This is a genomic window from Lachnospiraceae bacterium, from assembly GCA_025758065.1.
Classification (GTDB): Bacteria; Bacillota; Clostridia; order Lachnospirales; family Lachnospiraceae; genus Enterocloster.
This window is the reverse complement of the sequence record CP107199.1, coordinates 519,045-576,715: the sequence shown is the minus strand read 5'-3', so window position 1 is coordinate 576,715 and position 57,671 is coordinate 519,045. Positions and strand designations below refer to the sequence as shown.

The following is a 57,671-nucleotide window of genomic DNA, read 5'->3' as shown; positions in this document are numbered from 1 at the left end:
TATCCTGCCGTTCAGCGATCACGTTCAGAGGAACATAGCCGTCTCCCTGATGCTGGGCCAGTTCTACCATGACCCGCAGTGCGTAACGGCCTTTTGTAGAAACGATCATTATCCAATTCTCCTTTTCACAGATTATCATATAACAGGATTGCGGGAGTGCAAAGCACGCAGCAATCCTGTATCAGAAGGATCTAAATACCTTTTGACTTCAACATCATAGTATACACCAGAAAACATATATTCCGCAAGGCAATATGAAAAACAATGTCTATTGACAAAGTATGTTTATAAACATGTCCCCTCAATTCAGAGAGGACATTAAACTGAAAAAGGAAGCAGGATCCTCTTATTTTGTAATTGGCAGTCTCTCTGCAATCAGCTCAGCAAAAAACTCAGCGCCAGTTACCAGTATATTGTCATTGTAGTCATACTGGGAGTTGTGGCACATGATGTTGTCAGAGGCTTTTTGGCATTTTCCGCTTCCAAGGAATAAGAAGCAGCCTGGGATCCTGGTTAAGAATGTGCCGAAGTCTTCGGAAGCCATCCACGGAACGCAGTTTGCATTTACCTTGTCAGCACCTACCACAGCAGTAGCTGCTTTCACTGCAGTCTGGACGCACTGATCCCAGTTGACAGTTGGGGCAAATTCATGGGTGTAAGTAAATTCGCATTCTGCACCATTCATACGGCAGATATTTTCACAGATGGCACGCATCCGGTCTTCGATCAGCCTTTGTATTTGTGGAGTACAGCTTCTGGTATCGCCTAAGATCTCTACGTTAGATGGAACTGCATTGTGTGCGCCGTCTGTGAAAAGTTCAGTACAGGAGATAACAGCAGCATCTAAAGGGGAAGCATTTCTGGAAACAACAGTCTGCAATGCCAGGATGATCTGGGAAGCAGTTACCAGTGGGTCGATGCCCATATGGGGGCTGGAAGCGTGGAAGCCTTTTCCTTTGATCTTAATGCGGAAGTTGTCTTCACTTGCCATAATGCCGCCGGTTTTAGTATGCAGTTCTCCTTCTGGAAGAAATGGTGCGTTATGGATGCCATAAATCTCATCCATTGGGTATTTCTCCAAAAGTCCGTCATCGATCATAGCCCTGGAGCCTTTTCCTGGTTCTTCTGCAGTCTGGAAGATACAGCGTACAGTTCCATTGAAATTGCGGCGTTCTGAAAGTAAGAGCATGGCACCAAGTAAGGCAGTGATATGGCCATCATGGCCGCATCCATGCATTTTCCCGGGATTTAGGGACTGATAAGGAAGTCCGGTGGTCTCCTTCAGATTAATAGCGTCCATATCAGCACGAAGTCCGATCACCTGTGGGCCATCACCAACCTTTAGGTCAGCTACAACGCCGGTACCGCCAATATGCTCATGAACAGTAAGCCCCATTTCTCTCAGCTTTTCTGCTACGAAAGCAGCGGTATTTGTCTCTTCAAATGCAGTTTCCGGATGTGCATGGAGATAATGTCTCCATTCAGTTAATTTCACTTTTAATTCTTCCTGCGTCATGTGATAAATCCTCCTCAGAAATGTATGTTCTCTCGGAATCTTCTTATTTTTTAAGTTTACTTTTTCCTGCCATATTTTTCAAGCAAAGGGGAAGAATGTGATATTAAAAGGTAAGAATACGACATAAATTGTCAACAATCTACAATTAACTATTTACAATCAGCAAAATTACAGGTAGACTATATTGGTTCCAAAAAATGAAAAAAAGGAGAAGAGGTATGTCTGACAAAAACAAGATCTCATGGAACGCCCTGGCGTTAATGGCGTTCTCAACTGTATGGAGCTTCGGCAACATTTTAAATGGCTTCGTTTACTTTAACGGTGTTCAGGTTATTTTCAGCTGGTTACTGATGTTTGTCCTGTATTTTATTCCATATGCATTGATGGTAGGTGAGCTGGGCTCTGCTTTTAAGGCAACCGGCGGAGGTGTCAGCGGCTGGCTGTATGAAACTACAGGACCAAAATTAGCTTATTATGCAGGCTGGACCTACTGGGCATGTCACATCACTTATATTGCCAGCAAATCCAGCGGTGGTTTAAAGGCTTTAAGCTGGGCCATCTTCCGCAATGCGGAAACTTATGATACTCTGCCAACCCATATGATCCAGGTGGCAACACTGATCGTGTTCCTTATTGGATGTTATGTAGCCAGCAGAGGTTTAACTCCATTAAAGAAAATGCTGACTGTTGCAGGAACCACAACTTTCGTTATGTCCCTGTTATACATTGTCATGATGTTTGCTGCACCTGCCATTAATCCGGCAGCTGAGTATACACATGCAGACTTTTCATTAAAAAACATGATCCCGCAGTTTAATCTGGGATATGTTACCTCCATTTCAATCCTGGTATTTGCTGTAGGCGGATGTGAAAAGATATCACCTTATGTAAACAAGGTAGAAAATCCAAGTAAGGGCTTCCCAAAGGGAATGATCGCACTTGCTGGAATGGTGGTTATATGTGCCATACTTGGTACACTGGCTATGAGCCGTATGTTTGACCCGGCAGTGATCAACAGCAGTGAAGACACTTTCAATGCCTACGTGGCAAATGGTTCTTACTGGGCATTCCAGAAGCTGGGACAGTATTATCATGTTGGTGATACTTTCCTGATCATCTATGCTTTATGTAATGTGATCAGCCAGTTTTCAGTTCTGGTATTAAGCATCGACGCACCGCTTCGTATGCTTTTAGACAATGAAAATACCCAGCAGTTTATCCCATCTGCATTAAGAAAGAAAAACAAATGCGGCGTATACAGCAATGGTATCAAAATGGTAGTTGTGCTTTCCGGTGCTATTATCCTGGTACAGTCTTTTGTACCTGGTGCAGCAGCAGTTCTCCGCCAGCTGACAAAGTTAAATTCTGTATGTATGCCAATGCGTTACTTATGGGTATTTGTAGCCTATGTTGCATTAAGAGGTGCTATTGACCGTATTCCAGCAGAATATCGTTTTGTAAAGAACCAGGCAGTAGCAAAGTTCTTCGGGATCTGGTGCTTTTTAGTAACAGCAGCCAGCTGTCTTCTTGGAATGTATGACAAAAATCCATTTACCTTTGCATTAAATGTTATTACTCCGGTTGTACTGACTGCTTTAGGACTGATCCTTCCTGAGATCGCAAAGAGGGAGCAGAAAAATTAGTTTACTTGTTTAACGCGTTATGGTAAAATAACCAACAACAGATGTTGGTATTAATGTTTATGACAGTGATTAGTACATTTATTTACGAAACAATGTACTAGTATAATCCACGATAATTACCGATCCATTACACGCAGGATAAATTTTCATGTGCAAGGAAGCTGAATGAGGCGATGCCGGTAGCATCGTCGATTGAAGCTGACGCGGCAGATGGAAATTTAGACAAGTGAAAGGGGCGGATAATTATTGTGGATTATACTAGGAATTTTTTAGGGACTTACAGAGTATTATGGGAAAGCTTGATTATCGGACTTTAAGGGAAAATGTAGCAGACGAGATAAGGATGAAGATCTTAAACGGTGACATGAAACCGGGAGATAAGATCATAGAGCAGGAACTGGCATCGGAATTTGGAATCAGCCGTGGCCCGGTGCGGGAAGCACTGCGTCAGCTGGAGCAGGAAGGTATGGTGGAATATTCCAGAAATGTGGGCTGCTCAGTAAAGCATATAGGCATGGATGATGTTTATGAGATATACTACATGCGTGCTAACTATGAAATGATGGCAGTAAGACTGTATAATGCTCCTTTTCCCCGGGAAACCATTGAGAAAATGGAACAGGTTTTAGAGCAGATGAAGCAGCTTCATAAAGAAGAATACCGAAAGGTATTTGAACTGGATAATGAGTTCCATGAAGCGATCCTGGATCTTGTAAGCTTTATGCGCCTTAAAAAAGCCTGGGAAGACTTAAACTACGGAAATATTGTAATGGGATATAATATGGCAGTGGACAGTGATCAGGTTATCAAAAGGCAGTATCTCATCCACGAAAAACTGTTAAGTGCCTGTAGAACAGGTACTCCCGCCCAGGTGGAACAGGCTATTGCAGATCATTATCTTGGGAGCGTGGAGAAGCTGATACAGAAAGTGGAAAAAAAGCACGAAAAGTAAATAAAGACATATAACGCATTAAAAAAGCAGTGAAACCGGAAAGAACAATATGGTTTTACTGCTTTTTACGTTGATAGAAAAATGAAATCCAGCACTGCAAATGGGGACAATTAATATAGATTCTGTTATAATTTTTTAAGTAGGGGGGATGAATTGTCTGTTTGGGCGAGGAAAATAGTGATCATGAAAAAAGCAATGTATGGAAAAAAACAGAATGGGCCGGTTTGATCTGTATATTTTTTATCCTGATGGTTTTGATACATATGTTATGGAATTCAGGGGCAGATGGAGAAATGGCAGATATCCGTTCTGTCAGCAGTGGTTGGTATCAGATAGTAGATGAAAAAGAAGAGGCCCTTGATCTTCCTGCCATGGTTAAGGCAGATCAGGATGGAAAGATCATGCTTTATAATAATACACTGACTCCGGAAGATAAAAATAAGGTCCTGTCAATAAACGGTCTTCAGGATCAGCCGGAAGTGTGGATGGGAAAACAGTGTCTGTTCTGGTATGAAGAAAACGATTTTTTAAAGAATGACCAGATGAAGGGAAAAATGTGGGCAGATGTGTGGCTGGCAGAAGATACAGGAAAAGAGCCGGTCTGCCTTGTTTATGAAAGCAATAACAGAGCCTCCCTTTATATACAGGCACCTGTTTTAGGAAGCTGTCCGGCAGTTTCACAAAAGCATTTCCAGGAATCTGTATTTTCATTTCTCATGATCCTTGGAATGTGGGGAACGGGAATTGTTTCTACTATTGTTTTCTGGTATATGAAAGCCCATCATATTGTTGAAAAGCGTTTTCTGGATGCATCATTGTTTATGTTCATCTGTGGTTTGTGGTGTTACCTGGACTCAGGTTTTTATCAGATGTACGGAGAGCATGGCGCTGTTGGGATGGTTCTTTCTTTTTATGCATTTATTCTTATGTCAGTTCCAATGCTCTGGTTTGTGCAGAATACAATAAGTGAGAAAGTACGGTAGGTCCCGCAGGTATGGATCTTCCTTCTTAATGGAAATGCCATTTTACAGGGAATACTCAATATCCTGTTTCATATCCCATTTGTGTATATGCTGTTTTTAACACACATTATGCTGTTTTCCGGGGTTATATCCATGATCTGTCTTCTGTGGAAAGAATACAAAAGAAATGAAGCGGAAGAAATTCTGGTTTGTCTGCTGGCATTTGCCACATTGGGAGTCAGCGGTATGACAGCCCTTATTTTGTACTGGGTATATTCGATCTACTGGTATGATATGGTCTTTCAGGCAGGAATCTTTTTGTATACATCAATCCTGTTCTGGCATTTGCTGCAAAAAACATCCAGGGACAGTCAGTTCAGGATGGAGCAGCTGGTTTATGAAAAAATGTCAATGGAAGACAGAATGACTGGATTAAAAAACAGGAACGCATTTGAAAAATACATAAAGGAGATCCAGGAAGGAAAGATCCGGCTTGAGAATGCATTGTTTTTATTTATCGAGATAACAGGACTGAAACAGATCAACGATGTCTACGGAATGAAAACAGGAGATGAATCAGTGATCCAGACAGCCCGGTGTATCCAAAAGGCAGCAGATAGTGACCAGAGGCATAAGATAGAAAGTTTCCGCAATGGTGGTACGGAGTTTGCAGTGATCGTAATGGACCTCCAGATACAGCCGCAGGAGCTGGAATGCCTCCTTGAAAATGAAGTTAAAAAGGAAACGGAAAACAGGTATTATATTTCTTTACAATTCGGATATGGTTATCTGAAAAATGAGGATGGGACACGAAATACAGTAAGTGACTGGAAACGTCAGGCAGATCACATGCTGCAAAAAACGAAGGGGGCTATTTATGATGATGTATAATGCAGATTTTCTGATCGCAGCAGTGGTCATATTGCTGTTGGTTTTGAGAAATTTCCTGGATCAGAAAAGGGCAGAGGATTTAAATAGCAGGGTATTTCTTTTCTTTGTAGTTATTGGGATCCTGGATGTGATCGCTGAATTAGTAAGCAATTATTATATAACTTCAGGAGATGGGGATTTTGGCCTGGCGGCAGTGGTGACTACAACTATTTTTTATCTGTTTCAGGCATTGCTTCCATATGCGCTTCTTTGTTATATTATGACATTGCACGATAATAAGCTTATTTCGGTGAAAAAGATGCTGTTGGCGGGTCTTGCAACTATTTTACTGGCCAGTATTGTGCTTACCAATCCCTTTACTGAAAAACTGTTTTATTTTGATGTATCAGCCGGATATGTGGAAGGACCATGGTATAGACTGATGTATTACAGCGCCCTTTTCCATCTGGCAGTGATTTTGATCCTTGTTACCTCATGGAGAAAAGAATTTGGCCCTCAGAAAATAAAGGTGATCCTGGTTATCCTGATCCTGTGCGGATGCGGGGGAGTGATCCAGCTTTTGCATTACTCTCTGCTGATGACAGGTTTTGGCATGAGTCTTGGAATACTGGCTCTGTTTCTTACTATCAATAATCCAAATGCGAACCGGGACAGCCTTACAGGAGTATATAATCACCTTTACCTTACCAGAAGGAGCGATGAACTGATCGCAGCAGGAAAATCCTTCCATATCATCACAATATACCTTTACCAGCTAAAGCATATCAATAAAGTTGCCAGAGTTGAAGGCGGTGATCATATTCTGCAGCTTGCAGCAAAAAACTGGAAGAACTGTGTGGAAGCCGGGTTTTCCGTATTACGGGAAAACGTTTTTTAGTTCTGACTATGTCATTGCAGGAGTGTGAGTATTATATTACCCAGATAAAGAAGAGGTTTGAAACAGATATGCAGTTGGATGCAGACAGCAGTAAACCTGCAACGCCTGTGATCCTCAGTGGGATCGTCCATGGGCAAAAGCTTGGAACCAGCGGGCTGATGCTGGAATATGAAGAGTATCTGGAATCATTATCTTTGCAAAATGGCATGATAGAGGTGATACAGGATGATCAGCAGACCATGGATGGCTTTTTATATAATAAAAAAGTAGAGCAGTATCTGCACACGGCTATTGCCCAGGATCTTTTTGAAGTATATTATCAGCCGGTTTATTCTACAGAGAAAAATGATTTTGTTACACTGGAAGCATTAAGCCGTCTGCATCATCCGGAGTTAGGCTGGATCGCACCGGATGTCTTTATACAGATTGCAGAAAAAATCATATGATCGAACAGATCACAGATCTGCAATTTAAACGCGTCTGCATGTTTATAAATGAACACCGGGATCTGATGAAGAAGCTCTTTAATATAAAAGTAAATTTGTCTTCCCTGGATCTGATGCGCAGTGACTGCAGCAGCCATTTTATCCGTATGATGGATGATATGGATATCCACCATGACTGGATACAGTTTGAGATCACAGAAACGGTTGCTACAGAATACAACGCAGGATTAGGAATGGTAATAGATGGGTTTATGGCTGTCGGGGTCAGACTGTGTCTGGACGATTTTGGTTCTGGATATGCAAACCTGAATACAGTCATGAGACTGCCATTTTCTGCCATCAAGATAGACAGAACCCTTCTTTTTGATATATGTAATGATAAAAAACGTGCCATGTTTTATCAGAGTATTGTTGAAACCTTCCACCGGATGGGTTACAGCATAGTTTCAGAAGGAGTAGAGACAGAAGAGGAAATGAGTCTGTTAAGCAGCTGAGGTGTAGATATGATCCAGGGATATTATTTTTCCAGACCACTTCCAGTGGATGAGCTGCTTAAACTGCTGAACATGTGATGTTTTTCCTTTTCCGCATACATACGCTGGTCTGCAAGGATACGGATCTCATTAGCAGTAGATGCATCATTGGGATAGGCGGCATATCCGCAGCTGGAACCAATATACAGAGTTTTTCCGTCAATATCAAAAGGAGCGCAGAGCTGGTTTTGTATCTGTTCCTTGATCCTGCAGCAGAGACTTTCATCAAATTCAGTACACACTACCAGGCTGAATTCATCACCGCCGATGCGGAAGGCATAGTCATTGCTGCGGATACAGGACTGAAGCCGGTTGGCAGCTTCTTTTAAAAGCTTATCTCCCATGTCATGACCATAGGTGTCATTAACAGATTTAAAATGGTCCAGATCCAGATAGAAAAGTATGAAAGGGAGCTTTTGAAGTTCCTTTTTATGCAGTATGGAGTTAAAATAGCGCTCATTATATAAACCAGTAAGGCCGTCGGTGTTGGCAAGGTTTTCTAACTCATGCTTCTGACCGATATCCTGGGCGATAAGCATAACTTTTTCCAGTTCATGTTCAGAATCCCATTCAACAGGGACAACATGCATGACCAGGTATGTATCAATGGAACGGTTGTAGTATTCAATTTTAAAGATATCATCCTCTTTTTTCAGTACACAGCGCAGATAATCTGGTGTAAGGAGATGGTTCATCTTTTTATTTTCTGTATCAGTCATCACCAGATACTGACGGGAAATATTTTTAACCAGATCATCATAGTATCCGGTTTCTGGATATATGGGATGCTTCAGCAGGTTTTCATGATATTCATAGCGGTTGTTTTTTAAATCTCCTACAGCAAAGCGGTCAACAATCCTTCCAAGTCCTGAAAACATCTGTTCCGTAAGCTCTTTGCGCTTTAGCAGGATCATTTGCTCATGTTCTTTCATGCGCAGCCTGGAATCCATCAGGACAAAAACAGTACCTATAAGAAGCAGGGCGATACATCCGTTCAGAATCAGGATCAGGACAATGGTAATGAACTGCATACGGCGCATACTGGCATCCACAACATCATTATGGATAATGCCCACTATGGTCCAGTCATTGATCCCGGTGGGCTCGTATACCAGATAATAAGTTTTTTTGTTATAACGGCACTGGAGACTTCCGGTAGAAACATTCTTAATATTCTTTTTCAGGTCAGTTATTTCAGTTTCTGTCATATCCGTATAGTTATTTAAAAAATCAAAGAGATTAGATATGTGCTGGAGAAATTCTGTTTTGGGTTCAAGGGAAAGGAGGACGTTGCCATCAGATGTAAGGATGTAGCAGTCACTTTGTCCCTGATAAATATTACCTGCGATCAGCTTTTCCACCACATCATTATTATAGCTGACAGCAAGTCCGGAATAGGTTATGCCATTTATGGTATATGGAACCTCCATGGGAAGTGCAAATACGATCCGGCGGTTGGAATCACTTGCAATATAGCTGGAAATAACAGGCTGTCCGGTTGCATACATATCCAGAAAGATCCCCTGTATATTTGGGGCATTTCCGTCCCGTCCTGCAGCAGTTATAAAATCACAGTTCTCATTAAACATATAAAAATCCTGATATTGCCAGGCATCCTTGCGTCTGGTAAATTCATACCAGAGAGTTTTCATATTTTCGGTATCATCCAGGTATTGTAAATTATTGCTCCAGTCAGAAAGTGCATTCCAGTTGTACTGGACAAACATAGTAAAGGTTTTGTCTACCTGCTCATAAGTAGACAGCAGGTGACGGGAATTTTCTTCATAAATACTTTTTTGGACAAAATTGTTGTAAACAATGCTCACGAAAAGAAAAAGGGATGCCAAAACAGCTCCGGCCAGTATAAACAGTTTGGGTGTTTTATTCATAAATATGGGAACCTCCTTCCGTGTTGGTGCTTTTCTTGTTGGTTTTCAGGTTTCCTACTCATGTTTTTGGCGGGTCTCAAGTTCAAAATTCCTCCTGCAAGCATGCTTGCATCAGATTTATAACCTTTTGCCTTTGGTATCATAAGTATATCATATTCTGGTGTTTTTTTCGATTGTGAAAAGAAGAGTGACAGTGGTTTTATGCAGAAAAAAACAGAGCTGCTTTTATACAGCTCTGCTAAAGATTGCTTTTTTACTTTGCTTTGGCAATCGCCTGTTCCATTTCAGAAGCAGAGATAACGCCAATGGTCTTATTGGCAACCACGCCTCTTCTGAAATAGAGAAGAGTTGGTACGCTCATTACCTTAAAACGGGTTGCAAGATCCATGTCTTCGTCAATGTCGACTTTATAGAAATGAACTTCCGGGTGGAGTTCTGCCATTTTTTCTACAGTTGGAGACAGCATTTTACAGGGACCGCACCATGTAGCGAAGAAATCCACTACTACCAGATCATCACCAGCGTTTACTGCCTGGTCAAATGTTTCAGATGTTAAATGTGTAAGTGTCATATAAAAAACCTCCTTGTATCTGATTTTGATCATTTAATTTTATAGCACTTATATCATACCACAAAATGAGGGAAAATTATGTAATAAAATTCTCAATTAAATATTAAATATGTTACCTATAACCTGCAGCACCACTTCCGCCACTCCCGACAAAAGCATTACATGGATGGGATTCATTTTAAAGCGGGCCAATAGGATCAGGGAGCCGGTAAAAATGCCTACGGCTCGAATGCTGATATTTGGTAAAAGTTGACTTGCGGTCAGGGAGGCAATTGATTCTCCCCAGAAAGCATTGACCAGGATGCTTGCACCGGCAGCTGCGATCATGGCGATAACTGCTGGACGCAGGGATTTAAGGACGCCCTGGAGCAGGCTTAAATTCCGGTATTTCAGATAGATCTTTGCCAGTAAGGTAACTAAAATGCAGGATGGCAGAACACAGCCGGCAGTAGCCGCCAAAGCCCCCGGCATTCCGGCAATACGGGTGCCTACGAAGGTAGCGGAATTGATGGCAATAGGTCCCGGTGTCATCTGGGAAATGGTGATCAGGTCCGTAAATTCTGACTGGGAAAGCCATGGATGGAGTTGGACCACCTGGTTTTGTATCAGAGGCATGGCAGCATAGCCGCCTCCGAAGCTGAAGGCACCGATTTGAAGAAAACTGAGAAAAAGCTGTAAATAGATCATAAGGTGCCTCCTTTCTGTGCATTATCCTGGGAAGTATTACGGTCGTTTTTTTTGGCCTTTTTCTCCCGGTACAGTGTCAGGACGACACCCAGGGCAATACAGATCAGGATCAGTACAATGGCACTGACTTTATAAAAGTAATTGGCAATAAAAGCTGCGGCCATAATAAAAATAGACAGGTATTGCTTTTCTTTTACAATACCGGATGCCATGCTAAAGCTGACTTCCATAATAACTGCCCCTACACCTGACTGCATGCCATTTAACATCCACCCAACGATCAGGTTGGAACGGAATGCCGCATAACAGAATGAGATAGCAGAAAGAATGACAAAAGGTGGTATTACCGTAGCAATCACAGAGCATAAAACACCGGTCAGGCCAGCCAGTTTATAGCCAACAACAATGGCACCGTTTACGGCGATTGCTCCGGGACAGGACTGGGCGATAGCCACCAGATCCAGCATCTCTTCTTCATCGATCCAGTGATACTGGTCCACAAATTTTGTTTTCATTAAAGTAACGATCACGTATCCGCCGCCAAAGGTAAAGGCACTGAGATACAATGTTGAGAGAAAGAGCTTTTTAAGAATCTGGCCCTTACTGGCTCCTTTTATATTTAATTCCATGGTTTCCTCCAGAAAGATAAGATGTTCTCTCGGAATCTTTTTGTGCCTGATTTTGTGCGAAGATTTTTTGTCAGTTGTGCCCAAATTTCATCAGCGTACGCGGTGCGTACGGTGATGAAATTCGGGTGCGACTGGCGGAAAATCGGCCACAAAGGCAGGTGCAGGAAAGCCTCCGAGAGGACATTAAGTTCTTTTTTACTATAAGCCATGAAAATGAAGATGTAAATGTAAAAATTAACGGGAGATTGGTAATATGATTGAAAAAAGCAGATACTTTCATATCTGTGTCAAGAAAGAACCGTAAAAAAATCTTGACAGCTTGTTAAGACTATGTTAATTTAAAAAGTGTGACCACTCAATATATTGAGTTAAGCCCAGACGGACAGGCGGGTCAGAAGCCGAAAGTGGGAAACCACATTATTGATTGGGTTAAGAGCCCAAATTTTATAAGTCGATACGCAGTATGCGTAATTTTATCAGTGCAAAAAGGCACGTCACTTGTGAAACGGTCAATAAGAGCTTCTGGCAAAACAGAGCGGAGAACTGGGAAAGTAGGGTCACTTTTTTTCTGCCTGTTAAAAGGACAGAGACATTTAAAGACAAAACACATACAGCAGGTGATGGAATATGCCGTCACCTGTTTTTTTATGGATTCTTTTATGGATAAAAGGGACGGCGAGTATGAGGAGGCGGTAAAATGGACCTGGAAGCACAAAAGCGTGCGCCTATTTATGAGGCGTTAGAGCGTTTTAGAAAGAAAAGGGTAGTGCCCTTTGATGTACCGGGACACAAAAGAGGACGGGGAAACCCGGAGCTGGCAGCTCTTTTAGGGGAAAAATGTGTTGGATTAGATGTAAATTCCATGAAACCTTTGGATAACCTGTGCCATCCGGTATCTGTGATCCGGGAGGCAGAGGAACTGGCAGCAGAGGCCTTTGGTGCCAGTCATGCATTTCTTATGGTAGGAGGAACCACTTCAGCTGTTCAGGGGATGATCCTTTCAGTCTGTAAAGCAGGAGATAAGATCATTCTGCCAAGAAATGTACATAAAAGCGCCATCAATGCCCTGGTACTTTGCGGGGCAGTTCCGGTTTATGTAAATCCGGAAGTAAACGGAGATCTGGGGATCTCTCTTGGAATGGACATTCATAAGGTGGAAAAAGCGATTGAAGAAAATCCGGATGCTGTAGCAGTTCTGGTAAATAACCCCACCTATTACGGGATCTGCTCTGATCTGCGGGGCATCGTAAAGCTGGCCCATGAAAAAGGAATGAAGGTGCTGGCAGATGAAGCTCATGGAACTCATTTGTACTTTGGAAAAGGCCTTCCGGTAAATGCAATGGCAGCAGGTGCAGATATGGCAGCTGTTTCCATGCACAAATCCGGAGGAAGCCTGACACAAAGCTCCATGCTTCTGTTAAATAAGGGCATGAACCAGGATTATGTGCGTCAGATCATTAACCTGACGCAGACTACCAGTGCATCCTATCTTCTCCTCTCCAGTCTGGATATTTCCAGAAGGAACCTGGCACTGCGGGGGGATGAATCCTTTGGGAAAGTGATCCAGATGGCAGAATATGCCAGAAATGAGATCAATTCCATTGGCGGCTATTATGCATATGGAAAAGATCTGGTCAATGGTACCAGTGTCTATGATTTTGATGTGACCAAGCTTTCTGTGTATACACTGGGGATCGGACTGGCAGGTATCGAGGTTTATGATCTGTTAAGAGATGAATATGACATCCAGATTGAGTTTGGAGATATCTGCAACATTCTGGCGTATATTTCTATTGGGGACCGGATCCAGGATATTGAACGTTTAGTGGGAGCTTTGGCAGATATTGAACGGCTTTACCGGAAAGACAAGACCGGTATGCTTACAGGGGAATACATTTCACCGAAGGTAGAATGTTCACCACAGAAGGCGTTTTATGCGGAAAAGATATCTCTTCCCATTGCACAGGCAGCAGGAAAGATCAGCGGTGAATTTGTTATGTGTTATCCACCGGGTATCCCGATCCTGGCGCCAGGCGAGGTGATCACCCAGGAGATTGTGGAATACATTCTTTACGCAAAGGAAAAGGGATGTTCCATGCAGGGAACGGAAGATCCGAAGATCGAACGGCTGATGGTTTTAGTATAAATTGCCCCCGCTGTGGGAGAACATCAGGAGGAAGAAAATGGAACTTTGGTATTCGGAGTTTCATACGGAAAATGTAAAGCTTTCTGTCCGTGTGGACCGTCAGCTGTTTTCCGGTGAAAGTGAGTATCAGCGGATCGACGTATTTGAATCTGCTGAGTTTGGAAAATTTGTAGCTTTGGATGGAGAAATCGTATTTTCTGAAAAAGATGAATTTATCTATGATGAAATGGTGACACATGTGCCTATGGCTGTCCATCCTAACGTGAAAAATGTGCTGATCATTGGCGGCGGAGATGGCGGTGTGGCAAAAGAACTGATCCAGTATCCGGGAATTGAATCTATTGATGTAGTGGAAACCGATAAAATGTTTGTAGATGTGTGCAGGGAGATCTTCCCGGAGGTAGCCTGCGGATTAGACGAGGAACGGGTCCATGTATATTACGATGACGGACTGCGTTTTCTCCGGGGAAAGAAAAACTGCTATGACCTGATCATCAATGACTCTACAGATCCGTTTGGACATACAGAAGGTCTGTTTACCAAGGAGTTCTACGGCAGTTGCTATAATGCACTGCGGGAAGATGGGATCATGGTGTATCAGCATGGAAGTCCATTTTATGATGAAGATGAAGCTGCCTGCCGCAGCATGCACAGAAAGGTATATCGTTCCTTTCCTGTAAGCCGCGTATATCAGGCCCATATTCCTACCTGTCCGTCAGGCTACTGGCTGTTTGGCTTTGCCTCAAAGAAGTATCATCCTTTAAATGATCTTCAGGCGGAAAAATGGAACGGGCTTCATATACCAACATGGTACTATACAACAAATCTCCATGCAGGCGCGTTTATGCTGCCAAAATATGTGGAGGACCTGTTAGAAGAGGAGGAAAATAACAAATGAGTAGATTAATGGTAATTGGATGTGGGGGCGTAGCTTCCGTAGCAGTACATAAGTGTTGCCAGAACAGTGGTGTATTTACAGAACTTATGATCGCAAGCCGCACAAAATCAAAATGTGATGCTTTAAAAGCACAGTTAGAAGGAAAAACAGATACAGTGATCACAACTGCCCAGGTGGATGCAGATAAGGTAGAAGAACTTGAGGCACTGATCCGTTCCTATAAGCCGGATGCAGTATTAAACGTAGCACTTCCTTATCAGGATCTTACTATTATGGAAGCATGTCTTCGTACAGGTGTGGATTACATTGATACAGCTAATTATGAGGCTGAAAATACAGATGATCCACAGTGGAGAGCTATTTATGAAAAGCGCTGCAAGGAAAAAGGCTTTACTGCATACTTTGATTATTCCTGGCAGTGGGATCTGAATGAACGTTTTAAAGAGGCTGGTCTTACCGCTCTTTTAGGAAGCGGATTTGATCCGGGTGTTACCAGCGTATTTTCTGCTTATGCTTTAAAACATTATTTTGATGAGATTCATACCATTGACATTTTAGACTGCAACGGCGGAGATCATGGATATCCATTTGCGACTAACTTTAATCCTGAGATCAATTTACGTGAAGTATCTGCAAACGGCTCTTATTGGGAGAATGGCCATTGGGTAGAAACAGAGCCAATGGAGATCAAGAGAGAGTATGACTTCCCTGAAGTAGGAAAGAAGGATATGTATCTTCTTCATCACGAAGAGATCGAGTCTCTTGCAAAAAATATCCCTGGTGTAAAGCGGATCCGTTTCTTTATGACCTTTGGACAGGGCTACTTAACCCATATGAAATGTCTGGAAAACGTAGGAATGCTTTCTACTTCTCCGATCCAGTTCCAGGGACAGGATATCGTACCGATCCAGTTTTTAAAGGCCCTTCTGCCTGATCCGGCTTCCTTAGGTCCAAGAACTGTAGGAAAGACCAATATCGGCTGTATTTTTACCGGTGTGAAAGACGGAAAAGAAAAGACCATTTACATTTATAATGTATGTGATCACCAGGAATGCTACAAAGAAGTTGGTTCCCAGGCAATCTCCTATACTACCGGTGTCCCGGCTATGATCGGTGCTATGATGGTAGTTACTGGTGCATGGAAGAAGGACGGCGTATTTAATGTAGAGGAATTTGATCCGGATCCATTTATGGATGCATTAAATAAGTGGGGACTTCCATGGCAGGTATGCGAAGATCCTCAGATCGTAGAATAGGGAGAACAAAAAATGAGAATGGATCAGCTTCCCACTCCCTGTTATGTGATCGATGAGAAGAAACTGAAAGAAAATTTACAGATTTTAAAAGAAATCCGGGAAGAAGCCGGCTGCAAGATTCTTCTTGCCCAGAAAGCTTTTTCATGTTTTTATGAATATCCTCTGATCGGCCGGTATCTGGACGGCACGACAGCCAGTGGTCTGTATGAGGCAAGACTTGGAAAAGAAGAAATGGGAAAGGAAAACCATGTTTTTGCCCCGGCTTACAAGGATGCGGATATAAAAGAGCTGGGAGAGATATGCGACCATATTATCTTTAATTCCTTTGCCCAGCTTCGCCGTCATAAAGACGTTGTTTCAGGGAAAAGCCTGGGACTGCGTATTAATCCGGAATGCTCCACTCAGGGGGATCATGCAATTTATGACCCCTGTGCTCCCGGTTCCCGTCTGGGAGTTACAAAAGAGGTGTTTGTACGGGAAATAGAGGCAGAACCAGAGCTTTTTGATGCTCTGGATGGTCTCCATTTCCATACTCTCTGCGAGCAGAACGCAGATGATCTGGCTAAAACCCTGGAAGCAGTGGAAGAAAACTTTGGCCCATGGCTTTCTAAGATAAAATGGCTGAATATGGGTGGTGGTCATCATATTACAAGAGATGACTATGACAGAAAACTGCTTATAAAATGCATCAAACATATAAGAGACACTTATGGAGTGGAGGTATATATGGAGCCGGGAGAAGCCATTGCATTAAATGCCGGTTATCTGGTGACAGAGGTAATGGATATTGTGGAAAACGGGCTGTCTGTGCTGATCTTAGATGCCTCTGCTGCCTGTCATATGCCGGATGTGCTGGAAATGCCATACCGGCCGCCATTAAAGGATAGTGGAAATGCGGGGGAAAAAGCATTTACCTACCGTCTTTCCTCCTGCACTTGTCTGGCGGGAGATGTGATCGGGGATTATTCCTTTGATAAACAGATCCATGTGGGAGATAAGCTGTATTTTCAGGATATGGCCATTTATTCCATGGTGAAAAATAATACTTTTAATGGGATCCCGCTTCCGGGGATCGCTGTAATGAAAGAAGACGGAGACTGTGAACTTATCCGTACTTTTGGATATGGAGATTTTAAGGGGAGACTGGCATAATGGTGATGGTGGAAAAGACAGATATGACCGCTGAAATGGATCAAGCAGATAAAACAGTTCAGGTAGAAAGACTAAAAACACTGCCGGCAGCAGATGGATTTCACATGCCGGGAGAGTTTGAACCACACAAAGGAACCATTATAATCTGGCCGGAACGTCCCGGCTCCTGGGCCTATGGGGCAAAGGATGCCAGAAAAGCCTTTGCAAAAATCGCAGAGGCTATAGCAGAAGGAGAAGAGGTTTACATGTTAGCAGGACCTTCTTCCTTGGAGTCTGCAAAGGCAGCTTTTTCCGGAAAGTCAGAAAAGATCCATATTTTGCCTATAGAAACGGACGATGCCTGGGCAAGGGATGTAGGACCTACCTTTGTTAAAAATGCCAGAAAGGAAGTTCGTGGCATAAACTGGCGTTTTAATGCCTGGGGTGGAGAAGTGGATGGCCTTTATGCAAGCTGGGAAAAGGACGATGCTGCAGCAGAGGCAATCTGCGATGCCCTTGATTATCCGGTGTATGATGTCGGTGATTTTGTGCTGGAAGGCGGTTCCATCCACAGTGACGGGGAAGGAACTTTATTAGTAACAGAGGCATGCCTCCTAAGTCCCGGAAGAAACCCCCATCTTACAAAAGAAGAGATTGAAAAGAAGCTTTGTGAATATCTGGGAGCAGAAAAGGTCATCTGGCTGAAAAATGGCATATGGCAGGATGAGACTAATGAACACATAGATAATGTGTGCGCCTTTGTAAAGCCGGGAGAAGTTGTTTTAGCCTGGACAGATGAGAAAGAGGATCCCCAGTATGCTCTTTCTATAGAAGATTACCAGATTCTGGAAAATGAAACAGATGCAAAGGGCAGAAAGTTTATGATACATAAGCTGCCAATTCCTGAGAAGCCGGTATGTATCCAGGAACAAGACTTAAAAGGGCTTATGTTTGAGCCGGGAGAAGATACCAGAGAAGCAGGAGAACGGCTGGCAGCCAGCTATGTAAATTTCTATATTGCAAATGAAGCAGTTCTGGTTCCACAGTTTCAGGATAAACATGATAAGCTGGCCTGTGATATTTTAGGAAAGCTGTTCCCTGAGCGCAGGATCTGCCCTATTGACGCCCGGGCGATCATTATAGGGGGCGGAAATATCCACTGCATTACACAGCAGATACCTTCTGGCATTGGGAAATAAGGTGTGACAGCCCGCGGTAACAGAAAAAATTGTCAACTGATGTAAAAATGGTGAGAATCTTTTGAATGTTGGAAAAACAACGGATCAAACATAAACAGGAATGTCAGATCGAAGGAAAGAAGGAGAAACAGCAAGTGAGAAACGTAAGATGTGCCGCAGTTCAGATGTGCTGCAGCAGAAATGTAGCAGAAAACATAGAAAAAGCAGAGGTTCTGGTACGTCAGGCAGCAGCAGAAGGAGCGCAGGTGATCCTTCTTCCGGAGCTGTTTGAACGCCAGTATTTCTGCCAGGAGCGCAGATATGATTACTATCAGTTTGCCACGCCGGTGATGGAAAATCCGGCAGTGCGCTATTTCCAGAGAGTTTGCGCCAGCCTGCAGGTAGTGATCCCAATCAGTTTTTATGAAAGAGATGTAAACCGGCTGTTTAATTCCGTTGCCATGATCGATGCAGACGGTTCCATTCTGGGAGTTTACCGGAAAACCCATATCCCAGATGATCATTTTTATCAGGAAAAATTTTATTTTACACCGGGAGATACTGGTTTTAAGGTATTTGATACAGCTTACGGAAAAGTGGGTGTTGGCATCTGTTGGGACCAGTGGTTTCCGGAGACTGCCAGAGCTATGGCAGTGGAAGGCGCAGAAATCCTTCTGTATCCAACGGCCATTGGCAGTGAACCCATCCTTTCTACAGACAGTATGCCTCACTGGAGAAGATGTATGCAGGGACATAGCGCCTCTAATCTGGTGCCTGTAATTGCAGCGAACCGGGTAGGCGAGGAACGGGTAGAGCCATGTGCAGAAAATGCAGGACAGAGTTCTTCCCTGGTATTCTACGGATCATCTTTTATCACAGACGGCTGTGGCGAGGTACAGGTATCCATGGGAAGACAGGAAGAAGGTTTTATCGCAGCTACCTTTGACCTGGACCAGCTGATGGAAGACCGCCTTTCCTGGGGACTTTTCCGGGACAGACGGCCTGAAATGTATGGGAAACTGATGTAAACATAGAAATGGAAGATGTTGGGGTCAAAAGGTATTTTTCTTCAAAAAATGGCTTCTTACTCATGTTTTTGGCGGGTCCCAGGGTCACAAATCCTCTGCAAGCAAGCTTGCACCAGATGCTTCTAAATTTACCCGCTTTAAACAGGATTTCTTATCGGACTTACAATCTATGTTCGACCATCTTGTAAATCTGACCGAACCGATATGCCAAAAACGGAATCCTGATCTTGCTGGCATGACTATCTTTGATACCTCCGGTATTGAAACATGGGTTACGGAAAATAATCCTAAGTATGCAAATCGTATTATTAAACAGTTGAAGGTTTTTAAGAAATCCCATAACCGGTATGACTGATACTGATATGTGACAGAAACAGAGGTCGAGCAATCGGCCTCTTTATTTTACCTGAAAACCCGAAAATATTAACCTGTGAAATCGACTTTCGATAAATATGTCGAAAGAATATTGAGAATAATACAAAAAAATAGTATAATGGTTCTACAAATATATCGAAAGGAGTGTACTTTATGCCTACAATAACATCAGTATCGGATTTAAGAAATTATGGAAATGTTCTTGAAAAAGTTCGTATCGGCTCTCCGGTTTACTTGACAAGAAATGGCCGCGGCGCTTATAGCATACGTGACATAAAGGACGAAGAAAACTTTCAGAAAGCAGAAGCAATGATACAACTGATGTGTGAACTGAATGCAGGACTTCGCTCCGCAGAAGACGAAGATTGGGTTTCGGAGGAAGAATTAAAAAGTCATTTCATTAACAAAAGAAACGAGGACTGACCATGTATCTGTTAAGATATACGCCACAGGCTATGCGGGATATGGATTCTGTATGGGATGAGGTATATCAGGCTTCAAAAAGTTACGATATAGCGGATAAATATATAAAAGATTTTATAGACACGATTACCAAAAAAAAGCAAATTCCGACATCGGGTATACCACTCCGATATAAAGGCTTATTTACGGGATTTTATTTTATAGTTTTAAAAAAGTACATGGCATTTTATAGAATAAAAGATGATTATATCGAAGTGATCAGAATTATTTACGAGAAAAGGGATTATATGCAAACATTGTTTGGGGATAATTCGGCTGACCGCAATTAATGGCTAAAAAAGCAATTACGACGAAAGGAGCAGCAGAGATGAAAGAAATGAATATCCCTGTTGGAGTTTCAGACTTTGAAGAAATTCGTAAAAACGGGTATTACTACATCGATAAATCGGGGCTGATCAGAGAGCTGCTCAACAGGAGAGGCACGGAAGTAACGTGGATTACCCGTCCTCGGCGCTTTGGAAAGACGTTGGGCATGAGTATGCTGGAAAGCTTCTTCGATATCCGAAAGGACAGCAGAGCGTTATTTGAAGGGTTAGAGATTTCGGAAAACCGGGCACTGTGCGATGCGTGGATGAACCAGTATCCGACGGTTTTTGTTTCGTTTCGACAGGTAGATGGCCTTAACTTCGCCGGAGCATACGATATGCTTACATGGGTTATCTCAGAACTATATAAAGAGCATCGCTATCTGCTGGACAGCGACAGAATCGGCACCAGTGATAAGGAGATCGCGAAACAGCTGGAATGGGGACAGGCTTCCATGAAGGACATGAAAGGAAGCTTGATGTTGCTTACCAGGATGATGCAGCAGCATTATGAAAAGCCTGTCATTCTTCTTATAGATGAGTACGATGTCCCTGTCGCGAAAGCGAACAACAACGGTTACTATAATGAAATGCTTGATGTTATGAAGGGATTGATGCAGGCCCTGAAAGACAATCCGGCACTTCGTTTTGCTGTCGTGACAGGCTGTCTGAAGATTGCAAAAGAGAGCATCTTTACGGGAACCAATAATTTTGTATCGGATACGATCACAAATTCTCGTCTCAACGAGTATTTCGGCTTCGTACAGAGCGAGGTTGATGAGCTGCTGAAAGCTGCTGACATGACGGAACAGGCGGAGAACATGAAGAAATGGTACGATGGCTACCATTTCGGGGATTTCGATGTCTACTGTCCGTGGGATGTCATGAATTATATGCTGGAGCTTCAGCACAATCCGAAGGCGAAGCCGATGAGCTACTGGAAAAACACAAGTGACAATGCCATCATCCGTTCCTTTATCGATTATGCGGGCAGTACGATTACAAAGAAGCTTGAGACACTGATGGCGGGCGGCTGCATCGTCCAGCGTGTGGATGAAAACCTGACCTATGATTATCTCCATTCATCAGAAGATAACCTCTGGAGTACACTGTATCTGACGGGATACTTAACACGGGCGCGGGAAGAGGATTATAAGGGTGAAGTTCCAGACGGTATGGTAGCCCTCATGATTCCGAATGCAGAAATTAACGAGATTTTCGAAACAACGGTCATCAAATGGTTTGATGACAGCGCGAAGAAGTGGAATCGAAATGCGCTGTTTGATGCCGTCTGGCGTGGTGACAGTGAAGGCATAAGCAGGGAAATGAATGCCCTGCTCCGACGCACGATCAGCTACCATGACTATCGGGAGGACTTCTACCACGCTTTTCTCGCGGGCATTTTTACAGGCGCTGGATATATGGTGGACTCCAATAAGGAGCATGGAGAAGGGCGAAGCGATGTGGTCGTTTATGATCCCATCAATGCGCGCGTCGCGATCTTCGAAGCGAAGTACACGAAGACCCTGGGAAACCTGGAGAAGGACTGCGATACGGCTTTGCAGCAGATCGACAATCGGATGTATGCAAAGGAATATGAGGATGACTATGATCAGGTTCTCTGCTATGGGATTTCGTTTTTCAAGAAACGCTGCATGGTAAGGGAAAAATTAAAGTAGTTATCTGAAAAAATAAAGATGCCGATATAAAGATGTAGGTATGATAAAATGATGTGAGTGTCAAAAGTAAATTTTGTCACTCACTGATGTAACCGGATTGCTCCATTGCTATGCAATTCCCGCAATCCTCGAACATCATGGTATTATTAGTTATAGAAAAAATTCTGTGTACACATAAACATGAGAAGGAGAATTCAAAAACATGATCCGTTTACACAATGATTACAACCGTGGTGCATGTAAAAAGATATTAGAGAAACTGGCACAGATCAATGGGGAAAGTTATGATGGATATGGGGAAGATACATGGTGTGAAAAGGCGACAGAGCTGATCCGGGAAAAGTGTAAGGCACCGGAAGCTGCTATCCACTTTTTGCCGGGAGCTACACAGGCTAACTTCATTGTCCATGCGGCAGCTTTAAGCCCTATCCAGAGCGTGATCTGTCCGGACAGTGGCCATGTATATGCCCATGAAGCAGGTTCTATTGAAAATACCGGACACAAGCTGGTGCCTCTTCCCTCAACAGACGGAAAGATCAGCGCAGAGCAGATCCGGGAGGTGGCAGCTTCTTATTACAATAGCGGTGAGCCAAACTATATCTGCGAGCCGAAGATGGTGTATATTTCATTTCCTACAGAATGGGGAACCATTTATTCAGAACAGGAATTAAGAGAGATCCGCAAAGTATGTGATGAGTATGGAATGTACCTGTTTGCAGACGGGGCCAGACTGGGATACGGTCTTGGTTCTGTAAAAAATGATCTGACGCTGGAAAAACTGGCAGAACTGACGGATGTATTTTACATAGGCGGTACTAAGTGCGGCGCATTGTTTGGGGAAGCTCTTGTGATCACTAACAAGAAGCTGGCACGGAAATTCCGTACTTATATGAAGCAGAACGGAGCAGTTATGGCGAAAGGCTGGCTTCTTGGCATGCAGTTTTGCAGCCTGTTAGAGGATGGCACTTACGAAAAAATGACAGCCCAGGCAGATGCTTATGCCTTAGAGATCAAGGCTGCTTTTAAAGAAAAAGGAATCCGGGAATATGTGGAAAGCTATACAAACCAGCTGTTTGTAGTTCTTACAAAAGAACAGGCAGAGGTACTGGGAAAAGAGTACACCTTTGAATATCTGCAGGATCTGGCGGATGGAAGCATGGTAGTGCGTTTTTGTACCAGCTGGGCCACAACAGAAGCTGAAAAAGACCGACTGATCAGGGATATCAGGGCATTGTGATGTTTAAAACAGAAATATGAGCAATATTGAAGATGGGAATCCTGTAAACAGATGATTTTGCAGGATTCCTATTTTTTGAATAAAAACTTCCGTCGTTTCTCTCAAAACATAGTACTCAGTCATCAACCAGCATGGTGAACTCAAAGATATTTTCAATCTCTTTTTCAGTCAGGTACAGTGCGTCGAGATTGGTTAAACCGATCAGTTTTTTGATATTTTCATTAATTCTTTGGTTCTGGGAAATATTGATATAGGTCCCATCGCCTTTGTCAACAACCCTGAAGTCACGCATAAAATTTACAAGATCATAGGAATTGATTTCGTTTTTAAAACATTTGATCTCCAGGATCCTTAAAAGAAACAAACTAAGGTAGCAGATTAAAAAATGCCCATAGATTGTTTCTTTTTTTTGTACATAAACAGGCCGGGCGTCCAGATAAGATTTGGTGATACGGAAGGACTCTTCTATTTTCCAGAGGTTGTGGTATGTGTGATATACCTGCAGGGGGTTCATGTCCAATTCTGATGTCACCAGGAGATTATATCCTGCATATTTCAGATCTTCTTCAATCTTTGCCTGGTTGATTTCAATGACTGGCTTTCTGTTTTTTCTGTTTTTATCTGTATTTGTGATCTTTATATATTTGACAGAATCCCCCAGATCCTCCCGTGCCATTTTTTTGTAAGTGGTATAGTTGGTGGCTTTGTCCACCATTTTCATGATCTCGGCTTTCTGTTTCTGTGCAAGGGAAGGATTGTAGGAAACAATGCGTTTTTCTTTTACCTGAAAAGAGATCTCTTTTTCCTTACCAGTTTCAGGATCCGATTCCCTGAATTTATAAGAAAAAGTATCCACACAGGATTTTAAGCGAAATAGAAGCTTTCCGTCTTTATCCCGATAGTTCGTATAGACATTCGCATCATTTTCGAGAAGTAGCCACTGCTTTTCTTTTTCACTCAGTCCTTTTCCATGAATGGATTTTGAGAAAATATATCCGTCCGGAGCTTCCACAACAGCAGCATAAATGTTTCTGGCACAGTTTCAGCCTTTATCTGCGACCTGAACAGTTTTTCCGGCTACTTTATAACGTTCTTTCATTTCCTGTATGATCTTCCGGATATACGGTTTCTCTGACTCATTTCCTGGATACATCTGCATCGCAAGTGGAACCAGATCCGCATCCAGAAGCAGGGCCTGCCCGATGATCGGTCCATGCCTGTTTTCCTTGGAAGGTCCCTTTTGTTTATCTTCCTTTGGAAGGTCAATTTCAAAGTAATAGTTTGTGCAGTCAAAGAAAACACTGCTGAAGTTACGCTTGTAATGCTCTTCATAACAATGGTTGAACAGCTCGATATATTTTTTATAAGATTCTCCGATAAACGCACAGCCATCGTAAATCTGATCTTCAGAAATAGGAACACCATGATAAAGATATGGGAATACGGTAGATGCCGTTTTGGATTTTGAGCAAGGGTAAAGGATCCGTGCATAGATCAGTTGTGCGATCATGTCATAAAGGTCAAACTGGAATCTTTTTTGTGATGCAAGGATATCGATCGTTTCTCTTACATTCAGTTCCGAAAGAAGAGAGGAAGCAAGAAAGTATCCGATGTTTTTTTCAAGCTGGGCAGTGAATGCCCGGGGGCGTGTTTGATCAGCAACAGAGTCTGCGTGTTCTCTGTTCTTTTTCTCCACATATTTCTGGTAATAAGAAACCGGGTCTGGAATCTCATTGGAAATGAGATCGGAGACATATCCAAAGCTTTCGATATTTCTTGAACGAGGCTGCTTTTTTTCTTTGTCCCAGTAACTTTCATACATCTGCAGATAAGTTCCTTTTTTCTTTTTATCCTGTCGTAAATAGTATGCCATATGCCCCTCCTGGCAGAGTACTATGTAGTGCTATTATTATACAACATATCAAAAATTTTTTCAATAAAAAATGCCCTGTGAGGACATCAAATTTTCCAGCAAAATCAAGGCTTATTAGATATATGTGCGATTTGAGATGTAGGGAGGAATTTGAAAACGTCGGAACTTTCATAGTACTACGACGGAAAACGGGGATGACTATTTTTTGAATAAAAATGAGTGGATCATGAATGTTTTTAGAATTGCGGGAGTGTAAAGCATGTAACAATTTTTTAGAAATAGTATGAAACAGCGAGGTTTTATGCTATACTAAACCCTAAAGTGGAGAACTATGGTCATGCACACATGAACAGTACAAACTATGCGATAGAGATGGAGAAACATATGTCAATAAATGAACAGGGAAAGGAAAATGCCATCAGCGTTCAGGATGTAACAAAGGTCTACCGGCTGTATGATAAGCCTATTGACCGGCTGAAGGAATCTATGAGTATTTCCCATAAAAATTATCATCGTGATTTCTATGCCCTTAAGGGGCTGTCTTTCCAGGTAAAAAAGGGAGAGACTGTAGGTATTATCGGAACAAACGGCTCCGGCAAGTCAACTATTTTAAAGATCATTACCGGTGTGCTCACACCAACCTCCGGTGAGGTTAATGTAGACGGTAAGATCTCTGCCCTTCTGGAACTGGGAGCCGGTTTTAACATGGATTATACCGGAATTGAAAATGTATACATGAACGGAACCATGATGGGATATACGAAAAAAGAGATGGATGAAAAGCTGCAGGATATCCTGGATTTTGCAGAGATCGGTGATTTCGTATATCAGCCGGTAAAGACTTATTCCAGCGGTATGTTCGTGCGCCTGGCCTTTGCGTTGGCTATTAACGTAGATCCGGAGATCCTGATCGTAGATGAGGCGCTGTCTGTAGGTGATGTGTTCTTTCAGTCAAAATGTTACCGGAGAATGGAAGAAATCCGTAAAAAAGGAACTACCATCCTGATGGTTACCCATGATATGGGCAGTATCATCAAATATTGTGATAAAGTTGTGCTGCTGCACAAAGGCGAATTTATTGCAGAAGGCCCAGCTGGAAAAGTTGTAGATATGTACAAAAAGATACTGGCTGGAAAGCTGGAGGATCTGCGGGCAGAGCTGGCAGCGGAAAAAGCATCAGAAAATGGAGATGCAGTGGAACTTTTAAAGGAAAAAAGCAGCGCACAAACGGATACCGAAAAGAATGAAGGCACAGAAATGTCTGATTTTTCCGGCGGAATGAATTTATCCCATACCGGTCTTATGCGTGACCAGCTGGCCATCAACACCGACCGCACCGAATATGGGGACGGAAGAGCGGAGATCTACGATCTGGGGCTTTTAGATGCCAGGGGAAATGTAACTAATCTGCTGTTAAAGGGTGAAACATTTACTATAAAAGAGTGCATCCGTTTCCATGCGGATATCCAGACACCTATTTTTACTTATACGATCAAAGATAAAAAGGGAACAGAACTTACCGGAACAAACACTATGTTTGAAGGGGCGGATATCAAGCCGGTAAAAAATGGAGATGAATATACCGTAGAATTTACCCAGAAAATGAACCTTCAGGGCGGTGAGTATCTGTTAAGCATGAGCTGCACCGGCTTTGAGCAGGGGGAACATGTGGTATATCACAGGCTTTATGATGTAACCAATATTACCGTTATTTCCAATAAAAATACTGTTGGTGTTTACGATATGGAATCACAGGTAAAGGCGGAAAAGAGGAATGCAGATGAATGACATAAGTTATGAAATCCTTGACTTATTTAAGAAATATGGCGCAGATAAAGAGGGCATCTTAAAAATCCTGGAGGCAGACAGCCGCCCGGAAGTTCTGTATGCCCTTTCAGATATCCGGCGCAACCTTATGGACTGGATGGATTTTTCAGGACAGGAAAATGTACTGCAGTTAGGCTCTGACTATGGCGTGATCACCGGTTTACTTGCAGAGCGCTGTGACCATGTTGCAGTCGTAGATGAAAGAGATGAAAATCTGGTAGTAAACCAGAAAATGAATGATGCTTACACCAATGTTTCCTATATCAAAGCGGCTGATTTCCAGAAAATGGAAACAACTGAAAAAGAAGGAAAATACGATCTGGTGGTCTTACGGTCAGACCGTTCAGAGATGGATATTAAAACTATTTTCGCTCAGGCTGCTTCTTATCTTTCAGAAAAAGGCAGACTGATCTTTGCATGTGAAAATGCTCTTGGTTTAAGCTTTCTTTCCGGCGCTGTCCATGATGAGGATGAGACTGCGTTTACAAAGGGAGAACTGGAAGAAGCATTTAAAGAAGCAGGACTTTCAAGGGTGGAATTTTATTACCCCATGCCGGAATATAAGCGGGCGGCATCTGTCTATTCTGACAGGTATCTTCCGGGAAAGGGAGATATCCCCCATGTGACCGCTGTATACGACAGACAGCGCTGGGCCTGCATCCATGAAGATGAGATCTCAGATAAGCTGGTACAGGAAAAGGCCTTTGGCCTGTTTGCCAATGCATATCTGGCAGTGGCTTCTAAGGGAGCCGGTTCTTTCAAGGCAGTATTTGCAAAATACAACCGCACCAGAAAAGAAGATTTCCAGATACGCACTGCGATCCTGGAAGAAAATGGAAAAAGATATGTGGAAAAGACAGCCCTTACAGCAGCGGCAGAGGCTCATATCCGGTCTATGCGCGAAAAATATGAGAAATTGATCAGCGTAAATCCGGCAGTAAAGGTATTAGAGCCACATTATTCCAAAGATAACAAGGCAGTCCGCTTTGGCTTTTTAAAGGGAAAAACGCTGGCGGAGATCTTAGGGGAGCAGATCACAGGAAAAAAAGCCCCGGTAGAAGCCTTAAAAGCTGCTATGGACCGGGTATTTGGACAGGCAGTTCTGAAAAAAGAACCATTTACACCAACGGATCAGTTTAAAGAGGTATTTGGTGACAGTGAAGAGATCCTTTCCTTACAGGATACTTCCTATGAAGTGAGCAACATTGATGGTCTTTTTGAAAACCTGATGGAAACCCAGGATGGGCTTTATTGCCTGGACTATGAATGGGTATTTGAGTTCCCGATCCCGGCAGGTTTCATCCGCTACCGTAATCTGGTTTATTTCTATTATAAGTATGAAGGTCTGTTGGACTATGAAAATGCTGTTCAGTTTTTAAGTGAATTTGGAATGGATGAGAAGCTGGCAGAAATTTATGCTTCTATGGAAGTGGCATTCCAGACCTGGGTACACGGCGACGGAACTCAGGGATATATGGGCAATTATAAGCAGCGTCTGGTGACACTGGAAGAATTAAAGGCCCAGGAAAAGGAGCTGGCTCAGGCGAGAGAGCGGATCAACCAGCTTCAGGCAGAGGTAGAAGAGCGCAATATCCAGGTAAAGAAGGATCAGGAGATCCTGCGTCTTACCAATAACCATGTGACCAACCTGGAGGTAATGATCAAGGACCTGCGCCATGAGGTCAACGAACTGGGCAAGCTGGCTACTTATTTAAATGGTCATGAAGCACTTGTATTTAAAATGCGCCGGAAACTGGGACAGCAGGTAAACAAGGCATTTCCAAAAGGGACTAGGAAGCGTAAGATCTTAAATTATAGCTTTAATACTGTAAAGCATCCGGTCAAATACGGAAAAATGTATGCAACCAAAGAGGGGCGTAATCTCATTGAGGGTGATTTTAAGATCGGTGACGGTTATCTTACCGGCGGACATCTTTCCTTCCCACAGTATGAGAATCCGATGGTCTCCATTGTAATTCCATGCTATAACCAGATTCATTATACCTATGCATGCCTGCAGTCCATTCTGGAATTCACAAAAGATGTGACATATGAAGTTATTATTGCAGATGATGTTTCTACAGATGCTACCGCAGAGATCGGCCGTTTTGTGGATGGACTGGTGATCTGCCGTAACCAGACCAACCAGGGCTTCCTTCGCAACTGTAACCAGGCTGCAAAAGCTGCAAAAGGTAAGTATATCATGTTCTTAAACAATGATACCAAGGTAACAGAAGGCTGGCTGTCTTCTCTGGTAAATCTTATCGAATCTGATGATACCATTGGTATGGTCGGTTCCAAGCTGGTTTATCCGGATGGAAGATTGCAGGAAGCCGGAGGTATTATCTGGAGTGATGGTTCCGGCTGGAATTATGGCCGTCTGGATGATCCGGATAAGGCAGAATATAACTATGTAAAAGATGTAGACTATATTTCAGGTGCAGCTATTTTGCTGTCAGTAGATTTATGGAAGCAGATCGGCGGCTTTGATGAGCGTTTTGCCCCGGCTTACTGTGAAGACTCTGATCTGGCATTTGAGGTGAGAAAAGCAGGCTATAGGGTAGTTTATCAGCCTCTTTCCAAGGTGATCCATTTTGAGGGTGTTTCCAATGGTACAGATGTAAATGGTACCGGCTTAAAGCGCTATCAGGTGGAAAACAGCCAGAAATTAAAGGAAAAATGGGCAGATGAGTTTAAGAAACAGTGCGTCAATGATGGAAATCCAAACCCATTCCGTGCAAGAGAGCGCAGTCAGGGCAAGAAAGTCATTTTAGTAGTGGATCATTATGTTCCTACCTTTGACAAGGATGCTGGATCCAAGACAACGTATCAGTACCTGAAAATGTTCTTGAAGAAGGGCTATGTAGTCAAGTTCCTAGGTGATAACTTCCTTCATGAAGAACCATATTCTACTACTCTTGAGCAGATGGGGATTGAGATCCTTTATGGGGATCACTGGGCAACCGGTATCTGGGACTGGTTGAAATTGAATAAAGACGAGATTGACGTAGCTTACCTGAACCGGCCTCATATTGCTACAAAATACGTGGATTTTATCAAGGAAAATACCAATATCAAGGTGATCTACTATGGTCATGACCTGCATTTCTTACGTCTGGGCCGTGAATATGAGCTGACCGGGGATATTGATATTAAGAGAGAGGCAGATTACTGGAAAGCCATTGAACTTTCCATGATGCGCAAGGCGGCTATTTCCTATTATCCCTCTTATGTAGAGATCAATGCCATCCATGCCATTGACCGGTCGATCAATGCAAAGGCCATTACTGCCTATGTATACGATCACTTTCTGGGGGATATCCAGGAAGACTTTGCAAAGAGAGAAGGACTGCTGTTTGTGGGTGGTTTCGCCCATCCGCCAAATGCAGATGCTGTGCTCTGGTTTGCAAAGGAGATATTCCCCCATATCAGAGAACAGCTGCCGGATATTAAATTCTATGTAGTTGGTTCTAAGGTAACTGATGAGATCAAGGCTTTAGAGCAGCCTGGAAACGGTATTATCATCAAAGGTTTTGTCAGTGAAGAAGAGCTGGCAGGTCTGTACGCTTCCTGTAAGGTAGTGGTAGTTCCGCTGCGTTATGGAGCAGGTGTAAAGGGCAAAGTGGTAGAGGCGATCTACAACGGCGCACCGATCATTACCACCAGCACCGGTGCAGAAGGTATCCCACAGGTTGGGCAGGTACTTGAGGTGGAAGACGATCCAAAGGTATTTGCAGATAAGACTGTGGCTTTGTATCAGGATAATGACCGCTGCCGTCAGATGTGTGAAGAAACCCAGAGGTATATCAGGGAACACTTCAGCATGGATGGGGCATGGAAAGTAATAGAAAATGACTTTTCCCGATAGCAATGAGCAGTGCGAAAAAGGGAAACACAGAACAGGAGATTAAAATGCAGGCAATCTTACTAGCCGGCGGCTTGGGGACCAGGCTTCGCAGTGTTGTAAGCGACCGTCCAAAGCCAATGGCATTGATCGAGGATAAACCATTTATGGAATACGTGACCAGAGAGCTGGTGCGCAGTGACATTACAGAGATCATTTTCGCTGTAGGCTATAAAGGTTCCATGGTGGAAGAATATTTTAAAGATGGAAGTGGATTTGGCTTTCACGCTTCCTATGCCTATGAGGAAACTCTTTTAGGTACAGCAGGAGCTATTAAAAATGCAGGCAGATTCATTACAGAAGACCGTTTTTATGTGTTAAATGCAGATACCTTTTACCAGATCGACTATACCCGTCTGGCAAAGCAGCAGGATGAACAGGATCTGGATATGGCTCTGGTGCTGCGTCAGGTGCCAGACGTGTCGCGTTACGGTAAAGCCATTTTAGATGAAAACGGTATTCTTACCGGATTTAATGAAAAAACAGCAGATCCGGTGCCGGGAACCATTAACGGCGGTATTTATCTGATGAAAAAAAGCTTGTTAGATGAGATACCGGAAGGTAAGGTATCTCTTGAAAATGAGATGATCCCAAGGTGGCTTTCTGAGGGAAAGAAACTGGGCGGCTTTGTAAATGACGGCTATTTTATTGACATTGGCATTCCAGAAGCTTATTTCCAGTTCCAGGAAGATGTAAAAACAGGAGTGGTACATTAATCGTAAGTCCGAAAGGAGAAAAATATATGGTGATCAGAGGCAGAGCGCCCCTTCGCGTCAGCTTTGGCGGCGGCGGTACAGATGTAGCACCATTCTGTGAGCAGCAGGGCGGCGCTATTATCGGAAGTACCATTAATAAATATGCATATTGTTCTATTGTACCAAGAGAGGATGATCAGATCATTGTTCACTCACTGGATTTCGATATGACAGTAAAATACAACACAAGGGAAAACTACGTTTACGACGGACGTCTGGACCTGGTAACTGCTGCCTTAAAGGCAATGGATATCAAACAGGGCTGCGAAGTGTATTTACAGTGCGATGCACCTCCAGGCTCTGGTCTTGGAACATCCTCTACAGTCATGGTGGCAATGCTTACTGCTATGGCACGCTGGAAAGGCATTATGTTAGATGCATATGCAATGGCTGATCTGGCATATGAGGTAGAGAGGGAAGATTTAAAGATCGATGGCGGTTATCAGGATCAGTATGCAGCAACCTTTGGAGGTTTTAATTTCATTGAGTTCCATGGACGGAACAATGTAGTGGTAAATCCCTTGCGTATTAAAAAAGACATTATCCATGAGCTGCAGTATAACCTGTTGTTATGCTATACTGGAAAGATACATGTTTCTGCAAATATCATTAAAGACCAGGTGCAGAACTATGAAAAGAAAGATGCTTTTGAAGCTATGTGCGAGGTGAAAGCACTGGCTTATGCTATGAAGGATGAGCTGTTAAAAGGCAATCTTCACAGCTTTGGAAAGCTGTTGGACTACGGCTGGCAGAGCAAAAAACGTATGAGCAATAAGATTTCCAATCCACAGATCGATGAGCTGTATGCAGAGGCATTAAAGGCAGGTGCATTAGGTGGAAAGCTTTTAGGCGCAGGCGGCGGCGGATACCTGTTAATGTACTGCCCATACAATGTGCGTCATAAGGTGGCAGCCCGCATGGAGTCCATGGGCGGACAGCTGGCTGACTGGAATTTTGAACTGCGCGGTGCCCAGAGCTGGGTAGCAGACGAAGAACGTTGGCAGTATGATAAGGTAAAAGTGCAGATGCCAAACGGGGAATACTGTTTTGACCTGAAATAAAGGCAGGTCTGTAAAACAGAGAAGGTTTATATAAAAATCTGACAATCGCAGAAATGGAAAACAAGACTGTGGAACATACATTAAATAAAGTAGTATTTTTAGACCGGGATGGCACCTTAAACGAAGAAGTGAACTATCTTCATAAGACCGGAGATATGAAGCTTCTTCCCGGTGTGCCCCAGGCTTTGAAAAAGTTAAAAGACGCCGGTTATAAGCTGATCGTTGTAACCAATCAGGCGGGAGTGGCAAGAGGCTATTATACAGAAGAAGATGTAAAGATCCTTCACCAGTATATGAACCAGCTGTTAGAAAAAGACGGAGCCCAGATCGATGCTTTTTATTACTGCCCCCACCATCCGGTACATGGTATTGGTGCATATAAAAAAGTGTGCAATTGCCGCAAACCGGGAACAGGCATGTTTGAAATGGCAGAGAAAGACTTTCCGGTGGACAAGACTGCTTCCTATATGATCGGGGACAAGCTTCTTGATACAGAGGCTGGACATAGATTTGGCGTTACCTCTATTCTGGTAGGAACCGGATATGGGGCAGAGCTTCATAAAGAACAGCAGGAAAAAGGTGAAAAACCGTCCTATGATCATTATGCAGAGGATCTTGGCCAGGCAGCACAGTGGATACTGGAAAGAAAATAAAACAGGAGATCTGGGTATAACTGATAAAAAACTTCTTGCAAGATCAGGTACAAAAAGAGTTACAGTTCAGCCATTACATCTTCTTGTTTCCATATTCATGAAAACAAGAAGCATGGTGGGTCCACCATATGCTGATCTGGATGAAAAAGTGCTTATGCAAGCATGCTTGCAACACACTTTCTCATTCAAACCAGCGCATGGCTGAACTGTAACCCAAAAGATTCCGGGAGCACATAGTGGCCAAAAGGAGAAAATGTATATGAAAGAACTTAGATTTTTAGATGAATTAGTGCAGCGTTATCCGGTACTTGGACCGGTAAAAGGAGATATCCTTAAAGCCTATGAGATCATGAGGGAATGCTATGAAAATGGCGGGAAACTGATGATCGCAGGAAATGGCGGCAGTTGTTCCGACAGTGAACACATTGTAGGAGAGCTGATGAAAGGCTTTGTAAAACGCCGTCCTGTATCAGAAGAGCTGGCAAGGGCATTAAAGACAGCAGACCCGCAGATGGGAGAAATTCTGGCTGACAATCTTCAGGGAGGACTTGCGGCTATTGCACTGACCGGTCACTGTGCCCTGACAACTGCCTACTCCAATGATGTAAACGGAGACCTTACCTTTGCACAGCAGCTCTACGGCTATGCAAAAAAGGGCGATGTATTTCTGGGGATCACTACATCCGGAAATTCTAAAAATGTACTTTATGCAGCAGCTGCGGCCAAAGCATTAGGTGTGACTGTGATCGGACTGACTGGCCGTGACGGTGGAAGGATCAAAGACTTTTCCCATGTTTCCATCGTGGTTCCAGAGCAGGAGACCTTTAAGATCCAGGAGCTTCATCTTCCTGTATACCATGCACTGTGCCTGATGCTGGAGGATCATTTTTATGAGTCATAAGCATGTATATGCAATACCTGCCTATGGTGATTCACCTTATCTGGAAAGCTGTATTAAATCTCTGAAGGAACAGAAAGTGGTATCTCCTGTGATCCTGTGCACATCCACCCCAAGCCCGTTTTTAGCAGATATGGCAGAAAAATATGATCTGCCCTACTATATCCGGGAAGGAAAAAGCAATATACGGGATGACTGGAATTATGCATATTCCATGGCAGATGCAGAATTTGTCACCATAGCCCATCAGGACGATAGGTATTGCAGAAACTATGGGGAAGAACTGTTAAAGGCAGCAGCCAAATATCCGGATATGACTGTATTTACTTCTGATTATGCCATTTTGAAAAACAAAAAGGTGATCACCGGGGATAAGATGCTGTGGGTGAAGCGTTTTTTACGTATTCCCCTGCGTTTTCACAGGCTTTGCAGTTTAAAACCAGTAAAAATAATGCCTCTTGTATTTGGAAATCCCATCTGCTGCCCGGCAACTACTTACAGTAAAAAGCTGTTAGGAGAGCCATTTGTCCAGTCAGGGTATCAGTTTGCTTTAGACTGGGACCACATGGTACAGCTGGCAGGAGAAAAAGGACGGTTTATCTGTGTGGAGAAGCCTCTGATCTATTACCGGGTCCATGAGGGGGCGACTACAAATGCCTGCATCAAAGACAACCGCAGGGCAAAAGAAGAAACAGAAATGTTTAGCAGATTCTGGCCAGAACCGGTGGTCAGGCTGATCATGAAGGGATACTCTTCCGCTTATAAGGAGTACGAATAAAGAAATAAAGGAACAGGTAAAAATGGGGAGTGAAAAAAGGAAAGAAGGTCTTTTGCTGGCTGTATTCTGGCTGGCAGCAGTTATCCTTATAGGAACCGCTGCAAACAGACTGATACTTCATGGCCCTGTGGGGGAAACATTACAAAAGAGAGAAACAGGATGGATGCTTTTAGAACTGTCTGTCCTGTTTTTATGGAATTTATGGTGGCTGTGCCTGGCAGTAAAACACAGGGGAAAAAGAAAGATGGCAGCAGCGTGTCTGGTATCCGGGTGGCTGTTTTTCCTGTGGGGACACAGTATATTGCTGCCGCTCATTGGTGCCGGCATATGGATGGCAACGGTGATGGGATATGGTATCTGCATCAATAACTGTTTTTTAAGTGGTTCCGGTAAAAAGACCAGATACCTGCTTCCGGTCTGGGAAAAGATCACCTTAGGGCTGACCACCGGAAGCGCTGCCTGGATGGTCATGGTATGTGGGATTTCCCTTACAGGTCATGGAGGTATCGGACTTTGGCGAAAGATAGCAGTTGTGCTGTGTGTGGGGATAGCGGCAGTCTGGCTGTGGAAAAACAAAGAAATTTTCAGCAGGTCTGTGGATAACCACAGCAGTACAGAGAAAAAGGGGATGAAGAAACAGAATGCAGTAAGTGGATGCAGCAATATGCTTCATGCAATTATGCCGGAAGATGTGCTTCAGGCAGCCCTTCTTGCATTCATTCTTACCATGCTGTTCCTTCAGGCGGGCCGTTTAAACCATGAGCTGGATTATGATTCCCTTCATTATGGACTGCGTTCCCCGTATATACTGGATAATGGAGAAGGTATTTATGAGAATCTGGGACTGATCAATCTGGTGTATACCTACAGCAAAGGTGCAGAGGTGCTGGTGCTTCCATTATCAGGTACACCTACCTATGGTTTTTTGCTTTCATTCACTTTCTGGACCACAACAGTCAGTGTGATAACGGCTGTGGTGATCGGAACACGTTATGGTGGAAAAAAGGCCGGTTTCTGGACCGGGGCACTTTTTTGCGCAGTTCCCGGTATTATGAACATGGCAGTTTCTGCCAAAAGTGACAGCATAACTCTGATGTGCCAGCTTATTATTTACGATATGCTGTGTCTGGCAGTTACCAGAAAAGATGGAGAAAAAAATGTCTGCACAAATAGTTCACAGAAGATCAGGGAAAATCCTGTAACAGGAGTGACAGAAACAGAGCGGTCGTGTAATACAGCTCCATGGCTTATTTTCGCCGTATCTGTTTATATCCTTTCTCTTGTTTATAAACCAACAGCCCTTATATTTTCTACTGCCCTGGGCGGTGTGGGACTGGTGTGCCTGCTTATTTTCAAAAAAGCAGGAAAACAGGATAAAAGAGGATTTTTAACCTGGATCTTTCCTATACTGGCAACTGCAGGATTGTGGTATCGCACCTGGCTTCTTACAGGAGTTCCTGTTACCTCTGTATTTGCCAATTTCTTTGAAAAAATAGGTTTTAAAGTAAAATATCCCTACAACTTTTCACATGTTATCGGTGATCCGTCTATTCTTTCCACTGAGGAAAAAATAGAAAGGCTGCTGGGGCGTTTAAAGGGAATCCTTATTTCTCCGGTGGGAGAAGATATGGATCATGTAATCATTGCCTGGGGAAGTATTCTGGTAACGGCACTTTTGCTGTTTTGGATTTTTCAGGTAATAATAAGAGTTATAAAACGTCAGAAGATCTCACAGCTGGATTTTTTTGACGGTTTTCTCATGATCACGCTGTTAGCAGGTTCAGCAGCCAGCATTTATACACTTTCACAGGTAGATGGAAACTATTTTATGCTGGTGTATGCAGTTGTAGTTATCAGTACCATGCGGATCACAGGGGACTGGTTGAAGAAAGAAGAACCGGAAAACAATGGCACAGCAGCTGTAAGGGACAGTAAAGATCAGTGTACCATCCGCAAAACGGGGCTGTCAGGTAAGGATTCCCTGAGGATCGGCATCTGCCTGTTAGCAGTTCCATTCCTTCTCTTTAATACTCTGGTCACATCCTCTACCAGCTGGGCGGGGTGTCCGGGCTTTACACCATTTAAATTGGCAGGTAAGGGGTACTATAACCACCGTTATCACAGACACGAAAGCTGGGAAAGAAGAGGCTGTAAGGAACTTTGTTCACGGCTTACCAAAAAGAACCGGGTAGTAGCCTTTGGTTTTCACCCCCAGGTGCTGGATATGGACTGCAGCGTGCAGAGCTATTATGACATAACAGGAAGCGGCGGAGACGTATATTTAGTAAAAAAACTGGCCTATTTCGAAGAATATTTAAGATGGGCCGGAACCGAATATATATATGTACAGGCGGGCTATCTGGCAGACCAGCCAAGAGCCACACAGATCATTGAAGATATGATCGCAGAAGGTACCTTAAAAAATCTTACCTTTGAGTGGGGAAATATGCTGGCAAGAGTAGATCTGGACCACCCATTTAAAGAACCGGATGAAAGATTAGTGCAGCTGTTCCGTGATGCCTACAGCATGGTGAAAAACGGAGAATAAGCCAGGCGTAAACAGGAACAGAAAGATTCACTGCAATTTAAGGAGGCAGAATTTTGGACACCAGGGAAAGAATTAAATTCAGGATCGGATTTTCCAGAATGGAAAAACAATATCAATGGAAGGATCATGTGATCTTCATGGGACTTCTCTTAGGACTAGCTGTGTGGTTGAACCATGGGATACAGATCAAGGGTCTTTATATGGATGATCTGTATTTCTGGTCCTGTTATGGCGAGCAGAGCTTTGTGGAATATGTCTTTCCTATGGGAAGTACCCGTTTCCGGTTTTTATATTACCTTGCAGCCTGGCTTGAAATGGCTGTAGTGAGAAACCATGTAGCCCTTTTTGTACCTATTAACATATTGCTAAATGCAGCATTGTCCTGGTACCTGTATTCCATTGGCTGGCGGTTGTCCAGGGCGAAAGCGATCGGCTTTTTTACAGGGGCCATGTTCTTGGCCAGCCGTATGGCATATTACCAGATCGGACAGGTTTTAGGACTGATGGAGACGATGGCACTTTGGATGGCTGTTTCCATTCTCTGGAACCTGTACCGTTATATCAATGAAGAAAACAGAGAGAACTGTTTTTATTTTGCCAGCCTGCTGTATTTCGGAGTATGTTTTGTACATGAACGTTACATGGCACTGCTGCCATTGCTGATTCTGGCTCTTATCATTAAAAAATGTAAAAAAATATCCCTCTGGTTCAGTACAGTCCTTTCCTTTGGAATGGTACAGCTGATCAGGGCTTTTACCATTGGTTCTGTCCTTCCGGCAGGAACCGGAGGAACACAGGTAGCAGACACATTAAATATCCAGCAGGCCATTAAATTTGCTTTTAGCCAGGCTGCATATGTGTTTGGTATTAACGCAGGCCCGGAACACTTAAATGGCTGTCCATGGGGTGAAAGTCCCATGTGGGTCAAAGGCCTGACTGGTATGGCAGATGTGATGATCCTTATTATGGTGCTGGCATTTCTGGTAAAATTTATCGTGGAAAAACAGAAAGAGCGGAAGTTTACCATGCTGTTCAATGCTATGCTCTTTATCGGCTTTATTGCTTTAAATATTGCCTCATCCAGCGTTACCATACGTGTGGAAATGCGCTGGATCTACGTATCCTTAGCTGGTGCATTACTTTTCCTTTCTTACATCTATGGGGAACTGACAGAAGGAGTAAAAAAAGAACTGTATCTGAAGAGACTCTGGCCATGGGGGATCCTTTTTGGGTTGTATGTGCTGCTTATGCTTCCGTCAGAACTGTTTTACCGCAGCTGCTATCCAAAGCTGTATCTGTGGCCGGACCAGCTGCGCTATAATTCCCTTGCAGAGCAGACCTATGAAAAATACGGGGACAGCATATTTGGGAAAACCATCTATATCATGGGCAATACGTATCAGATGAGTGATTTTACTGCCCGTACCTTCTTTAAGGTGTTTGATCCGAAAATGAAGGCAGAGGGTACAAAAGTAGAGTTCATAGACAGTATCCGGGACATCGGACAGGTAGATGACCAGATGCTGGTACTCAGAGAAGATCCGGCTCATAATGCATTCCAGGATATTACGGATTTTGTCCGCAGCCTGAAACTGCAGATCGATTACGGGTATTATTCCGATGGCTGGATGGATGAACATGCATCCCTTACAGTGATGGCAGGTTCCACCGGGGAAATAGAACTGGAATTTATGTATCCAGGTGTAATGAGCGGCGGGGAAGTCATTTACATTACAAAAGATAAAGAACCGGTCCGTACACTGCCTCTTCACTCCAGCGTAGTAAATACCACGCTTCAGGCAGAGCCGTGGCAGTTAGTCCATCTGGGATTTGACTATAATTTCTATATGCAGAATGCCAGAGAGCAGAGAGGCGAAGACCGTCTTGCCGCTATCGTGCATATTACAACACCGTAAAAATGTACTTCCGGAGTCTTTTCGCAAAATCAGGCACAGAAAGATTCCGGGAGAACATAAAAATGTACTCTCGGAGTCTTTCATGCACTTGCCTTTGCGGCCGATTTTCCGCCAGTCGCACCCGAATTTTATCAACGTACGCACCGCGTACGCCTCAAAAATTTGGGCACAACTGACAAAAAATCTTCTCGCAAAATCAAGTACAAAAAGATTCCGAGAGTACATAACATGGTTCAGGAGGATAAATACATGAAAATTCCCGGTAACAGGGAGCAAAACAGGAGCAATGCTGTTAAAGAAGCCCATCTTTGGTTAATACCACTTTTGGGCATTGCATTTCTTCTGTGGTATATCAAAAATGCGACCTGTGATGTGGTCTATTCCGATTATATCCGTCTGGTAAACAGTTATCTGCCAGATGTATGTGATCCAAAGAAATTCTTTGTGGCAGATGTGCTGACCCGTATCCCTATTAACTATCTGGCCCGTATTATAAATGTAAAGCTTTTTGGCTTTTCCATCACCTTTGACCGGGTACTGGGGGCTGTAAGCGTAGGTCTTGCAGCCTGGTGCTTTTCTGCCTATTCCCGTCAGTTAAAGGTTCAGATAACATGGTTTATAGCCCTTATGGTGGTCATGTTCAGCCTGAACAAATGGGAAATGCTGACAAATGGAAGCGGCTGGTCCCATTTCTTTGCATTTGCCTGCTTTTTCTATCACCAGATTCTTTTTGACCGCTATTACAGAGGACAGGAAAAAAAGTGGGACAAGACCAGACTTATGCTTCTTCCCTGGCTTATCATCCTGGGAACAGCCGGTCCTTACTGTGCAGTCTATGCCGCTGTTATGATACTGGCATCCGGTGTGGCAGCACTGCTGGCTGATGATTCCAGGCGAAAAGAATATATTACATTTCTTTTCTGTACTCTTATGCCCCTGCTCCTTTATATACTCAGCAATTCCTTTGCAGTAGAAGAACATGCAGGAGCTACCGGCAGGTCACTGGGACAGATATTAGCCGATCATCCTGCATTTCCCGTCCGCTTTATCCTTAAATCCCTTGCAGGAATGTTTATTGGAGGGGAAGAATTACAGCAGTGGATGCAAAATGGTTGTATTTCCAACAAAATCATATATCTGTTGGGAGTTATCCTTATGTCCGGCTATCTGTGGTCCCTGTGGTTAAACATAAGCCTTGGCATTTACAAAAAAACGCTCTTTCCATTGATGCTCCTTGTATCTGGCGGGGCAAATCATCTTCTTATTTTCCTTTCACGTTACATTTTTGAGAAAGAGGACTATGCCTTAAGCTCCCGCTATGCCCTGCAGTTTCAGGCAGGTGTGCTGGGGATCCTTCTTACATTTGCCCTTGCATCAAAAATACGCAGACAGCATACCGGTGGCAGAACGTTAAAAAGGGCAGTGCCTGTTCTTGAAATGGCCTTCTGTATTGCAATCCTTCTTGGAAATGGTTATACTACTTATCGTGAGATACAAAAGGCACCTTACAGAGAAGAAAACTTTGAAAAAATGGCAGAAATGGCACCAGCTATTCCAGCCATGACAGAAGAAGAACTAAAAGAACATTCCAAAGAAATAAACAGCCTTTACGAATATCGGAAAGGTACAGGCAAGATCCAGGAAGCATTCCGTATCCTGGAAGAAAACCACCTGAATATCTTCAGGGATAAATAGTGATAATGATGTTTAAAAACAGAAGATGTCCTTTCGGAGTCTTTCCTGCACTTGCTTTTGTGGCCGATTTTCCGCCAGTCGCACCCGAATTTCATCGACGTACGTCCCACGTACGCCTCAGAAATTTGGACACAACTGACAAAAAATCTTCTCACAAAATCAAGCACAGGAAGATTCCGAGAGAACATAGAAGAACTCTTGGAGGAAAGATTGAAAATGAAAGTAGTTATCTTAGCAGGCGGCTTCGGCACCAGGATCAGCGAAGAAAGCCATTTAAAACCAAAGCCAATGATCGAGATCGGTGAAAAGCCGATCCTGTGGCATATTATGAAATATTATTCCGAATTTGGATACCACGATTTTGTGATCTGTCTCGGATATAAGCAGTACGTTGTAAAAGAATTTTTTGCAGATTACTTCCTGCATACATCCGACGTTACCTTTGACCTGGCAAATAACAGCATGGAAGTACACAACAACTATTCTGAGCCATGGAAGGTCACACTGGTAGATACCGGTTTAAATACCATGACTGGCGGCCGTGTAAAACGTATCCAGCAGTATATTGGAAACGAGCCATTTATGCTTACCTATGGTGATGGCGTTTCCAATGTAGACTTAAATGAACTGATAGCGTTCCACAGATCCCACGGTAAGATCGCAACGATCACGACTGTGAATCTGGGACAGTCCAAAGGCGTGTTAAACATTGCAGATGACAATACTGTTCTTTCCTTCCGTGAAAAAGATGATAATGACGGCGCTCTTATCAACGGCGGTTTTATGGTAATGAATCCGGAGATCTTTGATTATCTGGAAGGTGATTCCACCGTTTTTGAGCAGGGACCAATGCAGAAGCTGGCAGCAGAAGGCCAGATGAAGTCCTTCTATCACGGTGGCTTCTGGCAGTGCATGGATACCCAGAGAGAGATGAAAAAATTAGAAGAACTGTGGCAGTCAGGAAAAGCACCGTGGAAGATCTGGAAAGATTAAGGAGTTGTTATGACATTAAAAGAACTGAAATCATTTTATAATGGAAAAAGGGTACTGGTCACAGGCCATACAGGATTCAAAGGCTCATGGCTGGTGCGTATCCTTACACTGGCAGGCGCCCAGGTAACTGGCTATGCCTTAAATCCGCCTACAGAACCAGCTCTTTTTGAAATAGCAGGGCTGGAAGATACCATCAAAAGCATCACCGGAGACATACGGGATCTGTCACATCTGCGCCGCGTTTTCGATGAAGTAAAGCCGGAGATCGTATTTCATCTGGCAGCACAGCCTATCGTCCGTGAATCCTACAAAGAACCTGTTTACACATATGAGACCAACGTAATGGGGACAGTAAACATTTTAGAATGTGTCCGTCTTACTGACAGTGTAAGATCCTTCTTAAATGTAACAACTGATAAAGTATATGAAAACAAAGAATGGGAATACGGATACCGTGAATGTGACCCATTAGATGGTTATGATCCATATTCCAACAGTAAATCATGTTCCGAACTGGTAACACACAGCTACAAAAAATCCTTCTTCGGGGACGGACGGTGTGCCATTTCCACGTCCCGTGCCGGAAATGTCATTGGCGGCGGTGATTTTGCAAGTGACCGCATTATCCCGGACTGCATCCGCGCAGCAGCAGCCGGAAAGCCCATCCAGGTAAGAAATCCACATTCCACAAGACCATACCAGCATGTGCTGGAGCCATTGGCAGTATATCTTACCATTGCCATGGAACAGTACAAAGACAACAAATACCAGGGTTACTACAATGTAGGCCCGGATGACAGGGACTGTATAACAACAGGAACCTTAACAGACCTGTTCTGCAATGCCTGGGGAGAGAAAATGACCTGGGAAAACCATTGGGCCGGCGGCCCTCATGAGGCAAATTTCCTGAAATTAGACTGTTCCAAAATCAAAACTGTATTTGGCTGGACACCAAGATATACAGTAAAAACAGCCATTGAAAAAACAGTAGAGTGGTCAAAAGAATATTTAAACGGGGCAGATATGTTAGAAGTAACAGACCGCCAGATCCGGGAATTCTTTTCATAAGACCGTCCCGGCAGTCCAATTATAAAATTGCTAGTAGGAGATAAAAAAATGTTTGAACATACAACTGAAGCAGAGGCAAGAAAGCAGATCTTAGATCTGGTAGCTGATTACTGCGACACATTCCATAAGAAAAAAGAATACAAAGAAGGAGACCGCATCCCATATGCTTCCAGAGTTTATGACCATAGTGAAATGGTCAATCTGGTAGACAGCTCTCTGGAATTCTGGCTGACTTCCGGCCGTTATACAGATGAATTTGAGAAGAAACTGGCAGAATACCTGGGTGTGCGTTACTGTTCCCTGGTCAATTCCGGTTCCTCCGCAAACCTGATCGCATTTATGGCACTGACTTCCCCATTACTGGGAGACCGCCGTGTAAACCGCGGTGACGAGGTGATCACCGTTGCCTGCGGCTTCCCAACTACAGTAGCGCCAATGATCCAGTACGGTGCAGTGCCGGTATTCGTAGACGTGACCATCCCACAGTACAACATAGATGTGACCATGTTAGAGGCTGCAAGATCTGAAAAGACAAAAGCAGTTATGATCGCCCATACCTTAGGCAATCCCTTTGACCTTCGGGCTGTAAAAGCATTCTGTGATAAATATAAACTGTGGCTGGTAGAAGATAACTGTGATGCTTTAGGAACACAGTATACAATGGAAGAAGACGGAAAAGAAACAGTACATTTCAGCGGCACAGTAGGTGATATCGGAACCTCCAGTTTTTATCCGCCCCATCATATGACCATGGGAGAAGGGGGCGCTGTTTACACCAACAGTCCGCTTTTAAATAAGATCATCCGATCCTTCCGTGACTGGGGAAGAGATTGTATCTGTCCATCCGGACATGATAACCTGTGCGGACACCGTTTTGACCGTCAGTATGGGGAGCTTCCACTGGGGTATGACCACAAATACGTATATTCCCATCTTGGATATAATTTAAAAGCAACCGACATGCAGGCAGCTATTGGATGTGCCCAGTTAGACAAGTTCCCGTCCTTCGTAGAACGCCGCCGCCACAATTTTGCAAGATTAAAAGCGGCATTGGCAGACTGCACCGATAAACTCATCCTTCCAGAAGCAGCACCACATTCCAATCCAAGCTGGTTTGGATTTTTGATCACATGCAAAGAAGGTACAGACAGAAACGCAGTTGTCCAGTACATTGAAAGTAAAGGCGTACAGACACGTATGCTGTTTGCCGGTAACCTGATCAAGCATCCATGCTTTGATGAAATGAGAGCATCAGGTAAAGGATATCGCGTAGTAGGAAACTTGGAAAATACAGAGAGGATCTTAAGAGATACTTTCTGGGTTGGAGTTTATCCGGGAATGAATGATGAGATGATCGATTTTATGGCGAAGACGATTCGGGAGGCTATTGGAAAGTAATTCCAGAAGGTCCGAACTGTGAAATGGGGGCTTGGTTTTTCAGTGTATCATTGTCCACTGGCTTTCGCATGCGTCTGTTCGCCTGCATCGGACTGCGTCCGTTGCATTCGGACATCCGCGCTCAAGATGTGGACAATCGATAAACTGAAAACGCCCCCTTTTCCCAGTTCTACAAATAAGCATGAGTGAGGAAAGAGAACATTGTGATGAAATTTGGGCACAACTGACAAAAAATCTTCTCACAAAATCAGGCACAGAAAGATTCTGAGAGAACATCATTTGGTAAAGGAGGGGAAAGATTATATGGCAGAAAATATGGAAAACACAAATACTGTTAGTGTCAATAAAATCAGTGGTATTGACATTAAAGATAATGCTGGATATGACATGAGTCGTGTTCACAGGGCCAATCTGACTATCCTTAAAGAAATTGACCGTATTTGCCGTAAATATAAAATACAGTATGCCTTAGATGCAGGGACTCTTATTGGGGCAGTGCGTCATAAGGGGTTTATTCCATGGGATGATGATGCAGATATTGTCTTTACGAGAAATCAGTTTGAAGCATTTAAAAAAGTAGTAAAAAGAGAACTCCCAGATACAATGGAACTGGTAGAACCAGACAGCTTCCATGGAGGAAAGGCATTTTACGACTTTACTCCCCGTATTATCTATAAAAAAAGCCGTATGCACCCAGACAGTGATAAAATGGACTACTATGATGGAAAACTAAACCACCTGTGGGTAGACCTGTTCATTCTGGATAAGCTTCCAAAAGGAAAAGCAGCAGCAGAAATCACCCGTTTCCTTCATAAAGCCATTTACGGCCTTGCAATGGGCCACCGCCACGATTTAGACTATAGTAAATACAGCCTGATGCATAAAATCTTTGTAGGCGGTCTTGCAACAGCAGGAAAACTGATCCCTCTGAAAGCAATATTTGCGATGCAGAAAGCAATTGCCCTTAAAGACAGACACAGTAAAGGCGACTTACGCTATTACAGTAACTACCAGCCAGATTACCTTTACGTTACACTTCACAAAGACTGGTGTGAAGAAGTAATAGATGCCCCATTTGAAGACACCACCCTTATGATCCCCAAAGGCTGGGATCCGGTCCTGAAAGAAATATATGGCAATTATATGCAGCTTCCACCAGAAGAACAGCGGATCCCGACTCATTCCAGCTTACAGATACAGGTATATGACGAATGAACAATACAGCAGAAAACAACAGTAAAAACAGCAACGATATAAACGAAAACAGCAAAAGCCTCCGTAAACTATCAGTAGTCGTATCCGTGTACAACGAAGAAAAAGCTTTGCGAGAATTCTATAAAGAAACCAATAAAATCCTGGAACAGATAAAAAAATCCGGCTGGGAGCATGAACTCATATTCGTTAATGACGGAAGTGCAGACAACAGTTTAAGCATTCTGGAAGAACTGGCAAAAGAAGACCATGATGTAAAACTCATCAGTTTTTCACGGAACTTTGGACACGAAGCAGCAATGATAGCCGGTATCGATCACAGTACAGGAGATGGGATCATCTGTATGGACGCAGATCTGCAGCATCCACCGGAATGTATCCCGAAAATCATAGAAAAATTTGATGCTGGTTATGAGGTCATCAATATGGTCCGCACGAAAAATGAGTCTGCGGGTCTGATAAAGAATATAACATCTTCTGGTTTTTACTGGCTTATTAACCATATTTCAGATGTCCATTTTGAGCCAAACGCCTCTGATTTCTTCGCCATCAGCCGCCATGTAGCCCAGGTCCTTAAAGACAACTACCGTGAAAAAGTACGTTTCCTTCGCGGCTACGTACAAAATGTAGGCTTTAAAAAAACTAACATAGAATACGAAGCCAGAGCAAGGGTGGCAGGGGAGAGTAAATACAGCATTAAGAAGTTATTTATTTTCTCTATTAATACCATACTCTGCTTCTCCAATATGCCGCTGAAACTGGGAATTTATGCAGGTGTGTTTTCGGCAGCATTGGGCGTGCTGGTTATGGTATATACTCTTTGTACCCGCCAGGGAGCTCCCAGTGGTTATGCAACGATCGTGGTACTTTTATGTTTTATGTTTGCAATGATGTTCCTGCTGATTGGGATCATAGGTGAGTATATTGCGATCCTTTTTACAGAATTAAAGGATAGACCGGTTTATATTGTGGAAAAAACAGAAAATCTATAAGAAAAAGTGCATCTTCCACCCGTTATATGGAGCAGTGATAAAATCTTTAAGATGTCCATTATATGGGACATCCACGAACATAAGGAGAAAAATGTTTGCAAAATACATAGAAATATACACTACCTTAGATATGGAAAAATACTTTAGGGTGAAAAATTTACTTGCAGAAAATAATATCTCATATAAAGATACCAGCACCAATAATCAGCTGCGCCTGTCACTAAATAACCTTCGTGGCGACAATCCAGTTCTTTTACGTGATAGCAGTATAAAAAACACCTACTCTATATCTGTAAAAAAAGAAGACGAACAAAAAGCCAGACAAATAATCCAAAATACAACTGGTACATCATTTTCGAAATAACTATACCACTCACTTGCCTGCACACTCAAATCCGCATTCTATGTGAGCAGTACAGTTATTTACGAAACGATGTACCAGGTAAAAAGCCAGGCTACTCTCAGGCTCAGGGAATTGGGTGGGGTGCATGGGATGCGCAGGCTAGACAGACTTGGATTTGGGAAAATGGCGTTAAGAGAGGGACGGGCAACTGTTTGAACGAAGTGAGTTTTGCCCGCCCCTCTCTTGCTTTTAGCCATTTTTCCAAATTCTTAGTTTGTCCCTGCACAAATCCCCAGCGCCCCACCCAATCCCCTGAGCCGTATCTTTACAAATATTTAATACTTCCAAATCTTGACATTCTCCCCAAATCTCTATATAATCTCAAAAGTGACATCATGTCATAGTAACACCGTGTCATGTTTCAAACCCAACAACCTACAGATAAGAATAACCTTTCGAAATCTTCTCACAAAATCAGGCACAGAAAGATTCAAGGAGGACATAGGATGTCCTCCCGGAGTCTTCCATGCACCTGCCTTTGTGGCCGATTTTCCGCCAGTCGCACCCCAATTTTATCAACGTACGCACCGCGTACGCCTCAAAAATTGTGGCACAACTGACAAAAAATCATCTCACAAAATCAGGCACAGAAAGATTCCGGGAGGACATCAAGAAAACAAGGAGGCTCGTAAATGCCAACCCAGCGTTTTTTAAACCTGAAAGAATCCAAAAAAAATGCTATTTTAGAAGCAGCGGCTAACGAATTCGCCAGAGTTCCCTACTCCGCAGCATCCATAAACCAGATCATCAAAGAAGCCGAAATATCCCGTGGAAGTTTCTATACCTACTTTGAAGATAAAGATGACCTGATGCGCTATATGCTCAGAGGCTTCAGAGATACCTTAAGAAAAAAAATATTTGATTATCTGGAAGAAGAAAACGGAAATCCATTCCGCCTGTGCACCCGTCTTTTAAAAGAATGGATGAAAACAGGAGGCGAAAGACTTACATTTCAGATCCACAGAAACCTGTTAGCCGACTTAAGCGTAACCGGCCAAAACCAGATGTTCGGTATCCGGGGTTTTCTTATGAAAGATGAACTCTATAAATCCTTTATAGAAGAACTTTACAGCCGCTTAGACAAAGACAGATATCCCACCACAATAGAGACACTGTGCTACGTAGTAGATATGGCGATGATGGTCCTGATCAAATCAATGGCAATGTATTATCAGGATCCTTCTGAAAAAGAAAACATTATCCAGATATTAACAGAAGAAATGGCTATCCTGGAACGGGGAATGTGCTGTAGCACACTTTCTCATTCAAACCAGCGCATGGCTAAGCTGTAACACATAAACTAATAGAGGAGACCCAAATATGAAAAATATTACCAAGAAGATCACAAAGCTTTCCGCTGTCCTCACCGCTTCCATCCTGTCAGCATCCCTTCCACTTACAGCAATGGCAGCCCAGAACAGCCCCGACGATAACACCTACCAGCCCAAAGATGTCCAGACTGTAGACTATAAAAAAAGCCTGACACCTGAATTTGCTTATTCTGCAGAAAAATGGGCCAGTCTTCGCGACAATATCATGGAATACGGCGAATTAGCCAATCTGGTTCACGAATACAACCCCACTGTTATAAGCAACCGGTCCACTTACAAAGACCAGAAAAATAAAAACTTAAACGATATCTATGATGACTACATGAAAGATATCGATGACATCTGGGATCAGGCAGACAGTGCAGATAACGATATAACCTGGGCTTCCCTGCGTTACTCCGCAGGACTTTTAACAAAGCAGGCAGACAACAACTACGAAGACGCAGATATGGAAAAAATCCAGTACGACCAGCAGGAAGCAAAACTTGTTTATCAGGCACAGGAAATGATGGTTTCCTTAAAGCAGTCTGCATATAATCTGGAAAACCTCCAGAGTACCAGGGAACTGCTCCAGAAACAGTACGAAGCAGCCCAGGCGCAGCTTTCTGTAGGCATGGCGACCCAGACAGACGTCCTTACCGCTTTAAAACGTGTTCAGGATCAGGACAACGCCATTTTAACTGCACAAAAGAGCCAGGAAAACGTACACAGAAATTTATGCCTTATGTTAGGCTGGAGTGCAGATGCACAGCCTGAGATCAAAGAAGTGCCTCAGCCAGACTTATCCCGCATCGACACCTTAGATCCAAATGCAGATGCACAGACAGCTATTGATAATAACTACGATGTAAAATATTATACCAAAAAAGCAGGAAACTTAGACAGTCAGGATCTGATCGAATCCAATCAGGCAACTTTAGCAAATGCGAAAGACACAGCTGTCCGTTCCTTAAAAACGCAGTACAACACTGTGCTTACTACCAGAGATGCCTTAAATGCAGCCAAAGCCCAGCTTCAGGTAGCAGAGGCTAACTTAAATATTGCCCAGGCAAATCTGGCAGTAGGAAGCCAGACCAGCCTGCAGTATCAGAGTACATTAAATACCTATACAGCAGCCAAAAACGATGTAAACACAAAACAACTTCAGCTTCTCCTTGCCTTAGAAGCTTATGACTGGAATGTAAAAGGCCTTACTACTTCAAACTAAAAAATGCATTCCCGGAGTATTCTCGCAGGATCAGGCACAAAACGATTCCGGGAGTACATAAAGAAAGGACGAAAAAAATGAAAACAAATCATTTAAGATCCGTGACAGCCGCCACGATGGCCCTTCTTCTGGCAGCGTCCGTTCCATTCCAGACATTTGCAGCAGAAGAAAATCCGGCAGGCAGCTATTGTGCTGATCAGCAGCGTCTTGCTGATAACCAGTTAGACTATGACGAAATAGGCGCTAGAGTAAAAGAATACTACGGTCCTATAAAAAGTGCCTATGCTATGGCAAGAGGAATGAAGGAAGACCAGGGCCAGATCGCAGTCAATTCAAGGACCACCGCCGATGACCTGCTCTCCCAGGCAAAAGCAGCCGAAGATCTGGCAAAAGAACAAAGCGGCATGGAGCAGATGATATCCAAGGCAACTGCAAGAGCTTTGAGAAAATCGGTCAATCAGCTGCGTACTACAGCAAACAGCCTGGACCGTTCCCTGGAACGTAAATCTTCTTCTGAAAAACAGATCGACCGTCAGGCAAACAGCCTGATCCTTAATGTAGAAATGATGTTAAACCAGTATCAGCAGCTTTTATCCCAGCGTACCATTGCAGCAAAAGGTGTAGAACTGGCCACAGCAGCAAAACAGCTTCAGGACACCATGCAGGCACAGGGAATGGCAGTAGATGCAGATGTACTTTCGGCTGCATCCAGTCTTTCCACCAGCCAGTCCCAGTTAAACCAGCTGGATGCAGGAATCGAGCAGATCCGTAAGATGCTCTGTTCCTTTACAGGTTACGATGAAGCAGCTAACCCGGTATTCGGTGAAGTCCCGTCAGCAGATCCATCTTACATTGCCACAGTGAATGTTACAGAGGATAAAGAAAAAGCAGTAAACAATAACTACAATCTGATCAGTCTCAGAAGCCAGACCGGCGGCGGAATGACAGATCTGCAGATCCGTACCTCAAAGACTACCACACAGACTGCAAATAAACTGCGAAATGTAGAATATTCCGAAGAAAATGTCCGATCCAACATTCAGGCACTGTATGACGAAATGGAAGAAAAGAACGCTTCCTATACCGCAGCAAAGACAGCTTACGAAAGCGGCCAGATCGCATGGCAGGCAGCACAGATCCAGAAAGCAAATGGTATGTTAAGCAATATCCAGTACATGCAGCAGGAATTAGCATGGCTGCAGGCACAGTCCGGATATAAATGTGCAGATCTGGCTCTCCAGCAGGCTCTCCAGAACTATAAATGGGCAGTAGCAGGTGTTTCCGTATCAGCAGATACCCAGTAACCTCTGCTTTAAAGAAAAAAATTAATATTCCAAAGAGAAAACGGCACTTGTTTAAGTAACATCTGCCGTTTTTCTGTTTTAATACTCTGAAAGTCGTAATTTATGACAAAAATATTAAGAAAAACAACGAATAAATTCGTTGTTTTTTACAAAAAACGGTGCTATGATATACGAAAGGGGAATATAATGATCTAAGTAAAGGAAGTGGAACATGCTGTAGTTTTTGAAATTGAGGTGATGTGAATGGTAACCAGAAGTTTGGACGTAAGAAAAAAAGCTTTGACCCCAATACCGATCTCGTATCTGATCCAGACAGCCAACCGTTTTGATTGTGACATTTTCGTAACCAATGACCAAAAAACAGCAAACTTAAAGCAATATGATGAATTAAAAAATCTAAGCTTATGTGGTTTTCTGACCATTTGTTTCAAGGGGAGAGATGAGACAGAAGCAGATAATTGCATAAGAAAGATTTTATGGCAGGATGAATATCTGCAGCAAAGATAAAAGGAAGTGTAGAAATGTATAACAACGCATAAACAGGAGACTTGTGAGGGGAAGTCTCCTGTTTTTCTTTTGTGTACTAATTTGTAGTTTTTTCTTTCAGATAGGAATCTGCATCCTTAAAAAAGCTCCATACGATCATCAGGATGATAAAGCCAATAGGAAAAGCAGCTACAATAGATACTGACTGGAGGCTGCTCATAGAGTTTTCCGAAAAGATCAGTGCAATAGGGAAAAGCATCAAAGTAACGGCCCAGAACAGTTTCACCTTCTTATCCGGCTCTTTATCTGCATCCAGAGAACGGTAAGAATAGGAGCTTGCTACCATGGTAAGGGCATCAAAAGTAGTAGCGTAAAAAGCGATCATAGTAACCGCCAGAAGGATCAGCCCTATCTTAGCCATTGGCATTGTTTCAAAAATAGCGATGATGGTCTGGTACAGATCCTGGCTTTCCCGGTATAATCCCATCAGATCCAAGATACCGTGAGTCTGCAGTCCAAGTCCATAATTTCCAAGTATGATAAAAGAAGTAAAGGTTCCTGCAAGGCCAAAGAAATAGCCTCCTAAAACAGTCTGACGGATGGTTCGTCCCTTACTGATGGTTCCGATAAAAAACGGAGTAGCCACACACCATACCATCCAGTAAGCCCAGTAAAAGATCGTCCAGTTCTGGGGGAAGGAAGAGGTGCGCAGTGCATCAGTCCATGTTGCAAGGGAGATAAAATTCTGGGCCAGAGTTCCCACAGCACTGATACCTGTTTCAATGATATAACGTGTCTGGCCGCCTAAAAACAGGAAATAAGCTAACAGCACGAAAAACAGGTAAATACAGGAAGCAGCCAGTCTTGCAACCCCCTGCATACCGAAATAGACAGCCATTGTGTATACAATACAGATAATAACTAAAATAGCAATGGTAAGAAGAGGTGTTTCAGCAATTCCTAAAACCCGGCTTAAAGCCATAGATAAAAGAGGCGTAGCCAGTGAAAAGGTAGTAGCAGTTCCAGCTAACAGAGCAAAAACAGCAGTCAGATCGATCAGCTTGCCGATGACTCCATCTACCTTCTTTCCAAGAAGAGGGCGGCAGGCTTCGGAATATTTCTGTTTATTTCTTTTGCGTACGTGGATCATGAAGCCAAAAGAAACTGCCAGGATAATGTAAAAGCTCCAGGGAATAGGACCCCAGTGGAACAGTGGATATACAGAAGCCCAGTCCTGGACAGTCCCCATTTGGGCAATATGAGGTTCATCTGCATAAAGCATCCATTCACAGAGAGAATAAAAAAGGATATCTGCAGCAAGTCCTGAGGTAAACATCATGGAACCCCACTGAAAAGCGGTATACTGGGGTTTTTCCATGTCGCCCAGTTTAATAGAGCCAAAACGGGAAAATGCCATATAAAGAGAACAGATCACAGCTCCCAGACCCATTAACAGGTAATAGCTTCCAAGCTCATCTCCAAGGAAAAAACGGATAGATGCCAGAATGTTTGCAGAGCCTTCCGGAAATAACATAAAAAGACAGCATAACAATGCAATGCATCCAAAAGGCAGTATGGTAGTGACCAGGTCAAGATTTTGTAAAAATGGTTTCTGTTTCGGTTTCATGAGAAAGACCTCCTGCTAAAAATATCGTGTTCAAAAAATATAAAAATCAAATCATATTGAACATAATAGCACTGATGGAACCAAATGGCAAGACATATTTTCACATAAGATTCACATAGAGTAACAATATTGTAAGAAAAAACTACTATTAAAATTGTGTTTTCTTCGATATAATAGTACCGTTGAAATTTAAGGAGGTTTTTTATAATGTTTAACTGGAAAAAAGTTTCTCTGATCCTTCTTGCGTCGGCAGCACTTTTAAGCGGCTGTACCAAGAGCAATATCGTATCCCCGGACAGTGGAAAGATCGAAGGGGATGGAAAGCCGGATACAGAGATCAATAAAGATATTGCTATTAACTGGGAAGAAGTACGTTCTGACCTGGAAGAGCAGTATTTAGAGCCATACGGACCATTTGCTGACTATGTAATGGATTTAAATGTAGTTTACGATGATGCAAGCGGTATGCTGACTGTTCTGCTTCCTGTTACAAAGAAGACTACCAGCGATGTAGCAGTGGTTTATGCCCAGGATGTTTTAGGAACCATTGGTGAGGCTGTATCAACCCAGAATTTCTATTTCACAGCACCTGAGGAAAATGAAGATGGTTATACTACAGACTATGGTAGCTTCTTTGATGAGCATGATGTAAAAGTACAGGTATTCCCTTATGATAAAGAGGGAGATGAAAGTGCTTATCTGGTAAATGATACCATTAAAGCCGGTGATGTAAGAGCTGTTGAGCCATTACAGTAAGGAGACTTAAAATGAGACGCATTGACAGATATTGGAAGCGCTGCGCTGCAGGCGTGATGGCAGCATTAACATTGATGCTGGGACAAGGTACGATGCAGTCCTTTGCCATGAACGCCAAGGTAGTCACTTCCCCAAATAAGATCATTGTCCAGGATGAAACACAGAATACAGACGATCAGAATAACAATGGAACACAGAATGTAGTTTCCAAGGCAGAAGTAGCAGGTTTTGGAGAAGTATCTACCCCGGTTACGGATTCTTCTTCCTACTTTGGAAAAGGAAGACTGACTCTTCTGGCAAATCATGATACAGAAGCCCAGCAGCTGGCAGTTATTATTGAAACTGGAGAAGGCGGCCTGATCGTAGTAGACGGTGGCTGGACTGACAACACGGATTATGTGTTAAACCAGATCAAGGCAAAAGGCGGACATGTACAGGCATGGCTGATCACACATCCGGACTCTGACCATGCAGGTGCCCTGGCGGATATCCTGTATAAGCATGCAGGTGAGATCACCATTGACGGCATCTACTATTCTTTCCTGGAAGACAGCTGGTATGCGGAAAAAGATGCAAATGTTGCTTCTATGGTAGCTTATATAAAAGGCGCATTTGCAAAGGTTTCCCCATCCATCCTTCACGGTGATATTGTGGCAGGACAGGTGATCAATGCAGGACCTGCAAAGATCCAGGTTTTAAACCAGGCATACAAGGAGAACAATGACTTTGTAAATAACAGCAGTGTTGCTTATATGGTTTCTTTAAATGGTACAAATGTTGTATTTTTGGGAGATTTAGGAAACACCGGTGGTGAGCATCTGATGCAGGATGTAAACCTGGCTGCTTTAAAGTGCAAGATGGTGCAGATGTCTCATCACGGACAGAATGGCGTAGGTTATGAGGTTTATAAGGCTTTAAGACCATCTGTATGCCTATGGCCGACACCGCAGTGGCTGTGGGACAATGACAACGGCGGCGGCGCAGGAAGCGGTTCCTGGAAAACCCAGGAGACCAGAAACTGGATGACCCGTCTGGGTGTGAAAGAGTATTACGTTACCAAGGACGGCGACCAGGTGATCGAATAAAATTAAAAGATCAGTGTTCTTCATCGTTACAGGGAAGACCGCTGTGATAAGAATAATTTCCAAGTTCGTCCAGTATCCGGTCAAAGGATGCTGGGCGAATATTTTTTCCTTCTATCAAAGTGTTGATCATGTAATAGATGGCGGCATGTTTCATCAGACACTGGCGGAACAGGTTTGGGAAAGAGGCTTTGGAAGCGATGCTCTTATCCCAGGGATTGCACCAGGTCTCATGGCGCAGGTTCAGGCTCCAGACCGGATCTTCGACCACATCCGTTACCATTTTGCTGGAAGCTAAAGGATTTCGTAAAAACAGGGATTCTACGTATTCGATCCGGTTCTTTTTTCTGCTGTATGGGTCAGAAAGCGTGCGGCAGCCGAACCGTAGCGCAAGGATAGAACGGTGGATCATGCCCGGAGATACCTGATAATGATTTTTGCTGCTTAAAGGATAGAAAGCATCATTTAAGCAGGAGGAGAGGAAACGGGAGATAAACTGTGTCTCCATGCCATTTAAACAGATCGTAGCCGCCTGGTTGAACTGGGACGGCTTTTTCTTTTTATATTTCATCAATAACAGGGCATCAATGTCATTTTCCAGTTTGGCGTGTAAGCCGTGACAGGCAGCAGTGGGATGCTCTGCGTCATAGTGGATGCGGCCATAAACATAAGGGTGGCAGATAGAATCACCAATATAATGGCTGATAAAACCGCACAAAAAAGCAAGGCCTTCCTCACGCTGCTGTCTGGATTCGATCTTTGAAAGGCGGGTGAAGGCACAGCGGAAAAAGTCGTTTACATGGTGTTCATGCATATAGGAGCCGATATTGCGATGATCCCGGTGGCGCAGGATAGGCAGGTTATAGAAAAACATATCCGGTCCCTGAAGACCAAGCTGGTAAAGCCAGCGGTATTTGGCAATGATAAATTTAAGGTTGTTTTGAGGCATGTCGTTGTATGCCTTCATGCCTAAAATATAGTGGGTGGTGAAGCCGGGCATGTAAATGCCTCCTTTCAGGTGGGTAAAAATTTTTGATATATATATCATACCATATATTTGTGGATAAAGCAGGCATAGAAGAGAAAAACAGTGCATAAAAACCTCAGTAAGAGGATTATATTATTAGGAGCTGCATGTGAAAATTCTGGAAATGGCCCACGGGATCATATGGGGGCCGTGGACTGTGGGGATATTTCTTATTGTGGGACTGGTGTTGTCTGTACGCTGTCATTTTTTTCAGATATTGGGATTTAAATATTGGTGGAAGTCAACCTGGGGAAGCTTATGGAAACACGGCCGGGGGCATGATGAAAAGGCAGTTAATAATGCAGGGCATCTTGGAATCACGCAATTCCAGTCAGTCTGTACTGCCCTGGCGGCAACGGTAGGGACCGGCAATATTGCAGGTGTAGCTGCTGCCATTGTATCTGGCGGCCCGGGGGCAGTGTTCTGGATGTGGATCTCTGCGCTGGTGGGTATGGCAACTGCTTATGGTGAGACCTATCTGGGATGCCGGTACCGCTTTAAAGATAATAGGGGTAAATGGGTCTGTGGTCCTTTTATTTATATGGAAAAAGGACTGGGGATCCCATTCATGGCAGTGGGATACAGTTTTTTCTGCTTTTTATGTGCCCTTGGGATGGGGAGCATGGTACAGGCGAATTCTGCTGCAGAAACACTGGAATTTACCTGGGGGATACCATCGGCTTTAGGAAGCGGTATTCTGGCTCTGCTTACAGGAGCAGTGGTCTTAGGCGGGATAAAACGCATAGGAAAAGCAGCGGAGTGCCTTCTGCCGCTGGCATCGGGGATCTATATTTTATTTTCCCTGCTGGTACTTTTATTATGCGCAGACCGCATACCAGATGTGTTTTTAAGGATTTTCCAGTCTGCTTTTGGGATCCGGCAGATTTCCGGCGGGATCGCAGGTTTTGGCATCAGCAAAAGTCTGCGCTATGGTATATCCAGAGGTGTGTTTTCCAATGAGGCGGGGCTTGGCACTTTAGCAGTCCTTCATGGTCCGGCAGAACACACAACACCCTGGGAGCAGGGAATGTGGGCCATGTTTGAGGTGTTTTTTGATACAGTGGTATTGTGTACGCTTACGGCACTGGTTATTTTGTGTACGTCACAAGGCGATATAGAGACGTTTTCTCTTACAGGAGCGGCTTTGGCTGCTGCCTGCTTTTCTGCCAGATCAGGGATAGTGGGTAAATGGTTTATCAGTGTTTCCATGGTAGTATTTGCCTTTGCAACAGTGATCGCATGGTATTATCTTGGACAGCAGGCTGTAGTGTATTTAAAAGAAAAAACAGGGATTTTACATTTACATATACTTTATCCCATTTTGTTTTTACTGGCAGTATTTGCCGGTGGCTGTATCCGGCTGGAGGCAATATGGATGTTATCGGATCTCTGGAACGGCTTGATGGCATTTTTTAACCTGACGGCTTTATTATTTTTATCCGGAGAGGTTTGTATTCCAGATCATTCAGACCTTTTTAACACCACAAAAAAAACACCTCACGTCAAGTGATGTGTTTTTTTTGGAAAAAAGTATTATTAAAAGGGAGGAGAGCTGATAAAATCTT

The 57,671-nt window shown here is 43.4% G+C and carries 49 protein-coding genes and 2 pseudogenes (1 of these 51 only partly in view); 41 read left to right on the top strand and 10 right to left on the bottom strand.

Annotated features, from left to right (window positions below):
- Both OGM16_02630 and OGM16_02625 read right to left on the bottom strand, forming a co-directional pair.
- A protein-coding gene (locus OGM16_02630) for an Rrf2 family transcriptional regulator (protein UYJ47189.1) crosses the window boundary here: on the bottom strand, positions 1–109 show its 5' portion. 329 nt of this gene lie to the left of the window's left edge; 109 of the gene's 438 nt are visible here — the first part of the coding sequence; its start codon is at positions 107–109; its stop codon lies beyond the left edge, outside the window.
- Positions 110–346: 237 nt separating this feature from the next.
- Positions 347–1,516 (bottom strand): M20 family metallopeptidase, encoded by a 1,170-nt coding sequence (locus OGM16_02625; protein UYJ47188.1) that lies wholly within the window; start codon positions 1,514–1,516, stop codon positions 347–349.
- A gap of 218 nt (positions 1,517–1,734) precedes the next feature.
- On the opposite strand from OGM16_02625, the gene OGM16_02620 reads away from it, so the two are divergent.
- From OGM16_02620 to OGM16_02590, 7 genes are all read left to right on the top strand, one after another.
- Positions 1,735–3,159, top strand: a complete 1,425-nt coding sequence (locus OGM16_02620) for an amino acid permease (protein UYJ47187.1) — start codon at positions 1,735–1,737, stop codon at positions 3,157–3,159.
- 289 nt (positions 3,160–3,448) lie between these two features.
- Positions 3,449–4,111: a GntR family transcriptional regulator gene (locus OGM16_02615; GenBank protein ID UYJ47186.1), complete on the top strand. Its 663-nt coding sequence runs from the start codon at positions 3,449–3,451 to the stop codon at positions 4,109–4,111.
- A gap of 161 nt (positions 4,112–4,272) precedes the next feature.
- On the top strand, positions 4,273–5,094 hold the full coding sequence (locus tag OGM16_02610) for a hypothetical protein (GenBank protein UYJ47185.1): 822 nt from the start codon (positions 4,273–4,275) through the stop codon (positions 5,092–5,094).
- Positions 5,095–5,226: 132 nt separating this feature from the next.
- Entirely contained in the window at positions 5,227–5,964 is a 738-nt protein-coding gene (locus OGM16_02605) for a GGDEF domain-containing protein (GenBank protein UYJ47184.1), read from the top strand.
- Entirely contained in the window at positions 5,951–6,841 is an 891-nt protein-coding gene (locus OGM16_02600) for a diguanylate cyclase (protein UYJ47183.1), read from the top strand. Before OGM16_02605 ends, OGM16_02600 begins: the two co-directional genes overlap by 14 nt.
- 68 nt (positions 6,842–6,909) lie before the next feature.
- Positions 6,910–7,287, top strand: coding sequence for an EAL domain-containing protein (locus tag OGM16_02595; GenBank protein UYJ47182.1), 378 nt, complete (start codon positions 6,910–6,912; stop codon positions 7,285–7,287).
- Positions 7,284–7,781 carry an EAL domain-containing protein gene (locus tag OGM16_02590; GenBank protein UYJ47181.1) on the top strand — a complete coding sequence of 166 codons (498 nt, stop codon included), beginning with the start codon at positions 7,284–7,286 and terminating at the stop codon, positions 7,779–7,781. Before OGM16_02595 ends, OGM16_02590 begins: the two co-directional genes overlap by 4 nt.
- Before the next feature lie 23 nt (positions 7,782–7,804).
- On the opposite strand, the gene OGM16_02585 is transcribed toward OGM16_02590, so the two are convergent.
- The 4 genes from OGM16_02585 to OGM16_02570 all read right to left on the bottom strand — a co-directional run bounded on the left by OGM16_02585 (position 7,805) and on the right by OGM16_02570 (position 11,596).
- Positions 7,805–9,709, bottom strand: a complete 1,905-nt coding sequence (locus tag OGM16_02585) for a sensor domain-containing diguanylate cyclase (protein UYJ47180.1) — start codon at positions 9,707–9,709, stop codon at positions 7,805–7,807.
- Between the two features lie 253 nt (positions 9,710–9,962).
- Complete coding sequence (trxA, locus tag OGM16_02580) at positions 9,963–10,280, bottom strand: thioredoxin (GenBank protein UYJ47179.1); 318 nt, start codon at positions 10,278–10,280, stop codon at positions 9,963–9,965.
- Between the two features lie 96 nt (positions 10,281–10,376).
- Positions 10,377–10,967, bottom strand: coding sequence for a chromate transporter (locus OGM16_02575; GenBank protein UYJ47178.1), 591 nt, complete (start codon positions 10,965–10,967; stop codon positions 10,377–10,379).
- Positions 10,964–11,596, bottom strand: coding sequence for a chromate transporter (locus tag OGM16_02570; GenBank protein ID UYJ47177.1), 633 nt, complete (start codon positions 11,594–11,596; stop codon positions 10,964–10,966). The genes OGM16_02575 and OGM16_02570 overlap by 4 nt, the downstream gene beginning before the upstream one ends.
- A gap of 697 nt (positions 11,597–12,293) precedes the next feature.
- On the opposite strand from OGM16_02570, the gene OGM16_02565 reads away from it, so the two are divergent.
- From OGM16_02565 to OGM16_02515, 11 genes and pseudogenes are all read left to right on the top strand, one after another.
- Positions 12,294–13,742, top strand: coding sequence for an aminotransferase class V-fold PLP-dependent enzyme (locus OGM16_02565; GenBank protein UYJ47176.1), 1,449 nt, complete (start codon positions 12,294–12,296; stop codon positions 13,740–13,742).
- A gap of 37 nt (positions 13,743–13,779) precedes the next feature.
- A complete protein-coding gene (gene speE, locus OGM16_02560; GenBank protein ID UYJ47175.1) occupies positions 13,780–14,640 on the top strand; it encodes a polyamine aminopropyltransferase in 861 nt (286 codons plus the stop codon).
- Entirely contained in the window at positions 14,637–15,896 is a 1,260-nt protein-coding gene (locus OGM16_02555; GenBank protein ID UYJ47174.1) for a saccharopine dehydrogenase family protein, read from the top strand. The genes speE and OGM16_02555 overlap by 4 nt, the downstream gene beginning before the upstream one ends.
- 12 nt (positions 15,897–15,908) lie before the next feature.
- Entirely contained in the window at positions 15,909–17,048 is a 1,140-nt protein-coding gene (nspC, locus tag OGM16_02550; GenBank protein ID UYJ47173.1) for a carboxynorspermidine decarboxylase, read from the top strand.
- Positions 17,049–17,083: 35 nt separating this feature from the next.
- Complete coding sequence (gene aguA / locus OGM16_02545) at positions 17,084–18,226, top strand: agmatine deiminase (protein UYJ48376.1); 1,143 nt, start codon at positions 17,084–17,086, stop codon at positions 18,224–18,226.
- A gap of 134 nt (positions 18,227–18,360) precedes the next feature.
- Positions 18,361–19,233: an N-carbamoylputrescine amidase gene (aguB, locus tag OGM16_02540; protein ID UYJ47172.1), complete on the top strand. Its 873-nt coding sequence runs from the start codon at positions 18,361–18,363 to the stop codon at positions 19,231–19,233.
- Positions 19,234–19,345: 112 nt separating this feature from the next.
- Positions 19,346–19,576 (top strand): annotated as a pseudogene (locus OGM16_02535) (ISNCY family transposase).
- A 185-nt stretch (positions 19,577–19,761) separates the two neighbouring features.
- Positions 19,762–20,031, top strand: a complete 270-nt coding sequence (locus OGM16_02530; GenBank protein ID UYJ47171.1) for a prevent-host-death protein — start codon at positions 19,762–19,764, stop codon at positions 20,029–20,031.
- 2 nt (positions 20,032–20,033) lie between these two features.
- A complete protein-coding gene (locus tag OGM16_02525) occupies positions 20,034–20,360 on the top strand; it encodes a type II toxin-antitoxin system RelE/ParE family toxin (GenBank protein UYJ47170.1) in 327 nt (108 codons plus the stop codon).
- A 38-nt stretch (positions 20,361–20,398) separates the two neighbouring features.
- Entirely contained in the window at positions 20,399–22,075 is a 1,677-nt protein-coding gene (locus OGM16_02520) for an ATP-binding protein (protein UYJ47169.1), read from the top strand.
- A gap of 202 nt (positions 22,076–22,277) precedes the next feature.
- Positions 22,278–23,312, top strand: coding sequence for an aminotransferase class I/II-fold pyridoxal phosphate-dependent enzyme (locus tag OGM16_02515; GenBank protein ID UYJ47168.1), 1,035 nt, complete (start codon positions 22,278–22,280; stop codon positions 23,310–23,312).
- Between the two features lie 115 nt (positions 23,313–23,427).
- On the opposite strand, the gene OGM16_02510 is transcribed toward OGM16_02515, so the two are convergent.
- The gene (locus tag OGM16_02510; protein ID UYJ47167.1) at positions 23,428–24,324 is read right to left on the bottom strand and encodes a transposase; all 897 of its coding nucleotides are present in this window, start codon (positions 24,322–24,324) and stop codon (positions 23,428–23,430) included.
- Between the two features lie 30 nt (positions 24,325–24,354).
- Positions 24,355–25,185: a hypothetical protein gene (locus OGM16_02505; protein ID UYJ47166.1), complete on the bottom strand. Its 831-nt coding sequence runs from the start codon at positions 25,183–25,185 to the stop codon at positions 24,355–24,357.
- A gap of 384 nt (positions 25,186–25,569) precedes the next feature.
- Here OGM16_02505 and OGM16_02500 point away from each other — a divergent pair, with 384 nt between their 5' ends.
- The 20 genes and pseudogenes from OGM16_02500 (at position 25,570) to OGM16_02405 (ending at position 51,635) form a co-directional block, all read left to right on the top strand.
- The gene (locus tag OGM16_02500) at positions 25,570–26,973 is read left to right on the top strand and encodes an ABC transporter ATP-binding protein (GenBank protein ID UYJ47165.1); all 1,404 of its coding nucleotides are present in this window, start codon (positions 25,570–25,572) and stop codon (positions 26,971–26,973) included.
- Positions 26,966–30,880, top strand: coding sequence for a glycosyltransferase (locus tag OGM16_02495; GenBank protein UYJ47164.1), 3,915 nt, complete (start codon positions 26,966–26,968; stop codon positions 30,878–30,880). Before OGM16_02500 ends, OGM16_02495 begins: the two co-directional genes overlap by 8 nt.
- Before the next feature lie 44 nt (positions 30,881–30,924).
- Positions 30,925–31,632 carry a nucleotidyltransferase family protein gene (locus OGM16_02490; GenBank protein ID UYJ47163.1) on the top strand — a complete coding sequence of 236 codons (708 nt, stop codon included), beginning with the start codon at positions 30,925–30,927 and terminating at the stop codon, positions 31,630–31,632.
- 26 nt (positions 31,633–31,658) lie between these two features.
- A complete protein-coding gene (locus OGM16_02485; GenBank protein ID UYJ47162.1) occupies positions 31,659–32,732 on the top strand; it encodes a GHMP kinase in 1,074 nt (357 codons plus the stop codon).
- Positions 32,733–32,800: 68 nt separating this feature from the next.
- Positions 32,801–33,385 carry a D-glycero-beta-D-manno-heptose 1,7-bisphosphate 7-phosphatase gene (gene gmhB / locus OGM16_02480; GenBank protein ID UYJ47161.1) on the top strand — a complete coding sequence of 195 codons (585 nt, stop codon included), beginning with the start codon at positions 32,801–32,803 and terminating at the stop codon, positions 33,383–33,385.
- A gap of 259 nt (positions 33,386–33,644) precedes the next feature.
- Entirely contained in the window at positions 33,645–34,286 is a 642-nt protein-coding gene (locus OGM16_02475) for an SIS domain-containing protein (GenBank protein UYJ47160.1), read from the top strand.
- The gene (locus OGM16_02470) at positions 34,276–35,061 is read left to right on the top strand and encodes a glycosyltransferase family 2 protein (GenBank protein ID UYJ47159.1); all 786 of its coding nucleotides are present in this window, start codon (positions 34,276–34,278) and stop codon (positions 35,059–35,061) included. Before OGM16_02475 ends, OGM16_02470 begins: the two co-directional genes overlap by 11 nt.
- A gap of 22 nt (positions 35,062–35,083) precedes the next feature.
- Positions 35,084–37,609 (top strand): hypothetical protein, encoded by a 2,526-nt coding sequence (locus OGM16_02465; GenBank protein UYJ47158.1) that lies wholly within the window; start codon positions 35,084–35,086, stop codon positions 37,607–37,609.
- A gap of 53 nt (positions 37,610–37,662) precedes the next feature.
- Complete coding sequence (locus OGM16_02460) at positions 37,663–39,525, top strand: hypothetical protein (protein UYJ47157.1); 1,863 nt, start codon at positions 37,663–37,665, stop codon at positions 39,523–39,525.
- Between the two features lie 249 nt (positions 39,526–39,774).
- On the top strand, positions 39,775–41,220 hold the full coding sequence (locus OGM16_02455) for a hypothetical protein (GenBank protein UYJ47156.1): 1,446 nt from the start codon (positions 39,775–39,777) through the stop codon (positions 41,218–41,220).
- Between the two features lie 216 nt (positions 41,221–41,436).
- Positions 41,437–42,213, top strand: coding sequence for a glucose-1-phosphate cytidylyltransferase (rfbF, locus tag OGM16_02450; protein ID UYJ47155.1), 777 nt, complete (start codon positions 41,437–41,439; stop codon positions 42,211–42,213).
- Between the two features lie 9 nt (positions 42,214–42,222).
- Positions 42,223–43,281: pseudogene (gene rfbG / locus OGM16_02445) on the top strand (CDP-glucose 4,6-dehydratase).
- 48 nt (positions 43,282–43,329) lie between these two features.
- A complete protein-coding gene (gene rfbH / locus OGM16_02440; protein ID UYJ47154.1) occupies positions 43,330–44,679 on the top strand; it encodes a lipopolysaccharide biosynthesis protein RfbH in 1,350 nt (449 codons plus the stop codon).
- Between the two features lie 387 nt (positions 44,680–45,066).
- Positions 45,067–45,894: a LicD family protein gene (locus tag OGM16_02435; GenBank protein ID UYJ48375.1), complete on the top strand. Its 828-nt coding sequence runs from the start codon at positions 45,067–45,069 to the stop codon at positions 45,892–45,894.
- Positions 45,891–46,883, top strand: a complete 993-nt coding sequence (locus OGM16_02430) for a glycosyltransferase family 2 protein (GenBank protein UYJ47153.1) — start codon at positions 45,891–45,893, stop codon at positions 46,881–46,883. The genes OGM16_02435 and OGM16_02430 overlap by 4 nt, the downstream gene beginning before the upstream one ends.
- A gap of 91 nt (positions 46,884–46,974) precedes the next feature.
- Complete coding sequence (locus tag OGM16_02425) at positions 46,975–47,247, top strand: DUF2007 domain-containing protein (GenBank protein UYJ47152.1); 273 nt, start codon at positions 46,975–46,977, stop codon at positions 47,245–47,247.
- Between the two features lie 671 nt (positions 47,248–47,918).
- Complete coding sequence (locus OGM16_02420) at positions 47,919–48,578, top strand: TetR/AcrR family transcriptional regulator (protein UYJ47151.1); 660 nt, start codon at positions 47,919–47,921, stop codon at positions 48,576–48,578.
- Positions 48,579–48,606: 28 nt separating this feature from the next.
- On the top strand, positions 48,607–49,824 hold the full coding sequence (locus tag OGM16_02415; GenBank protein ID UYJ47150.1) for a TolC family protein: 1,218 nt from the start codon (positions 48,607–48,609) through the stop codon (positions 49,822–49,824).
- A gap of 77 nt (positions 49,825–49,901) precedes the next feature.
- Positions 49,902–51,128: a TolC family protein gene (locus OGM16_02410; GenBank protein ID UYJ47149.1), complete on the top strand. Its 1,227-nt coding sequence runs from the start codon at positions 49,902–49,904 to the stop codon at positions 51,126–51,128.
- A gap of 243 nt (positions 51,129–51,371) precedes the next feature.
- A complete protein-coding gene (locus OGM16_02405; protein UYJ47148.1) occupies positions 51,372–51,635 on the top strand; it encodes an HPr family phosphocarrier protein in 264 nt (87 codons plus the stop codon).
- A 76-nt stretch (positions 51,636–51,711) separates the two neighbouring features.
- On the opposite strand, the gene OGM16_02400 is transcribed toward OGM16_02405, so the two are convergent.
- Entirely contained in the window at positions 51,712–53,241 is a 1,530-nt protein-coding gene (locus tag OGM16_02400; protein UYJ47147.1) for a BCCT family transporter, read from the bottom strand.
- 207 nt (positions 53,242–53,448) lie between these two features.
- Between OGM16_02400 and OGM16_02395 the strand changes: the two genes are divergently transcribed.
- Positions 53,449–53,997 (top strand): hypothetical protein, encoded by a 549-nt coding sequence (locus OGM16_02395; protein UYJ47146.1) that lies wholly within the window; start codon positions 53,449–53,451, stop codon positions 53,995–53,997.
- Positions 53,998–54,008: 11 nt separating this feature from the next.
- Positions 54,009–55,082, top strand: a complete 1,074-nt coding sequence (locus OGM16_02390; GenBank protein UYJ47145.1) for an MBL fold metallo-hydrolase — start codon at positions 54,009–54,011, stop codon at positions 55,080–55,082.
- A 10-nt stretch (positions 55,083–55,092) separates the two neighbouring features.
- Here OGM16_02390 and OGM16_02385 read toward each other — a convergent pair whose 3' ends face one another.
- The gene (locus OGM16_02385; GenBank protein ID UYJ47144.1) at positions 55,093–56,079 is read right to left on the bottom strand and encodes a zinc dependent phospholipase C family protein; all 987 of its coding nucleotides are present in this window, start codon (positions 56,077–56,079) and stop codon (positions 55,093–55,095) included.
- Positions 56,080–56,230: 151 nt separating this feature from the next.
- On the opposite strand from OGM16_02385, the gene OGM16_02380 reads away from it, so the two are divergent.
- A complete protein-coding gene (locus OGM16_02380; protein UYJ48374.1) occupies positions 56,231–57,616 on the top strand; it encodes an amino acid carrier protein in 1,386 nt (461 codons plus the stop codon).
- The last annotated feature ends 55 nt before the right edge of the window (positions 57,617–57,671 follow it).

Coding starts and splice junctions, on each gene's coding strand:
- OGM16_02490 (UYJ47163.1), top strand. CDS start 30,925: ATGCAGGCAATCTTACTAGCCGGCGGCTTGGGGACCAGGCTTCGCAGT.
- OGM16_02385 (UYJ47144.1), bottom strand. CDS start 56,079: ATGCCCGGCTTCACCACCCACTATATTTTAGGCATGAAGGCATACAAC.
- OGM16_02425 (UYJ47152.1), top strand. CDS start 46,975: ATGTTTGCAAAATACATAGAAATATACACTACCTTAGATATGGAAAAA.
- OGM16_02605 (UYJ47184.1), top strand. CDS start 5,227: ATGATCTGTCTTCTGTGGAAAGAATACAAAAGAAATGAAGCGGAAGAA.
- OGM16_02455 (UYJ47156.1), top strand. CDS start 39,775: ATGAAAATTCCCGGTAACAGGGAGCAAAACAGGAGCAATGCTGTTAAA.
- OGM16_02620 (UYJ47187.1), top strand. CDS start 1,735: ATGTCTGACAAAAACAAGATCTCATGGAACGCCCTGGCGTTAATGGCG.
- OGM16_02485 (UYJ47162.1), top strand. CDS start 31,659: ATGGTGATCAGAGGCAGAGCGCCCCTTCGCGTCAGCTTTGGCGGCGGC.
- OGM16_02625 (UYJ47188.1), bottom strand. CDS start 1,516: ATGACGCAGGAAGAATTAAAAGTGAAATTAACTGAATGGAGACATTAT.
- OGM16_02400 (UYJ47147.1), bottom strand. CDS start 53,241: ATGAAACCGAAACAGAAACCATTTTTACAAAATCTTGACCTGGTCACT.
- OGM16_02570 (UYJ47177.1), bottom strand. CDS start 11,596: ATGGAATTAAATATAAAAGGAGCCAGTAAGGGCCAGATTCTTAAAAAG.
- nspC (UYJ47173.1), top strand. CDS start 15,909: ATGAGAATGGATCAGCTTCCCACTCCCTGTTATGTGATCGATGAGAAG.
- OGM16_02405 (UYJ47148.1), top strand. CDS start 51,372: ATGGTAACCAGAAGTTTGGACGTAAGAAAAAAAGCTTTGACCCCAATA.
- OGM16_02590 (UYJ47181.1), top strand. CDS start 7,284: ATGATCGAACAGATCACAGATCTGCAATTTAAACGCGTCTGCATGTTT.
- OGM16_02390 (UYJ47145.1), top strand. CDS start 54,009: ATGAGACGCATTGACAGATATTGGAAGCGCTGCGCTGCAGGCGTGATG.
- OGM16_02525 (UYJ47170.1), top strand. CDS start 20,034: ATGTATCTGTTAAGATATACGCCACAGGCTATGCGGGATATGGATTCT.
- OGM16_02615 (UYJ47186.1), top strand. CDS start 3,449: ATGGGAAAGCTTGATTATCGGACTTTAAGGGAAAATGTAGCAGACGAG.
- aguA (UYJ48376.1), top strand. CDS start 17,084: ATGGATCAAGCAGATAAAACAGTTCAGGTAGAAAGACTAAAAACACTG.
- trxA (UYJ47179.1), bottom strand. CDS start 10,280: ATGACACTTACACATTTAACATCTGAAACATTTGACCAGGCAGTAAAC.
- OGM16_02505 (UYJ47166.1), bottom strand. CDS start 25,185: ATGGCATACTATTTACGACAGGATAAAAAGAAAAAAGGAACTTATCTG.
- OGM16_02435 (UYJ48375.1), top strand. CDS start 45,067: ATGAGTCGTGTTCACAGGGCCAATCTGACTATCCTTAAAGAAATTGAC.
- OGM16_02500 (UYJ47165.1), top strand. CDS start 25,570: ATGTCAATAAATGAACAGGGAAAGGAAAATGCCATCAGCGTTCAGGAT.
- OGM16_02410 (UYJ47149.1), top strand. CDS start 49,902: ATGAAAACAAATCATTTAAGATCCGTGACAGCCGCCACGATGGCCCTT.
- OGM16_02555 (UYJ47174.1), top strand. CDS start 14,637: ATGAGTAGATTAATGGTAATTGGATGTGGGGGCGTAGCTTCCGTAGCA.
- rfbF (UYJ47155.1), top strand. CDS start 41,437: ATGAAAGTAGTTATCTTAGCAGGCGGCTTCGGCACCAGGATCAGCGAA.
- OGM16_02565 (UYJ47176.1), top strand. CDS start 12,294: ATGGACCTGGAAGCACAAAAGCGTGCGCCTATTTATGAGGCGTTAGAG.
- OGM16_02575 (UYJ47178.1), bottom strand. CDS start 10,967: ATGATCTATTTACAGCTTTTTCTCAGTTTTCTTCAAATCGGTGCCTTC.
- OGM16_02600 (UYJ47183.1), top strand. CDS start 5,951: ATGATGATGTATAATGCAGATTTTCTGATCGCAGCAGTGGTCATATTG.
- OGM16_02520 (UYJ47169.1), top strand. CDS start 20,399: ATGAAAGAAATGAATATCCCTGTTGGAGTTTCAGACTTTGAAGAAATT.
- OGM16_02430 (UYJ47153.1), top strand. CDS start 45,891: ATGAACAATACAGCAGAAAACAACAGTAAAAACAGCAACGATATAAAC.
- OGM16_02530 (UYJ47171.1), top strand. CDS start 19,762: ATGCCTACAATAACATCAGTATCGGATTTAAGAAATTATGGAAATGTT.
- rfbH (UYJ47154.1), top strand. CDS start 43,330: ATGTTTGAACATACAACTGAAGCAGAGGCAAGAAAGCAGATCTTAGAT.
- OGM16_02380 (UYJ48374.1), top strand. CDS start 56,231: ATGGCCCACGGGATCATATGGGGGCCGTGGACTGTGGGGATATTTCTT.
- OGM16_02495 (UYJ47164.1), top strand. CDS start 26,966: ATGAATGACATAAGTTATGAAATCCTTGACTTATTTAAGAAATATGGC.
- OGM16_02465 (UYJ47158.1), top strand. CDS start 35,084: ATGGGGAGTGAAAAAAGGAAAGAAGGTCTTTTGCTGGCTGTATTCTGG.
- OGM16_02395 (UYJ47146.1), top strand. CDS start 53,449: ATGTTTAACTGGAAAAAAGTTTCTCTGATCCTTCTTGCGTCGGCAGCA.
- speE (UYJ47175.1), top strand. CDS start 13,780: ATGGAACTTTGGTATTCGGAGTTTCATACGGAAAATGTAAAGCTTTCT.
- OGM16_02595 (UYJ47182.1), top strand. CDS start 6,910: ATGCAGTTGGATGCAGACAGCAGTAAACCTGCAACGCCTGTGATCCTC.
- OGM16_02585 (UYJ47180.1), bottom strand. CDS start 9,709: ATGAATAAAACACCCAAACTGTTTATACTGGCCGGAGCTGTTTTGGCA.
- OGM16_02515 (UYJ47168.1), top strand. CDS start 22,278: ATGATCCGTTTACACAATGATTACAACCGTGGTGCATGTAAAAAGATA.
- OGM16_02415 (UYJ47150.1), top strand. CDS start 48,607: ATGAAAAATATTACCAAGAAGATCACAAAGCTTTCCGCTGTCCTCACC.
- OGM16_02420 (UYJ47151.1), top strand. CDS start 47,919: ATGCCAACCCAGCGTTTTTTAAACCTGAAAGAATCCAAAAAAAATGCT.
- OGM16_02475 (UYJ47160.1), top strand. CDS start 33,645: ATGAAAGAACTTAGATTTTTAGATGAATTAGTGCAGCGTTATCCGGTA.
- OGM16_02470 (UYJ47159.1), top strand. CDS start 34,276: ATGAGTCATAAGCATGTATATGCAATACCTGCCTATGGTGATTCACCT.